Here is a 57,671-nt window from a genome sequence, read left to right as displayed (position 1 = left end):
GCCTCCACCAGGCCGGCGTAGTCGGCGGCGTACTGCGGGTCCGTGGCCAGCTTGTAGTTGAGCGGCGTCAGGACGCTGTCGAAGTCGAAGCGCCGCAGCGCCTCGGTGTGCACCGACGGCGCCTGCGCGGTGTGGCCGGTGATGCCGATCGCGCGGACCATGCCCTCGTCCTTGGCCCGGATCGCGGCTTCGAGCGATCCGCCCTTTCCTGTCACGAGATCGAGGTTCTCCAGATCGCAGACCGCGTGCATCTGGATCAGGTCGACATGATCGGTCTGCAGGCGCTCGAGCGACCGGTTGATCTCGCTCCACGCCTCCTCGAACGTCCGCCGCCCGGTTTTGGTGGCGAGAAAGATGCGGTCCCGGATCTCGGGCATCCGGGGGCCGAGGCGCAGCTCGGCGTCGCCGTAGTCGGCGGCCACGTCGAAATGGTTGATGCCGGCATCGAGCGCTTCCTGAATCGAAGCGTCGGCGCGGTCCTGGTCGACACCACCGAGCGACGCGGCACCGTAGATCAGCACCGAGCTCTGGTGGCCGAGCCTGCCCAGTCGGCGAGTTTCCATCCTGGTCCTCCAGGGGTAGCAGGGATCACTTAGACCTTATGCCTCCGGCCGCTGCCGGCAAGCGGTTGTCCACAGCCGTTTTTGACCCCGTCGCCACGCGAGAGTTTTCCACAGCAGCATCGCCGGATCGGTTACTATGCGTGATCAGAGGTGCGTTCTTTTACCATGTTCTTCGCACGGATTTTCGAACCTGTCCGCGGCGTGTGGCATGGTGTGCGCTGCCTGCCGACCCGGGCGGGCATGAGAGAGGAGCTATGACGACGGTACCGATGGTGTCACGCTGTGCCGGTCCAGCGGCCGGTGAGGGTGGCACTGCCCGCGAGCGGGGTAACAGTATGGCTGCGGCGAGCGATGGATCATCCGGATCCTGGCATCAGGTCTCCCGGAGGGTCGTCGCGTGCCGTATCCTCCCGGCTACTGTCCGCGTAACTGCTGTCTGAGGGGCGGGTAGGGATGAGTTGGTGGCGAACGCTGTTGAATCTGCCGCCAAAAGGTGAGCACTGGTCCGACCAGCGACGGACCAGGAAACCGGGCAAAGGGCGCCCGCAGAGCACCGCGCCGGAGTGGTGGAGCCACCCCGGCGGGCCGGCTTCCCCTACCCCACGCCAGGCACAGGGTGTCGCGGCGAAGTACTCCGCTCCGCAGCAACCGACGCCGCCCGGCCAGGCACCACCCGGCGGCGTGATCGCGCCGCCCCGTCGTCCGGCCGCACGTTCCAGCGAGTCGCCGCAACCGGCTCCGAACGGCGGCCCTCGTACACCCGAACGTTTGACTCAGCGCTCCTCGCACGGCCAGCACGGTCAGCACGCGGCGCCCGGGCCCGTGCGCGAGGTGCTCGAGCCCGGTCAGGCGCCGTGGTCGACCGAGCCCGAGTCGTCGTTCTCCACATGGGCCCGGCGGTTCTTCCGCGGGCTCGTGGTCGTCGTACTGCTGCTGGCCGCGATCAGCGGCGTGCGTTCCTGGATCGCGCCGAACAAGACGCCTGCGACCGTCGTCAGCCCGCAGAACAGCTTCCCGTCCGCGGAGGCGAGCGCGGTCGCGACGCGGTATGCGATCTCCTACCTGACCTGGGACGAGAACAACCCGGACGCCCGCCCCGCGCAGATCCAGCTCGACCTGGCGTCCGGGCTGGACAGCCGCGCCGGCTGGAACGGCCGCGGCAAGCAGACCGCGGACGTGGCCTACCCCGGTGAGGTCAAGGCCGACCCGAACGGCGTCACGGCCGTCGTCGACGTCCGGGTCCGGGTGTACACGTTCACCAAGCGGGGCCGCGACTGGGCGTCCGGCCCGATCGCCTGGCAGCGCATCTCGGTGCCGGTCGCGCGGACCGCGGCCCGGGTGGTGGTCAGTGGGCCGCCGACGTTCGTCCCGGACGAGCGGGCGCCGCTGCCGAGCAACATGCCCGACGCGGGCAACCCGGACGACGACCTCACGAAGGTGACCGAGAAGGACGCGGAGGCGTTCTTCTCGGCGTACGCCGAGTCCGACACGAAGGTGTCCGCGGTGACCGCGCCGGGGGCGACGATCCGCAGTCTGAACGGCGCGGTGAAGTTCGGTGAACTGAAGGACTGGCAGGTGTACACGGGCAACGACGACGAGCGGCGGGCGACCGCGGCCGTCACCTGGGAAGGGGTGGGTGACACCACGCTGGACCAGACGTACACGCTCACGCTGAGGCGTACTGTCGCCACGGACGGAGCACAGCGATGGCAAGTGGCTGCCGTCGGATGAATCCAGCGACGGGCCATCGGATGACCGAGGCAACAAGGGAGACACCGCAATGATGACGCACGAACTGGCTGCGAGCGTGGTTCAGCTCGCCGTGCCGATGGCCGACAGCAACGTCCCGACCGGCGCGGATTTCAAGGACTGGGTCCTGGTCATCGCGGGGAACATCTTCATCGCCATCCTCGTGCTGCGCGCGATCGGTCACTACTTCAAGCGCGAGTGGGGCGAGTTGTTCGGCCACATCGCGGCCGGGGTGCTGGTCGGCGGGCTGATCTACGCCAACAACCAGACCATCAACGTGCTCAAGGGCTTTTGGGGATTGCTCTCCGGAGGCAATTGATGCGCGTCGGCCGTACCCTTACCCACCACTTCGAGATCGAGACCCGGCAGTACGACCTGCTCGGGATCGACCTCGGGGAAGGCGCCCGGCGCCGGATGATCATCTTCGGTGCGGTGGTCATCGTGCTCTGGGTCGCCCTGCTGTTCCCGTTCGTCGGCGTCCCGCAGAAGCCGACCGTCAGCCTCTACATCGTGCCGCCGTTCGTGATCACCGCGTTCGGCTGGCGGCCGGGCAAGTTCCACGAGCGGCGCCGCCGGGTGACCGAATGGGCGTTGACGGTGCGGTACGCGCTGCGGGCGCATCGGCCGATCATCGGCCTCGGTGCGCGCGCCGCCGACAAATCGGAGTACCTGCCCTGGCGGGAGCGGATGTCGACCCGGAAGGTGGCCGACCTGGCCAAGGCCCGGGTGACGCCGGAATGGGAACGCGAGGTCGTGGCGGAGGTCGATCCGATGGTCCGCGCCGGTGCGGACATCACCGTCAGCCAGCGGGCCCGCCTGCTGGGTGCTGATCACGTACAACGGGTGAGTCGCAGGACGTCAGGAAGAGGCCTGGATGAAGATCGCTGACAAGCTCCTGAACCTGGTGGGGGTCGGTCGCGAGCGCGGCCTGCCACCGCCGCGGCTGGTGGCCATCGCCGACGGTCTGCTGGTGACCGAGCGCAGCGCCGAAGCGTGGTTCCTGATCTCGGTGGCGAACACCGACCTGGCCACCGAGGCCGAGCAGGACGCCGCCCTGGACGCCGCGGTAAGTGCCGCCGCGACCATCCTGGGCGACCGCCTCAGTCACCTGAAGGTGGTGTGGGGCCGCTCGACGGGCCAGGACTACCTCGACTCCGTGGCCGGCCACTACCGGCTCGGCGACCACGAGGCGTGGGCGCAGACCCGCGCCGACCGGATCGACGAGATGCGGATGCCGGAGCGGTACGTCGCGCTCGGCGTACACCTGTCCGACCGCGATCCGCGCGCAACCGCCCAGGTCCGCGGCTCGATCAGCGACGCGTTGGGGACCACGTCGTGGCGCGTCAGCGCCCGTGAACTCGCCCACCTCGACGAGCGGGTGCGCAAGCTCGCTCGTCAGCTCGGCTCCACCGTCTGGCGTGCGCACACCGCCCCGGCCGAGGTCATCTCCTGGTTGATCAGCCGCGAGATGCACCGCGGCGCGGTCGCGGCGCCACGGCGCGGCCTGATCACCGGCGCCTCGCTCGCCCGGCTGACGTCCGGGCGCGTGGTGCCGTACACGGACCACCTCCGGATCTACGACACCCGCGGCCAGATCGCGGCGTACACCTCGGTCCTGGCGATGACCGACTTCCCCGAGGAGCTCGAGACGCCGGGCGCGGGGGAGTGGCTGCGGACGCTGTCCGAGATCAAGGCGATCGACGACGACGGCGAGGAAATCGACGTCACCGTCGAGGCCTCGGTCCGGTTCCGGGTACTGACGAAGAAGACGGCGCGCCACCTGGTCGACGAGACCCGGAAGAGCGCCAAGGAGCAACGCCGCTCGGCCGCCAAGGGCACCGCGGAGGAGACCGCCGACGAGATCGTCGAGACCGAACGCGTGATGCGCGAGGTGAAACGCGACATCAACCGCAGCGGTCTGACCCTGGTCGAGGACCATCCCCGCCTGCTGGTCAGCGCGGACACCCGCGAAGACCTCGAGGCGTACGTCGACGCGGTCATCGCGCACTACGCGGATCGCGGCATCACCGTCGCGGTCGGCGCCGACGAGCAGCGCGATCTCTGGCTGGAATCCTTGCCAGGCGACCAGTTGCGGGTGCCTGACCTGGGCCACGTGCGCGAGTCGACGGCGTTCTTCGGTTCGTGGTTCTGGGGCGGCGCGTCCATTGGTGACGCCACCGGTCCGGCTATTGGGTATCTGACCGGCTCTACCCCCGGTCTCGTGCGGTTCGACGCGGCTGCCGGTTCGGCGCTGGGCGACGCGACGACGACACTGTTCCTGGGGCGGTCCGGTCGCGGCAAGACGACCGCTGCGATGCTCGGCGGTCTGGATTCCGCGTTCGCCGGTGCTTGGGTGCCGCTGCTCGACCTGAAGGGCGACGCGGCCGGCGTGTCAGCAGTCGCCGCCGAGTACGGCGTACCGACTGCGGTCATCGAGATCACGGCGCAGTTCTCCGGTGCCGCGGACCTGCTGCGGGTGCTTCCGGTCGACGACGCGCTGCTGCAGGCGCCGTCGCAGCTCATGCTCCTGCTGCCACCGCACCTGCGCGGCGCCGCCGAGGCTCCGGTCGTCGCCGCCACGCGCGCGGAGATCCAGTCGCCCGACCCCTCCTCATGGGGTGTCATCCAGCGGCTGTGCAACTCCGAGGAGGAGACCGTCCGCACGGTCGGCTTCGCCCTGCGCGACCTGGTCGAGACCGGCCTCGGATCGGTCGTCGCCGGCCCGCCGTCCGGCCTGTCCTCCCTCACCACGAACCCGGGCCTTTGGGTCGTCCAGATGCCCGGCCTGACCCTCCCGTCACCCGAGTCGGCACCGGAGTCCTGGTCCCCGATCGAACGCGTCGGCATGGCCTGCCTGCGCGGCTGCCTCGCCTGGATGATCCGTACGACGGGACGCCGCGAGTTCCGCGGCCGCTCGAAGGTCGTCATCGTCCCCGAGGTCCACCTGCTCACCAAGACCCCGGACGGCGCGTCCTTCCTCGACTACATCGCCCGCGTCGGCCGCGCCCTCGGCGCCTCCCTGGTGCTCGACACCCAGGATCCGGCGTCGATCCTCAAGCTCCCCGGCCTGGTCGAGCAGATCACCACGCTGTTCGCGTTCAGCCTCCGCTCGCGCGAACAGGTCGACTCCCTCCTCGAGCTCCTCGGCCGCCCGCAGACGCCGCCGTACCAGACCCTCGTCCGCGGCATCAACACCGCCGCCAACGGCAAGTCCATCCGCCACGGCCACTGCATCATGCGCGACCGCTGGGACGAAGTCGCCACCGTCCAGATCGACATCCCCAGCCAACGCGTCGCCGACCTGCTCCGCACCACCCCCGAATCCGAACACACACCGGCGGCGACTCCGACGCCCGAGGCCGAGGACGCCTACGCCGAGGACCCGTTCGACGACGAAGACCTCTACGAACCGGCCTCCTCAGCCCAGGCCCAAGCCGCCTCCCACCACCCCGCCCCTCCCACCGACGAGGGCCACGCTTCGGAGCGCACCGCGTCGGAGCCCGCTGTCTCGGAGCCCACCGTCGCGGCGCCTACCGCCTCGCACGCGCCGCAACCGCCCGCGCCGGAACCTGCCGCGCAACCATCCGCGCCGCAACCGACTGCGCCGCAACCGACGGCCTCGTACAACGGAGCCGCACAGCCGGCCGCCCCGCACAACGGCACTCCGCAACCGGCCGCCCACCACGACGGCGCCGCGCAGCCGGCCACCCAAGTCCCGGCCGCCCACGCACCGGAGTCGCAGGCCCCCCAGCCAACCACTCCGCACACCGAGGCTCCGTCGGCAGCGGTCGCCCAGCAGAACGGCCATCCCCCCGTCCCCACCCCCCAGGACCCCTCCACCGACCACAGCCACCGCCACCCCCTCCGCTACGAATCGCCCATCGGCCCCGACGAGGTCTACGACCAAGAAGCCGACGAGGCCGCATACAACGAGGCCATGTACCCGGCCTACGAAGCCCCCGAGACACCACCCAACGGCTCCGACCAACCCGCACAATCCCCCAGCGGCAAGGAGCACGTCGCATGAGATGGCAGCGCCGCCTCCGCACGGCGCTCACCGTCCTAGCCATCTCCGTCATCGTCACCACCCAGGTAGCGATGGCCGCCGACCCCAACCAGCAAACAACGCCGACTGGCTTCGCGGACCTGCTGCCGACACCTGACCTGACGCACGGCGACACCAAGACTCTTTTCGAGCAGTACAGCCCGCTGGCCTACAGTCTTGATTTCGAGGGAAGCCTGCGGGATCCGCTCCGGCCGATCTTCAACTCGTTCGCCTCGTTGCTGATGATGTTCGTGATCGCTGCGACCCGAGCAGCGATTTCGATCGGATGGTGGCTGTTCTCGTTCACAGACATCAAGCCCTTGATGAATGCAACCGCGGGTGCGATCGGCGGAATCAGTGGCCAACTCACCGGTTGGTTGCTGCCGTCCGCGCTGGCGTTCGGGGCAATTGCCGCGTATGTGCACCGCAGATCGACTGGGACTGCGTTCGGGCAGCTGGTCTGGGTGTTCGCTGCCGGTCTTCTGGCCGTCAGCCTGGCCTTCGGAGCCACGACCTGGCTCAAGGGTGTCGACGGCGCAAGGCAGGTCGGCGCGCAAACCGTCATGGGAGCGTCGGATCAGGTCTTGGGCAAGCCGATGAAGTCGCCTATTGAACTGCCTGAACCGGCATTCCCGGGGTCGAGTCGTGACAACTTGCTGCGGAAGTCGGGCGACGCTGCTTGGCGAGGCTTTGCCGCAACGCCTTGGTGCGTTGCCGAATTCGGGTCGATCGAGGCCTGCAAGCGGTACGGCAAGGGCATGCTCGACATCGGCGCCGACTCCGACAAGCGCCTTGACTACATCAAAGACCAGGTGGCGAAGGGCGAAGGCAGCGGCGACGCGCCGACCGTGAAGTGGGCGAAAGGCGAGAACGCGTTCGGCCGTGTCGGAGTCCTCGCCGTTGCCGCGGTGGCGGCCGGAATGTTCGCTTTCCTGACGATCGGTCTCGCGGCAACAGCGTTGCTGGCGTTCGTCGGATGCCTGCTGTTGCTCGTCGTCGGAGTGATCTTCGCCTGTCTGTTCATCATCCCTGGCCGATCGCGGCAATGGGGGATGAGTTGGCTGGAGTCCTTGCTCGGCCTCGTGTTGCAGTCAGTTGCGGCCATGCTGGTTTTCGGCATCGCCTTGTCGATGCTGACGGCCGTATTCACGCTGAGCGAGACCCTGGGATGGCTGCCGGTGACGTGCCTCGCGCTGGTTGTCCTGGTCGCGGCCTTCCGCCTGCGAAAGCTGCTCGAAAGTCTGAGCACGATGATGAAGCCTGGAATCGGCAGCATGATGATGGGCTCGTATGCCCGGCGAGGTGCCGTTCACGCCGTCAGGCGTGTGGTGACGGCTCTGCGCAGCCGGACGTCCGCGCCCACTCCTGAACGACCGAAAGCAGGTGGCCGGACGACCGAGGGCGGATCTGGCGACGAGCGTGTGGAGACGAACCGAAACTATCGAACGATGCCGCCTGTCGGCAGCAGCCGTCCGGCCGAGTACGGCGACCGCTCCGCCGGAACATCTGAGGCCGGGCGTGCCAGAGCAGGCGGATCACGTCGCCGTTCGGATGCCCTTCGACCAGCGCGAAGCCGAGTGGGCGGTGCCGTTGTCGCTCCCGTCGCGATCGGATCAGCTTCAGCCATCGGCGCGAAGCCGGCCAAGAATGGTGATGCAACCGCCGGACGTCGTGCCAAGGAGAGTATCTATCAAGGCGAATCGCGAGATGCCGGCAAGCAGGTCAGCGCGTCGACGCGACGTCAACCCGAACTGAGTACGGGGCGGCATATGAAGCCTTCTCAGGCAGCGGCCCAACTCAGAAACGGTGGCTACGAACCGAGGCGCGTCCTGGTTCATTCCGCTAGTTTGCGGGAAGGCCCGCCGAAGGCGGGCCGGGTGGCTCGGAAGGCGACAACCTCGACACCTCGGCACTTCCGGGAGTATTCGGCGGCGCGGGCCAGTGGCCCGACAAGCCGACGTGCGGGTGGGCGGTGACCAAGCATGGCGTTTGGTCGCAACCGTCGGCGCCCCGGCTCGTCGTCCGATATGTGGCAGACATCGGAATCACCAACCGAATCGCCTCGGCCCAGGAATCGACGCGAGCGTCGTCGCGAAGACATCGCCCGCCAGCGCGCTCTGTTGCGCGAGCGGCGCCGTAGCGAGCCGGCGAGCCCGATCGGCGTGATCGCGGTGATCGTCCTTCTCGCTGTGATTGTCCTAGGCGTCGGAGGTGGCCTGCCCCGCCTGTTCGGTGATGAGGGTGAGCAAGGTCCGACGGGTCTCTTGACGCCTGGAGACTCGGCAACCAGCGGGCCTGACGAGGGTGAGACGACGGTGCCTATATCAACGCCGAACGGCCCCTTGCCCGTTTCGACTCCCCCGCCGCAGACGCAGCGCCCTGGGGCGGAAGCGACGGTTGCTGCAGACGAAGCGACGCGGAGTTGGGCGAAGGTGTTCTACACGCGTCAGCCGGCACGTGAGACCTACGCTCAACTCGTCGAGCGAGCAGCGCAATTCACCACGCGAGAACTGGCCGACAGCTTCAGGGCGTCGGTCGACTCGACGTACGGCGCTCTGCGGGACAGTGGTGGAACGTCGAGGGTTCTGTCCGTGTCGATCGTCAAGCCCAGACCGGACACCGCTCCCGTTGACACCCCGACCAGGATTACTCGTTTGGTGAACATCAACATCGAGACGACCGGTGACGACGCCGGCCGCTTCGCCGTGCCGCTGCTCGTCACCGTGATGCCCGACAGCGGACGCTGGCTGGTCAGCGCAGTCGACGGGGGTACCGGCCCGTGACGCGCGGTTGGGGTGCTCTCGATGTTTAGCGGTAGGGATCTTGCGGAGGCCGCGGGTTTGGCCGGTGCAAAGAGTCTCGCGCCGAAGATCGCGGCGGTCGGCGCCGTTCTGGTTCTGACGACTGCCGTGATCCTGGCCCCGTTCGGTGCCGGAAGCAACCAGGTGACCGCTGCCTGCCCGCCTGGCGTACCGGGAGGTGCTGACGACCCGCCCGTACGTGGCTCCCTGCGCGCCGTCCAGATCTCCTACGCGAAGATCATCGACGGTGTTGCGGTCAAACGAGGTCTGCCAGGCCAGGCGACGCTGGTCGCGCTCATGACCGCGCTGCAGGAGTCGCAGCTCCAGAACCTCACCTACGGTGACCGGGATTCTGTCGGGCTCTTCCAGCAGCGGCCGTCGGCAGGGTGGGGAACAGTGCAGGAGATCCTTGATCCCGTCTACGCGGCCAACGCCTTCTTCGGCGGACCGGAGCCACCCAGTCCACCTGGACTTGTGGAGATCAAGGGCTGGGAGACGATGCCCTACACGGTTGCCGCGCAGGCGGTTCAAGTCTCAGCGTTTCCTGATGCCTATGCCCGGCAGGAGAACACGGCTCGGCTCATCGCTGAGGAAGCCGGTATCGATCTCAACAGGCCGGGGGATCCATACGCGGGCGGGTCGGGTCGGCCGTCGGCAGGCGGCACGTCATCGCCAGGCACTGAAGTTGGCGACCAATGCGGAGGCGGACTGGTCGACGGCAAGCCGATCGCTGGAAAATGGCCTGCAGAGGAGCAAAGCGTGCCGGACCCGACCGGGACTGGTGGCCTGCTGACTCCACGGATGGCTGCCTGGGTCCAGGCCGCGCGAACTGCTCTGCAGAATCCGAGCATGTCTTGCTGGGACGCTCATGCGTGGAACCCGACAAGTGACCACCCCAAAGGCAAGGCCTGCGACGTATTCGTCGGAGGAGATGCCCGCAAATCACCCGCTCAGCGGACCAAAGGCGATGAGTACGCGAACTGGACGGTCAGTACGGCAGGTAAGACCGGGGTGCGGTATGTGATCTGGTACGGAAAGATCTGGAGTGCCCGGACCGGACAGTGGCGACCGTACAACGGAGGTGGTGTCTACAATCCGACGGACGCGACCGGCGGTCACTACGACCACGTGCATGTGTCGATGTACTGAGGCGACCGGCAAGCGTGGTGACTTGGGAGAGATGCGCAAGTGATGCTGAACTGGGAGTCGTCGAGCCGACCGGAGGTGTCAGATGAGCGATCCTGACGACCGCGACCGGCCTGGATCGTTCTCGCCCGACGACTGGGAGTCGGCCGCACAGCCCAGGCAAGGAGATCCTGCGCCGAACGCCCCTGACGGTCTTCCGGGCACCTTCGGAACCGGCGACTCTGCTTCTGTCGGCGGATCACCGCCGCCCGCCTTCGCGTTCTCCACACACTCTGCTGCTGAGCTGCTACTAGGGATCCCGTGGGCGATTTGGAGTTTCGCCGTCGTTTCGACCGTCGCGTCGTGGATCGTCGATGGTTTTGCTGTCGTGCTCATCGTCACGCTCTGGGTCTTGTCCGGCCTGCTGGTAGTGGTGCCCTCCACCGAGGAATACGTCGCCAGGTACTTGTATCGGCTGCGTTTGCCGACCCTGCTCGAACAGCAAAAGCTCGACGTCGCATGGCGGGCCGTGTGCACACGTGCCGGTGTCGATCCCCGCTATCACAAGCTGTGGGTCGAAGAGTCTGAGACTGTCAACGGAGCGTCTGTCGCTGGCCGGTCAGTCGCCGTCACCAGGTGGGCACTGAACAATCTTCCCCCGCGCCAACTGCAGGCTGTGCTGGCTCACGAACTGGGGCACCACAGCGGCGGGCATCCGTGGGCAACGCTTGTGGTGTCCTGGTACGCACAACCTGCGCGGCTGATGGTAGCGGCGTTCCGGGCACTCTTGCGGCTCAGCTCGCAGGTTGCCGCCGTGGGATGTCTCGTCGTCGCGATCGTCGTCCTCGCGATCTGCGGCTTTGCAATTCAGTCCCTCTGGGGCGGGAGCGGATCGGACTGGGGCTGGATGCTCTACGCAATCCTGCCTTTCGTTGTGCCGATCCCGCTCGCTTGGCTGAGCAGGCGTTCTGAACTGGTCGCTGATCGAGTCGCGGCAGATCTCGGTTACGCGCGGGAGCTCATCGCCTTTTTCTACGACCTGCAGGCGCAGGGTGAGGACGTCGCAAGGCGAGCCACCGGCTGGCGTGGCGCACTCTATGCGACGCATCCGTCGATCGCTGATCGCATTCGGACACTCGAGATCTACCTGCAGGACACGAGATCATGAACAAGAGACGCGACCAGTTCAAGTCGCTGAAGGACAGGCTGGCGGCCATCGCAGCCGCAGTCGGCGGACAGACTCCGCCTCCTCCACAGCCCTCAACTAGGCCCAGGCGCACTGTGCAACCCTGGGAGAAGATCCGTGGTTCGCACGCGGACCTGGCAACGCAACTCGACGAGTTGGCGCGTTCTGCCGATTTCGGCGACGTCGATCGTGCCCGCATCGCGCATGTCATCGATCGATCGATGACGCACCCGGAGGAACTCGAACGGCTCACTCGTGCCATCGAGCGCGACAACAGCGCGGCCCTCGTTCATCCATCGCAACAACGGAATCTGCCGGGGCAGAGGTTCGCCCGGCACAACCTCCTTGCCGGCCAGGTTCGGCTCGGAGAAGTCGTCGCCGACCATCGCAGCGATTTCGAGATCACCGGTGACTTCGGCATCGATCTGGATGTGCTGCGAACGTCCCTGCTGGTCATCGGGCCACCTGGGTCGGGCAAGACCCGTGGCTTGGCGACGCCCATCGTCGAACATCTCTCGCTTGCGGCCTTGACAGGCAAAGCAAGCATGGTCGTCGTCGATCCGAAGTCGACAGACTTTGCTTACGACGGATGGTTCGATGTCACGATCGATCCGTTGAACCCGAGCTGCGGGTTCAGCCTGTTCGGTGGATCGCGGACGGCGGATGTAGCCGCGGACCGGTTGGCCAGCGCGCTCTTGCCGCCGCGGGTGAGTGACGACAAGGCCTACTTCATCGACGCCTCGAAGAATGCGTTGTACGCGTGTCTCGCGCCGTTCGAGGCGGCGTACCAACGGTGGCCAACCGTACCGGAGTTGCTCGGTCTGCTCCGGGCCGATCAAGCCTCCATGGACCGAGTGAAGGAGCGGCTGAAAGGACCCGGCGCTAAGGAGTTCAAGGCTCTTCTGGACAGCCGGAAGGCACAGACCCAACGGAGCGCGGACCCGGCGGCCAGCCTGGTTGAGCGGTTCGCTTTACTCGATCGCCCGTCGCTCCGGAACCTGTTCGATCACACGGGCCCGACGTTTCAGATGCGCGACCTGAACCGCCCGGTGCGGGTCAGGGTCGCGCTACCGGAAGCCGAGTACCCCGACGCGTCGCGGATTCTTGCTCGGCTGGTGGTCTCGCAATTCGTGCAGATCACCTCGTCCAGCGAAACCGACAGATCGATCTTCAAGGCACTCGTCATCGACGAGGCGGGCCGGTTCGTCGACGACTACGTCGCCAGAGGAGTACAGAAGCTGCGCTCGAACAACGCGGGTCTGATCCTGCTGTCGCAGACGATGTCGGACTTCCCGCCGGAGGTTCGTGCGACCGTGTTCGGGTCGACGGGATGCAAAGCCGTGTTCGGCGGCATCGATCCCGCGGACGCGGACGTCTTCTCCCGCTGGTTCGGGGAGCAGTACGTCACCGAAACGACCATCAATCGAAGTGCGACCAGCGGCGTTCACTACAACGAATTCGGATCGATGGGCGGGCGGTCGGAGAGCCGCACGTCCGGCTACAGCGCTCGGCGGGTCGAGCGTGCTCGGTGGACGGTGTCGGACATCATCACCGGGGTGCCGGCCGGGCACGCATTGATCTCGTTGGCGCGGTCGAACGGCGTTCGCGTCGGTCCCGTCCTCGTCAACCTGCGCGGTTGAGCAGACCGCGGCGCACGGAGTCGGATCCGAAAATGCGCCGCGGTCTCATCGGCATCAACGGTGTTCGCGCACCTCAGCCGACCAGCCCACGGTACCTGATGGCCTTCTCTCAGGCGGTGGTGGCGCAGTGCCGAAGGCAGTTGTTAGCCTGTCAACACAACACAAAAGTACCAATCGGTGCCTTCATTCGCTTGTGATTGATTCGCCGATTGGTTGTTCGCGCAGCTATCGGCGATCCTTCACCTCACCTTAGGAGTCGGATCCTATGGCTGCCAACACCCGTAGTAGGCGCACAGCTTTCGAACAGAAAGTTGAGCGTTGGAATGCCAATGTGGTCGCCTTGACCTCGCTGATGGTGAGCTTGGGAAGTCTGCTTCGGCAGTTTGCCCGGGTGATCCTGATCGTCAGTCTCGCGGCCGCGGTGTTCTGGCCGGGGCTTTTGCCGCTCGTAGTTGCGGGCTCGGGTTTGCTCTTGCAGATTCGCCGTTCGTAGGTGCGGGACATGACAGCCCGATCCCTCAGGGGTCGGGCTGTTGTGTTGCCGCCGCCCTGGCGACCGCTGTGCGGGGTTTCCCTTGTGGTGTGGCGGTGGGTGGTTGTGGCTTCACAGGGGGTGGGGTGGGGAATTAGGGTTCGACGGATCGTAGTGGTTGTGTTACGCAACAGGAGCTGGGAGGGAACGGATGAGGAGACGCCGGAAGGCGCTGGTGGCTGTTGTTGTCGGGGTGGCGGGGTTGTCGCTGGGGGTGTCGTTCACCAGTGCGGCGGGGGCGGCGCCGGAGGTGGTGAGTGCCAAGGCGGACGGGTTGAAGTTGATCAAGACCAAGACCTCGTTGCTGGGGAAGCACTATTGGTACGAGCAGACGTTCAAGGGTCTGCCGGTGGTCAACGGGTACTACGCGAAGCATGTGACCGAGGGTGGTGCCGTGCAGATCGCGGACGGGCGGGCCGCCGTACCGGCTAACCTCGACGTCAGTGCGAAGGTCGCGCCGACCGTGGCGACGCAGGCGGCGAACACGGCCGTGACGGCGCGTGCGAACCGGGCCAACCGGGCCGGGGTCGCCGGGCCGCACAAGGATGCGGTGAAGCAGCCGGGGGCCACGAGTGGGGCCGCGCAGCTCGCGGTGATCGGTGGGCCGAACGCGCGCCTGGTGTGGAACGTGACCAGTCGCTCGGCCGAGGGGGTCAGCCGGTCGCTTGTCGACGCGAAGACCGGAAGTGTCGTCGAGTCGAAGGTGATCAGCGACAACGTCGACGGTCGTGGCTCGGTGTTCGACCCGAACCCGGTGGTCAGTGAGCAGAACGAGAAGCTGACCGACAAGAACGACAAGAACACCGACGAGCTGTTCCTCGCGCAGAAGAACGTGATTCTGCGCAACCTGGACGGTTCCGGGACGCTCAGCGGGACGTATGTGAACGTCAAGGAGGCGAAGGGCGGTCTCGCCCAGAGCAAGTCGAACACGTTCGTGTACCAGCGTGCGAACGACAAGTTCGAGCAGGTGATGGTGTACTACCACGTCAACCAGACGCAGGAGTACATCCACAAGCTCGGGTTCACCGAGGTCAACAACGAGTCGCAGGACTTCTCGGTCAACACCTACGAGGGCGACAACTCGTTCTACGACCCGTCGACGGACCTGATCACGATGGGCGAGGGCGGGGTCGACGACGCCGAGGACGCCGAGGTGATCTGGCACGAGTACGGGCACGCGATCCAGGACGACGTCGTACCGGGCTTCGGGGAGTCCGAGGAGGCCGGCGCGATCGGCGAGGGCTTCGGCGACTACTGGGCCGTGACGATGTCGGTGCCGGTGAGCAAGGGCTTCGAGCTGCCGTGCGTGATGGACTGGGACGCGACGTCGTACACCTCGACCGAGCCGCACTGCCTGCGCCGTACGGACACCGGCAAGACGATGGACGACAAGACCGGTGAGGTGCACGACGACGGCGAGATCTGGTCGAACGCGCTGTGGGACATCCACCAGGCGCTCGGCCGGGCGAAGGCCAACAAGGTGATCCTCGAGGCGACGTTCTTCTACGACCCGGACACGTCGTTCGCCGACGCGGCGCGCGACACCGTCCAGGCCGCGCGGCTCCTGTACGGCAAGGCTGCCGCGCAAACGGTGACCGACGCCTTCAAGGCCCGCAAGATCCTGTAGCGACACGCCGAGGTCATGCGCCCACAACTGTGGGCGCATGACCTGGAGTACGGCGGACATCCCTGACCTCACCGGCAAGACCGCGCTGGTGACCGGCGCGACCAGTGGGCTCGGGTACGAGACCGCACTCGAGCTGCTGCGGCACGGTGCCGACGTACTGATCGCGGCCCGGAATCCGCAGAAAGCATCGCAGGCCGCCGAAACGCTCACGGCCAAGGCCGGGAAGCCACCGACCGTCCTCGAGTTGGACCTCGCCGATCTGGCGAGCGTCGAGCAGGCCGCGAACGAGGTCCTGAAGCAGTACGACGCCGTGGACGTGCTGATCAACAACGCCGGCGTGATGGCGCCGCCGTACCGGCAGACTGTGGACGGATTCGAGCTGCAGCTCGGCACCAACCATCTCGGTCATTTCGCGTTGACCGGCCGGCTGCTGCCGCTCCTTCGCCACGGCAGCCGGGTCGTGACGGTGAGCTCGTTCATGCACAAGACCGTCCGTGGGATCAGCCGGCAGGACCTGCGGCAGCCGGCTGCGGGCTACCGGAAGTGGGAGTCCTACGGAAAGTCGAAGCTCGCGAACCTGCTCTTCATGCTCGAGCTCGACCGCCGTGCCCGCGCGGCGGGTGCGCAGCTGCTGAGCGTCGGCGCGCATCCCGGCTACGCGTCGACCCACCTCCAGGCGGCCGGGCCCGAGCTCGCGGGCCGCGATCTGCAGGCTCGGCTGTGGCGCGCGGGGACCCGTCTGCTCGCGCAGTCCGCCGCCGCGGGGGCATGGCCGAGTCTGTACGCCGCGACGTACCCGGACCTGCGCCCCGGCTCGTACGTCGGGCCGGGCTTCTTCGAGTACCGCGGTACGCCGAAGGTGGTGCTGCCGTCCCGCACCGCACAAGATCCCGAGCTGGCGAAGCGACTGTGGGAGTGGTCGGTCGAGGCCACCGGCGTCGATCCGGTACTCACCGTGCCGAACTAGTGACACAGCGGTAGATTTCTGGTTACCCTCCGGTAATTCCACTTGCCGGAGGTTCCCATGCGCCGACTTGCCGCCGCGTTCGCAGCTGCCCTGACCCTGATCGCCGCGACCCTCGTCGCGGTCGGCCCGCGCGCGGACGCGAGCCAGCCTGGGTTCAGTGCCGCGTATCAGCGCATCCCAGGTGCCGGAGGCATCGAAATCGGCGCCGTCGTCCTCACGCCGACCGGCCAGGGCAGCGGCCCGTTCCCGCTCGTCGTGATGCCGTCGAGCTGGGGTATGCCGAACGTCGAGTACGTCGGCCAGGGCGCGAAGCTGGCCACGGCCGGGTTCCAGGTGATCTCGTACTCGAGCCGCGGCTTCTGGGACACCGGCGGCGGCATCGACATCGCCGGCCCGCCGACCGTCGCCGATGTCAGCAAGGTGATCGACTGGGCCGACGCGCACACGCCCGCGGACACCCGTCGGGTCGCGGCGGTGGGGATCTCGTACGGCGCGGGTACGTCGCTGCTCGCCGCGGCGAAGGACCCGCGCATCAAGGTGGCCGGCGCGCTGAGCGGCTGGGCGGACCTGATCAGATCGCTCAACCCCAACGAAACCGTGGCCCTTCAGTCGGTGGCGGGTCTGCTTGCTCTGGGCAACATCACCGGCCGGCCCGGTCCGGAGCTGGCTTCGCTGCAGACGAAGTTCGTCACCGGCGACTTCGACAAAGCGATCGCGCAGGCGAAGCAACTCGCACCGCCCAGGTCGGCGCAGACCGTGGTGGGCCGGCTCAACGCGCACGGCACCGCGATCTTCCTGGCCAACGCGTTCGAGGACTCAATCTTCCCGCCCTCGCAGTACACGGACTTCTTCACCGCGCTGACCGGACCGAAGCGGTTGCTGCTGGCGCACGGCGATCACGCCACGCCGGACGCGAGCGGAGCCATTGGGCTGCCCAATGAAACCTGGGACGAACTCGTCGGCTGGCTGAAGCACTACCTCCAAGATGCGGACAACGGCGCCGACAAGGAGCCGGCGGTCCAACTCAAGTCGCAGCGCGGCGTCTGGCGCGGCTACCCCAACTGGGCAGCGGTCGGCGGCGAGCGTACGTCGTACCTCACGAAGGCAGGCGCGATGCAGGCGACCGCCTCGACGGGCTGGAGCCGCACGATCGGCGCGGGCGTGCCGACGATCGCCGACAGCGGTGTCGCGCTCGTGTCGGGTGCACTGCAGGGCCTGTTGTCGATCCCGACCGGTGTCGCGACACCGTTGGTGAGTCGGACCTTCGCGGGCGTCTGGACCGGCCCGAAGTTCGACCGGCCGACGGTGGTCAACGGCATCCCCACAGCGCAGCTGACCGTGACGCCGTCAGCGGCCGACACGTCGCTGTTCGCCTACCTGTACGACGTCGACGCGCTCGGCGTCGGCTCGTTGATCTCGCACAAGCCGTACACGCTGCGCGGAGCGACGCCCGGTCAGCCCGTACCCCTCGACCTCCGGCTGGAGGCGACGAGCTGGGAGGTGCCGGCCGGTCATCGGCTGGTGCTGGTGGTGGACACGGTCGACCCCCGGTACCTCGGCCGGAGCGTGCTCGGCTCGACGGTGACGTTCAGCTCACCCGCGAGCAACCCGTCCCGCCTCACGGTCCCGCTCGGGTAGACACCCGCATGTTTGAACATGCGCGAACTCTTGCCTTTTTGGGATGAGAACGTTTCCATGGGGATCGCCTTTCTCCGTCCCGAAAGGACCCGCCCATGCTCAAAATGCTCGCCGCGGCAGCCCTGGTGGCTGCCTCGGCCGTCGTACCTCCAGCCGCCCGGGCCACCGCACCCGATGACTGGCAGCCCGGAACCCCGCCGCTCACGACCCCGTGGACCGACGACGTCTCGCCCACCAACGCGCTCCCGGAGTACCCGAGACCGCAACTGACCCGCCCCGACTGGCGCAATCTCAACGGCCTCTGGGAATGGGCGCCCGCCGCCCCCGGTGAGGCACCGCCCTTCGGCCGCACGCTCGCCGAGAAGGTGCTCGTCCCGTACCCGATCGAGTCCGCCCTGTCCGGTCTGCAGAAGCACGAGGACCGGATGTGGTACCGCCGCACCTTCGAGGTGCCGAACCAGTGGAAGGGCAAACGCCTCGTCCTGCACTTCGGCGCGGTCGACTACGACGCGAAGGTGTGGGTCAACGGCCGGCCGGTGGCCACCCATCGCGGCGGATACGACGGGTTCGACGTCGATGTGACGAACGCGCTGCACACGAAAGGCCCGCAGGAACTGATCGTCTGGGCGGAGGACCTGACCGACGACACGTTCCAGCCGATCGGCAAGCAACGCAAGGTCAGTGACCACGGCATCTTCTACCAGGGCAGCTCCGGCATCTGGCGCACCGTCTGGATGGAGCCGGTCAACGCCGCGTCGATCCAGCGTCTGCAGCTCACGCCGGACCTGCCGAACCAGACGCTGAAGGTCACCGCGGACACCACCGGCCCACAAGGCCTCGACGTCGAGGTCACGGCGTACGACGGACGTCGGCCGGTGGCCCGAGCGACCGGCAAGGCGAACGCCGAGCTCAAGCTCCGCATCAAGAACCCGAAGACCTGGTCACCGGACAACCCGTTCCTGTACGACCTCAAGGTCAAGCTGTTCGACCGGGGGAAGCTCGTGGACCAGGTCGGCTCGTACGCCGGAATGCGCTCGGTCGGACTGCAGAAAGGGGCCGACGGCAAGCTCCGGATGGCGTTGAACGGGGAGATCCTGTTCAACCTGTCGACGCTCGACCAGGGCTTCTGGCCGGACGGCCTGAACACCGCACCGACCGATGCCGCGCTGCGCTTCGACCTCGAGCAGCACAAGCGCCTCGGCTTCAACACCGTCCGCAAGCACATCAAGGTCGAGCCTGATCGCTGGTACTACTGGGCTGACAAGCTAGGCCTGATGGTGTGGCAGGACATGCCGTCGTCGAAGACCGATGCGATGCCGGATCCGTGGCGTGCCCAGTTCGAGGCCGAGCTGCACGAGCTGATCGAGGAACACAAGAGCGTACCGTCGATCACGGTTTGGGTGCCGTTCAACGAGGGCTGGGGCGAGTGGGACCGCGAGGAGACCGGTCGCATCGCCGATGCGGTCGAAGCTCAGGACCCGACCCGACTGGTCAACGCGCACAGCGGTGTCAATTGCTGCAACTCGCACGGCGACTCCGGTCGCGGTGACCTGCTCGACTACCACGCCTACCTCGGCCCCGCGACGACCATGCCGGACGAGCACCGCGCCGCGGTCGACGGTGAGCACGGCGGCTTCGGCCTGAAGGTGCCGGACCACATGTGGTTCGGCGACGGATCGGCGTACGAGATGCTGCCGGACTCGGAGACGCTCACCCGCCGCTACGTCGAGAACCAGACCGATGTCCTGAAATCGGCGCAGCAGTGTGGCATCAGCGGATCGGTCTACACCCAGATCACCGACGTCGAGGGAGAGCTGAACGGCTTCTTCACCTACGACCGCCGCGTACCGAAGATGGACTTCGCCCAGGTGCGCACGATCAACGAACGCATCGTCGCGACCGCGGACGGCACCGGCAGCGGGACGCCGGATCCCGGACCGGGCACACCGGGGGAGGACGGCATCCACTTCTATCCACTCGACGGATCCGGTGACGATGCCGTCGGCAACAATGACGCGAAACCGCAGGGCGGTGCGACGTACGGCGACGGCAAGAACGGCCAGGGGCTGGTGCTGAACGGCCAGGGCCAGTACGCCGACACCGGCGCGGCGTTGCTGGACACGAGCAAGAACTACACCGCGAGCGCGTGGGTGAAGCTCAACAAGGCCGACGGCTCGTTCCAGACGTTCGTCAGCCAGGACGGTGACCGGGACAGCGCGTTCTTCCTGCAGTACTCCGGGCAGGACGAGCGGTTCGCGATGAGCTTCCCGGGGATCCGCGCGCTGTCGCCGACCAAGCCGAACCCCGGCCAGTGGTACCACGTCACCGGCGTCCGCGACGTCGTGCAGGGTGAGCTGAAGCTGTACGTCGACGGGGAGCTCGTCGCCACGAAGAGCGCGTGCAGTCTCGACTCGACCGCGACCGGTAACACCGTCATCGGCCGCGCGAAGTTCGGTGGCAACCCGGTCGACTTCCTGGACGGGACGATCGACCAGGTGCACCTGTACGACCGCGCTCTGACCGACGCGGAGGTGCAGGCGCTGTACGCCTCCGGTCGGTAGTTTCGAGATGCGCAGAAGCCGCCGAGCCCCGATCCTGGTAGGTAACCGACCCAGCGGAGGTGAGTGCGATGGCCGCACCCAGCCAGGTGCTCGCTGCCCGCTGCACGGCCCGGTTCCGGCCGCCCAGGTTCGGCCTCGGCGGCTGCCACCTCGGCGACGCACCGGGCCTCGGCGACGCACCGGGCCTCGGCCGGGCCGAGGATGCTGCCGACGAGCAGGCGATCGCCACCATCGATGCGGCGTACCAGGCGGGTATGAGATTTTTCGAGACGTCCCCGGCGTACGGCGCCTCCGAACCCCGTCTCAGTACGGCGCTGCGCCGCCGGCCGCGCGGTGAGTTCCTGATCGCGACCACGGTGACCGGGACGGATCCGGAGGCATCGGTCCGGGCGAGCTGCGAACGCCTCGGGCTCGCGGTCGACCTGGTGTTCGCGCAGGACGACGTGACGTTCCCGGTGCTCGACCAGTTGCGGCGCGACGGTGTGATCAAGGCGATCGGCGCGCTCGCGGAGGACTGGCGCGAGCTCGACCGGCTGGTGCGCGACGGCGAGCCCGACTGCGTGCTGCTCAGCGGTCAGTACGGACTGCTCGACCAGTCGGCCGAGCCGCTGCTCGAACGGTGCGCTGCTCGCGGCGTGTCCGTGATCGTGTCCGGCGTCCTCACCCCCGAGGTCCTGCACGGACAGAGCGTCCAGGCGCGGCGGATCTCCGCGGTCTGCGAGCGGTACGGCGTTTCGCTGCCGCAGGCGGCGTTGGCGTTCCCGAGCCGCCATCCGGCTGTCACCTCGGTGCTGATCGCGGCGTCGTCGCCGGCCGAGATCCGTGCGGACGCGGCGCTCGTCCGGCAGCCCGTCCCGGAGCGGCTCTGGAAGGACACGGAATTCCTGCGCTTGCTATCGTCGAGTTAGGAGCCGCCCTTCCCGGCGGTTCCCCGGACGAGTGGCGTCGTACCCGGTCTGCCAAGACGACGTCGTGCCCCGTGGGAGGGGGCCGTCCCATGCATGCTCTCGACGTTCTCGAGATCGCCGGTGCGCTCACGATCCTGATCGCGTTCGCGGCCGCCCAGGCCGGAAAGCTGCGCCAGCGTACCGTCACGTACCAGTTGCTCAACCTGCTCGGATCGGGGGTGCTGGCAACGATCGCCGCCGTCCAGTCCTCGTGGGGCTTCCTGCTGCTCGAGGGCAGCTGGGCGGTGATCAGCCTGATCGGGTTGCTCAGCCTCCGCCGGTCGCAGCGCGAACAGGCTGCTTAGGACCTCCGCCGGTCGCAGCGCGGAACAGGCTGCTCAGAACCTGTCCTCCGGGTTGGTCGCCGTACCGGGCGAACCGGTGGGCGCGATGGTCGGAATCCCGGTCGGCGCGGTGGTGGTCGGCGTCGACGGGCCTCCGGAAGGCGACGTGGAGCCGGTCCCCGTGCCCGGCGGCGGCGTGGTCGGCGTGACCGTCACGGTGGTGGTGCCGGTCGGCGTCGGGATCACGGGCTCGGGCTCCAGCGGCGGCGCGTTGCGGAACAACCACCACGCGAGCACGACCGCGAGGGCCATCAGCAGTGCCATCGTCAGCAACGCGAAGCCGAGCGCCCAGCGGGACGCGGGACGCAGTGCGCTCGGCCACGGCAGCGGCCAGATCCGGAACAGTCCGGGACGACGCCGGTTCTCCCAGTAGTGGCGGAAGTCCGGGCCGCGAAGTTTGCCGGGCTGCGGGACCCGATCCATCAGCACCGCGGACAGGATCTCCTCGCCGCGACGCTCCGCGATCAGCCGCTCGTCGGCCGCCGCGCTGGAGCCGTCGTCCGGCCGGATCGGCCCGATCGCGACCCAGAGCGCCAGATCGTCGTCGTCGGAGTCGTTGTGCGCGAGGACGACCTCCTCGGGCAGATCGTCGACCGCGTGCACGAACCGCTCCCGGGCGGCCGCGTCGTCGGCCGAACCCTCGGTCATCATCGCGACCACCGCGTCCCGCCCGTCGTCGGCGCTGGCGGCGTACAGATAACCGGCCGCGTTCGCACCGAGACGGCCGCGCAGCCAGAACGCACCGACCCGCGGCGGGTCCTCCGGCTGCAGCGGCAGGGCGGCCGGAATCTCCGGCGCGGCCGGCTGCTCCGGCTGCACCTCGGTGTGGGATTCGGTCGCGGTCATCACCCCAATCCCACCACATCCCCGGTAGCACTGTCGCCGCAGGCGAGCGGAGGCGGGATTTGGGCCGGAGGGGGAGGATGGGGAAAGGGTGCGGTGGGCCGTGCTGCTGCTGGACCCGGGGATCTGATGGAATGACCGGTGTCGCGATGTGATGTACGACGGTGATCGTCGGTGATGGACGGCGAATGACGGTGGATGACAAGGTCCGCGCGCGGACCCCGGAAGGACAGGCATGACCGAAACCACGGTGCCGGCAGGCTCGGTGGCCCAGCAGTCCCGGCTGATCGGGGAGGCCGTCGGCGAGGTCAAGCGGGTGATTGTCGGCCAGGAGCACATGGTCGAGACCCTGATGGTGTCGCTGCTGGCCAAGGGACACTGCCTGCTCGAGGGTGTTCCCGGGGTCGCCAAGACGCTCGCCGTCCGGACCTTCGCGAGCGTCGTCGGCGGGTCGTTCGCCCGGATCCAGTTCACCCCCGACCTGGTCCCGTCCGACATCGTCGGTACCCGGATCTACCGGCAGACCCGGGAAACCTTCGACATCGAGCTCGGCCCGACGTTCGTGAACTTCGTGCTCGCCGACGAGGTCAACCGCGCTCCGGCCAAGGTGCAGTCGGCGATGCTGGAGCTGATGGCCGAGCGGCAGGTGTCGATCGGCGGCCAGACCTTCCCGATGCCGAAGCCGTTCATCGTGATCGCCACCCAGAACCCGATCGAGTCCGAGGGCGTGTACCCGCTGCCCGAGGCGCAGCGCGACCGCTTCCTGGTGAAGATCGACGTACCGCATCCGCGCGGGCACGAGGAGTTCGAGATCCTCCGCCGGATGAGCGTCGACCCGCCGGAGCCGCGGCAGGTGCTGAAGCCGGAGACCATCCTCGAGCTGCAGCGGTCCGCGGAGCAGGTGTTCGTGCACAACCTGGTCGCGGAGTACGCCGTCCGCCTGGTGATGGCGACCCGGACGCCGACCGACTTCCACCTGCCCGACCTGGAGCCGATCATCGAGCTCGGCGTCAGCCCGCGCGCGACCCTCGGCCTGATCTCGGCCGGCCGGGCGCTGGCGCTGATCCACGGCCGCGACTACCTGCTGCCCAGTGACATTCAGACCGTCGCGCTGGACGTGATGGGCCACCGGCTCGGTCTGACCTTCGACGCCGTCGCCGACAACATCGACCCGCGCGCCGTGATCGAGCGCATCCTGGCCACCGTCCCGCCGCCCCAGCCGGTCTGGCGCGACGGCGCCGACGGCACCGGCCGCCCGGAGTTCGTCTGATGCTCCGGAACAGGGAGCATTAATGCCCAACCGTCCTGACCCGCGGGCTGCGATGACGATCTCGCAGCTCGCTCCCGAGCGTGCGTTGCGCCGGCTGGAGCTGACCGTCGTCCGGCGGCTCGAGGGCTATCTGCACGGTGAGCATCTCGGCCTGCTGCCGGGGCCGGGGACCGAGCTCGCGGAGGCGCGTGAGTACCAGGTCGGTGACGACGTCCGCCGGATGGACTGGGCGGTGACCGCGCGGACCACGGTGCCGCACGTCCGCGACCTGATCGCGGACCGTGAGCTGGAGACGTGGGCGCTGGTCGACCTGTCCGGCTCGATGGACTTCGGTACGTCGACGCTCGAGAAGCGCGAGCTCGCGGTCGCGGCCGTGGCCACCGTCGGGTTCCTCACCCACCGGCTCGGCGACCGGTTCGGCGGGCTGATGCTGCGCGACTCGGCGCTGCGGCGCTGGCCGGCGCGGTCCGGGCGGCTGGCGCTGTACGGCCTGCTGCGCGCGCTGCTGGCCGAGCAGGTCGCCACCGACGACGAGGTCCACCGCAGCGACCTGGCCGCGGCGCTCGAGTCGATGGCGCGCACCCAGCGTAAACGCGGTCTGCGGGTGATCGTGTCGGACTTCCTCACCCCGCACGACGGCGAGATCGCCACCCAGATCGAGCCGTCCTGGGAGCGCGCGATGCGGAAGCTGACCGCCCAGCACCAGGTGCTCGCGGTCGAGATCGTCGACCCGCGCGAGCTCGAGCTGCCGAACATCGGCGTGGTCACGATCGGTGACCCGGAGACCGGCGAGGTCCGCGAGATCGACACCCGGCGGCGCCGGGTCCGGGAGGCGTTCGCGACGGCCGCGCTCGCCCAGCGGGAACGAACCCGCGCCGCTCTGCGTAGGGTAGGTGCCGGGCATCTCGTGCTGCGCACGGACCGCGACTGGGTCGCTGACACCGTCCGGTTCACGCTGGCCTACCGGCGGATCGCGCCGCGCCTGCACCAACCGCCGAAGGGAGTGGCTCGCTGATGGAGTTCCTGTCTCCTGGGCGGTTGTGGTTCCTGCTGCTCATCCCGCTGATCCTCGCGGGATACATCTTCCTCCAGCACCGCCGCTCGCAGTACGCGTTGCGGTTCACCAACATCGCGCTGCTGGACCGGGTCGCGCCGCGCCGCCCGCAGTGGCGCCGGCACCTGGCCGTCGGGCTCGCGCTGCTCGCCGCGCTGATGTGCATCGTCGCGTTCGCGCAGCCGAAGGACAAGGTCAAGGTGCCGCGGGAGCGGGCCACGATCGTGGTCGCGATCGACGTCTCACTGTCGATGATGGCCACCGACATCGAGCCGAACCGGCTCGAGGCCGCGAAGAAGTCGGCGAAGAACTTCGTCAACCAGCTGCCGGCGAAGTTCAACGTCGCGCTGGTGAACTTCGCCGGTACCGCGTCGATCATCGTGCCGCCGACCACCGACCGGGCGACCGTCCTGCGCTCGATCGACGGTCTGGAGCTGGCCGAGTCGACCGCGACCGGTGAAGGCATCTTCACCTCGCTGCAGGCGCTGACCCAGGTGCCGCCGGACCCGGAGCACCCGGACGACCCGGCGCCGGCCCGGATCGTGCTGCTGTCGGACGGCAAGCGGACCGTCGGCCGGACCGCCCAGGAAGGCGCCCAGGCGGCGAAGGCGAAGAACACCCCGGTCTACACGATCTGCTTCGGCACCGACTCCGGGTTCATCGAGATGGACGGGATCCGGCAGCGGGTGCCACCGGACCGCGCCGAGCTGCGCACCGTGGCCGAGATCAGCGGCGGCGAGGCCTACACCGCGGAGTCGGCCGGTGAGCTCGAGGACGTCTACAAGGACATCGGCTCCTCGGTCGGGTACGACGAGGTCGACAAGGAGATCACCGCCCGGTACGCCGGGATCGCGATGCTGTTCACGCTGGCCGCGGCCGGTGCCTGCATCGCCCTCGCCTCCCGCTTCCCGTAAGCGTCTCGTCCTAGTCGTCCGCGTAGGCGGTCAGCCAGGCGAGGGCCGAGTTCCAGTTGATCGCGACCTCGTTGGTCGAGTATGACCCGATCTCGTCGACGTAGCACTTGGCCGGCGCGCAGCCGGGCAGGTTGCGCTGGGCGACCGGATCCTGCAGGTGCGAGTTCGGCCCGCCGGCGAGCGAGCCCGGATACGGCGCCGGCAGGGCTGGGTTGAGCGAGTGCGCCCAGAACCGGTGGTGCTGGTTGTGGCTGGCGCGTTCTCCGTACCCGGTCACGTAGGACTGGTTCAGCGCGTTCCGGCCGAGCAGGTAGTCGAGCGACTCCAGCGCCGCCGAGCGGTACGCCGCCTTCCCGGTGAGGTCCGCGGCGATCGCGAGGATCATCGCGTTGTTCGCGGTACCGGAGTTGGAGCCCCACACGTACTGGCCGTCGGCGGGCTTGTACGGGTTCGGGTAGCCCTGCGAGCTGACGTTGGCGAGGTAGGCGTCGGCGGCGCGCGTGATGCGGTCGCGCAGCTTCCATCGATCTGGCGGGGTCAGCCGCGACTGCACGCGGAGGAGTGCCAGGTCGGCCAGCCCACCGGTCTCCTGCCAGGAGAAGCCGTCGGCGGCGTCGAGCGTCGTGGTGATGAAGCGCTTGTACGACGCTCTGCCGGTGGCGGCGTACAACTCGGCGGCCGCCCAGGAGAACTCGTCGGTGACCTTCGTGTCGTCGTACGCGCCGCCGCCTTCACCGCCGTCGGGGGCGTACACGGCCGGGTGCTGACGTGCCGCCTTCCAGGCCTTGTCCGCCGCGGCCAGGCAGCGCGCCGCGAAGCGGTGGTCCCAGGTCGCGTAGATCCGCGCGCAGCGGGCTCCGACGGCCGCCAGGTTGAGGGTAGCCGCGGTCGACACCGGGTAGAGGTAGCGCGGTTGCGGGTCCGCTGCCGGAGCGAGGCCGAGCGCGGTCCACTTCTCGTCGTGGATCTTGTGGTGCACCATCCCGTTCGGCGCCTGCATCCGCAGCAGGAACTCGAGCTGCCAGCGGGCTTCGTCGAGGACGTCCGGTGTCCGGTTGCCTGCCTCGGGGATCTTCAGCGCGGGCCCGCGGCCGGTCTGCTCGTAGAGGTCGAGCAGCTGCCACGCGGCGAGCGCGCCGTTCACGACGTACTTGCCGTGGTCGCCGGCGTCGTACCAGCCGCCGCGGACGTCGAGGCTGTAGTCGCAGGTTCCGGGGAAGCAGGGGACCGAGGTGTCGCCCTTGTTCGGTGCAACGCCGAGATGGCCGGCGGCGCGGGCATACGCGTCCCCGACGTACTGCGCCTCGATCTGGATGCCGCTGCGGTTGTTGTAGAAGTACTCGAGCGCGTCGCGACGGAGGTCGGCGTACAGGTGGCGGCTGATGTCGAACGGTTCGCTGACATCATCGCCGACGGCCAGCCGGAAGCCACTGCCGGTGCCGCGGTACGACCCGAAGTCGATCAGCTGGACGTCGTCGCCCGCCAGCACATCGCTGCCGAAGGGCTTCGTCGTACCCGTCGCGACCGGTTTGTTGTCGGCGGCAAGCAGTCGCCAGGGCAGGGGAGTGGTCGAAGTGGTGACGTACGTCGCCCGCTTCGGCCCGTTGGCGACGTACCCGACCTGGTTGACGCGGACCGGTGAGCCGAAGTCGCGGATGCCACCAGGCGGAAGGATGCCGCCGACCACGGAGATGTTGTCCAGGCACAGCGTGTACGGCTCGGTCGCGCCGCCCATCTGGAACGACACCTGGCCGTGCGTGTCGGTGACCGGTGACGTGCCGGTGAACTCGAACGTCTGCGACGTGGTGGTCGCGTTCACGGCCTTGTTGAGCACGGTCGCGTGCGGGGCGGCGGCCTGCTGGAGGACCGCGCGGAACTGGACCGGCCGGCTCGTGGTCGCGTCGAACCGCAGCGTGTAGGGCTGCCCGGACTCGAGCGGCAGGTCGTCCTGGCCGATCATCGAGTCCCACGGGTTCACGGTGCCGGCCGGGATCTGCGCGCACAGCCGCCCGTCGGTCACCGCCGATGGCGTCGACCCGCTGCTCCACCAGGGTGACTTCCCGGCGTCGAAGGTTCCGTTCAGGACCCGCTCGTACGACTGGTCCGCGGCCGCGGGCGCGGTCAGCAGTGGGACCAGGATGACGGCACCGAGGACGGCGGCCGCACCGGACCGCCAGGGGATTTCAGGCATGGACAGCCTCCGGGAGCGCGCTGGGAGCGCTTGCAGGATCAGGGAGCGATTGGGCCTGATGCTGCCGACGGGCCGAGAGTGTGTCAAGACCGAAACGTGCACGAAATTCGGCCTTCACACAGCGGCGGACGGCGTCTATGGTCGCCTGGAAGCGCTCCCAGTTTCCGTCCAGTTTGGAGAAGTCGATGTCGGTTCAGAAGATGCTCGCGGCAGCGGCGGCCGTCGCCCTGCTTGCCGTGACGGGATGCGGGTCGCAGGAGCCGGCCGCCGGCGACGGCACGGTCACGCTGACCGTCAAGACCTTCGGGAAGTTCGGGTACGACGAGCTGTACCGGGCCTTCGAGGCGAGTCACCCCGGCGTGAAGGTCAAGGAGGAGAACATCGCGAAGCTGGCCGACTACACGCCCAAACTGCAGCAGTGGCTGACCGCCGGCAGCGGCGCGGGTGACGTGGTCGCGCTGGAGGAGGGCATCCTGGTCAAGCTGATGGCCAAGCCCGACCAGTTCGTCAACCTGCTCGACCACGACGCCGCCAAGCTGAAGGGCAACTTCCTGGACTGGAAGTGGCAGCAGGCGCTCACGCCGGACGGCAGCAAGCTCGTCGGTCTCGGGACCGACGTCGGCGCCCAGGGCATGTGCTACCGCACGGACCTGTTCAAGCAGGCTGGGCTGCCGACGGACCGCGATCAGGTCGGCGCGCTGTGGCCGACCTGGGACGCGTACCTTGCCACCGGCAAGCGGTTCGTTGCCGCGGGCACCGGCGCGAGCTTCTTCGACACCGCCGGCGGCATCTACCAGAACATCCTGATGCAGCAGGGCGACACGACGTACTTCGATCGGGAGAACAAGCTGATCGTCGACTCGAACCCGGGTGTCCGCCGGTCCTGGGAGCAGGCCACAGCGATGATCGACGCCGGCCTGTCCGGGAAGCTGCAGATGTGGAGCCCGGCCTGGAACGCGGGCTTCAAGAAGGGCACGTTCGCGACCATCCCGTGCCGGCCTGGATGCTCGGCATCATCAAGGACCAGGCCGGTGAGGCGAACGCGGGCAAGTGGGACGTGGCGCGGGTCCCGGGCCCGGGCGCGGTCCGTGGCGGGTCGTTCCTCGCCGTTCCGGCGCAGAGCAAGCACCCGAAGGAGGCCGCCGAGCTGGCGGCCTTCCTGACCAGCCCGGAGGGGCAGACCGCGGCCTTCAAGGCGAAGAACAACTTCCCGTCGTCGCCGCAGGCCATCGACGACCCGGCCGTGTCCGGCGCGGTCAACCCGTACTTCAACAACGCGCCGGTCGGCAAGATCTTCGGCGCCTCCGCGAAGAGCCTGAAGCCCGTCTACCTCGGGCCGGACAACCAGTTGGTCGGCGACACGATCGGTGACGCACTGACCGCTGTCGAACAGGGCAAGCTCGAGCCCGAAGCGGCCTGGAACAAGGCGCTCTCGGACGCGAAGCGGGCCGTCCAGAAGTGAGTACCCAAGCCCCGCCGCGGCCGTCGCGGCCGGCCCCCGCCCCGGCCGGTCCGGCGCCGTCCGCGACCGCCTCCTGGCGCAGCAGGCTCGACCTGCATGGCTCGCCGTACCTGTTCATCGCGCCGTTCTTCGTGTTGTTCACCGCGTTCGGCCTGTTCCCGCTGATCTACACCGCGTGGGTTTCGCTGCGGGCGTGGGACCTGACCGGCGACGCCGGTTTCGTCGGCCTGGACAACTACGTGCGGCTCGTCGGCGATCCGGACTTCTGGAACGCGCTGGTCAACACGGTCGGCCTGCTGGTGCTGGCGACCGTGCCGCAGTTGCTCGGCGCGCTGGTCCTCGCGGCCCTGCTCAACCAGCCGATCCGCAGGCTGCTGCTGTTCCGGCTCGGCGTCCTGATCCCGATCGTGACCTCGGTGGCTGCGGTGGCGATCGTGTTCGGTCAGCTGTACGGGCGAGACGCCGGGCTCGTCAACGGTGCGCTCGGGCTGTTCGGCATCGACCCGATCGACTGGCAGGCGAGCCGCGGTGGCTCGTGGATCGCGATCGCCACGATGGTGGACTGGCGCTGGACGGGGTACAACGCCCTCATCTACCTCGCGGCGATGCAGTCGATCCCGCGCGACCTGTACGAGGCGGCGCAGATCGACGGCGCCGGGCCGGTCCGCCAGTTCCGCAGTACCACGGTGCCGCTGATCCGGCCGGCTCTGGTGTTCACGATCGTGATGTCGACGATCGGCGGCATCCAGTTGTTCACCGAGCCGTTGCTGTTCGGGCAGGGCGACGTGTCCGGCGGCAGTCTGCGACAGTTCCAGACTGTCGCGATGTACATGTTCGAGCAGAGCTTCACGAACTTCGATTACGGCTACGGGTCGGCGATCGCGTGGGCGATCTTCCTGCTCACCGTGCTCGCCGGAATCGTCAACGCGCTGCTCGCCCGGCGACTGCGAGGCGGTACGTCATGAAGAACCGCATGGTCCACCTGACCCTGATCATCAGCCTGGTGCTGTCGGTGTTCCCGCTGTACTGGCTGTTCGTCGTCGCCACCCGGTCGAACGACGTCATCGGCCAGTTCCCGCCGCCGCTGCTCCCAGGTGGCAACCTGTTCGACAACCTGGAGCGGCTGTTCGGTCCGGAGGCGGCCGAGGCGCACTTCGCCCGCGGGCTGATGAACTCGGCGATCGCGTCGGTGTGCGTCACGGTGTCGGTGGTCTTCTTCTCGTCGCTGGCCGGGTTCGCGTTCGCGAAGCTCCGGTTCCGCGGCCGCAACGCGCTGCTGCTGTCGGTGCTCGCAACGATGATGGTCCCGGTGCAGATGGGCATCGTGCCGCTGTACATGGTGATGGTGAAGCTCGGCTGGCAGAACCGTCTGCAGGCTGTGATCGTCCCGTTCCTGGTCTCGGCGTTCGGCGTCTTCCTGATGCGGCAGTACGCCGAACGCGCCGTACCGGACGAGCTGATCGAGGCGGCCCGGCTCGACGGGTGTTCGACGTTCGGACTGTTCGTGCGGGTGGTGTCGCCGGCGCTGCGGCCGGGTGCCGCGGTCCTCGGACTGTTCACGTTCATGGGGACCTGGAACGAGTTCCTCTGGCCGCTGGCGGTGCTCGAGGCGGACAACCCGACGGTGCAGTTCTCGCTCAGCCAGCTGGCCACGCAGTACTACACCGACTACACGCTGATGTTCACCGGAACGCTCGTCGCGGTGGTACCGCTGCTGGCCGTGTTCGTCCTGTTCGGGCGGCAACTGGTCAGCGGCATCATGGACGGTGCCCTGCGGTCGTGATGTTCTACCCTCTATCCACTCGATCGACAAGGACCCGCCGGTGACCGAACTTTCCAGACGCCAGGTGACGCTCGACGAAGTCGCCGAGCGCGCCGGGGTGTCCCGGTCGGCCGCGTCGCGCGTCATCAACAACGCGCCGCACGTCAGCAAGGCCAAGCGGGCCGCCGTACTGCGGGCCGTCGCCGACCTCGGCTATGTGCCCAACGCAACGGCGCGCGCGCTGGCGACGCAGCAAGCCGGTGCGGTCGTGCTGGCGATCTCCAGCGACAACCCGCAGGTGTTCGCGGACCCGTTCTTCGCCGAGGTCGTGGTCGGTATCTCCGTGGTGCTCGAGGAGACCGAGCTGGAGCTGATGCTGCAGCTCGCCACCTCGTCGCGAGGACAGACCCGGCTCGAGCAGTTGCTGCGCACCCGTCAGGCCGCCGGTGTGATGCTGATGTCGATGCACGGCGACGATCCGCTGGCCCGGTTGGCGGAGAAGTCCGACGTACCGGTCGTGTTCGGCGGTCGCCCGATCGGATTCGAGCCGCGGTACTACGTCGACGCGGACAACCGTGGCGGTGCGCGGCAGGCGACCGAGCACCTCATCGACAGTGGGCGGACGCGGATCGCGACGATCACCGGCCGGATGGACGAAGGCGCCGGCGGCGCGCGGTACAAGGGTTTCCAGGAAGCCATGGCCGTCGCCGGGCTCGACGCCGGCCGGGTGGCGCACGGCGACTTCTCGGAGCAGGGCGGCAGCGCCGCGATGCGTGAGCTGCTCGATCAGCACGCCGACCTGGACGCTGTGTTCGTGGCGTCGGACCAGATGGCCGTCGGCGCGATGCAGGTGCTGAAGGAGGCCGGGCGTGCGGTGCCGGACGACGTGGCGATCGTCGGGTTCAACGACATCGCCGCCGCCCGGCACATGGATCCGCCGCTGACCACCGTCGCCCAGCCGATCCAGTCGCTCGGGCGCGAGATGGCCCGGATGCTGCTCGCGCTGACCTCCGGCGACACGCCGACGCCGCTCATCCTGCCGACCCGGCTGGTACGGCGTGGCTCGGCCTGACACCGGTTGTCGTCTCGCCGTGATTCTGGTTCGCGACACGACGGTGATGTAGTTGACACGGCGAGGTTGCTGGTGCTGACGGGGGTCGTGGTGCAAGATGTACAGAAGTTTCGCGGGGTGTCTTGTGGTGCCCTGTACAACTGGAGCAACAGTAGAAGCACTGACCGAAGCAACAACCGAAGCAACACCTGAGTTTTCCGCCGGGATCGACGGCGATGTTCGAGAACGCTGGGGAAGGCGCCCCTCGAGCACAGGAGGTCCCGGTGGCGACGACTCGTGGCGTTCTGTACGTCCACACGGTGCCGTCAGCGTTGTGCCCGCATGTCGAGTGGGCCGCGGGCGGCGTCCTTGGCGTGCCCGTGAAACTGGACTGGACACCGCAGCCCGCGGCCCAGGGCACCTACCGGGCCGAGCTGTCCTGGCAGGCCGAAGCCGGGACCGCGGCCAAGCTGGCGTCCGCCCTGCGCGGGTGGCAGAAGCTCCGCTTCGAGGTGACCGAGGAGCCGAGCAACGGCGCGGAAGGCGAGCGCTACTCGTTCACGCCCGACCTCGGGATCTTCCACGCGACCACCGGCGTGCACGGCGACATCATGGTCCCCGAGGAGCGGCTGAAGGCGGCCATGCTGAAGGCGGCCGCGGGCGAGGCCGACCTGACCGAGGAGGTCGAGCGTTTGCTCGGCCGCCCGTGGGACGACGAGCTCGAGCCGTTCCGGTACGCCGGCGACGGCGCGCCGGTGCGCTGGCTGCACCAGGTGGTCTGACAGGTGGTCTGAGCCGTTGGCTGAAGGCTTCCTGAGAACTTCAGAAGAAACCTGTGACGGCCGGGGACTTCACCGAACTTTTCGCCGAGACTGAGCATCAGACGTTGCACAAGGGTGGGAGGGGCCGTGGCCGCTGGGCCACCGGGTGCCGGGACACCCCCGGTGGTCGTCAACCACAGCGGCCGCACCACGTGAAGGGCGCGAACCCCAGGGTTCGCGCCCTTCGGCTTGTCCTGCGCGCCGCCGAGCGCGTGTGGCTGGGAAACTTTTCGGCACCAGGTGCCCATTTGTTTCCCAGCCGCGCGCCGCGGCATCACAGCGGGATGTTGCCGTGGGTCCCGCGGATCGGGCCCGCGTCGCCGGCGGCTGTCTCGGCGGCGGCCAGAGCCTGAGCGAGCGCGGTACGGGTCCGGGTGGGGTCGACGATCTCGTCGACGACGCCGATCTCGCGGGCCCGGTCGATGCCGCCGGCAAGCTTCTCGTGTTCGGCGGCGAGCTCGGCCTCGACCTGGGCGCGCAGCTCCGGCGCCACTTCGGCGAGCTTGCGCCGGTGCAGCACCCGAACGGCCGCGATCGCACCCATCACAGCCACCTCGGCGCGCGGCCATGCGAACACACGGGTCGCCCCGAGCGAGCGGGCGTTCATGGCGATGTACGCACCGCCGTACGTCTTCCGGGTCACCAGTGTGACCCGCGGTACGACGGCTTCGGCGAACGCGTGCAGCAGTTTCGCGCCGCGCCGTACGACGCCGTCCCACTCCTGACCGACGCCGGGCAGATACCCGGGGACGTCGACCAGGACCACGAGCGGTACGCCGAACGCGTCGCACATCCGGACGAATCTGGACGCCTTCTCCGCCGACAGCGCGTCCAGGCACCCACCGAGCCGCAGCGGGTTGTTCGCGATCACGCCGACCGTCCGGCCACCGAGGCGGCCGAGGGTGGTCACGACGTTCGGCGCCCAGCGCTGGTGCAGCTCGACGGGAGAGTCCTCGTCGAGCACCCCTCCGACCAGCGGATGGACGTCGTACGCCCGCTTCGCCGACTCGGGCAGGAATCCGGACAGGTCCGTATCCGGGATGTCTGTCGAGATCGTGCCCTGGTTCGCGAACAGGTCGGCGAGCCGGCGGGCCTGCTCGAGCGCGGCCGCCTCGCTGTCGGTGGTGATGTGGACAACGCCGGAACGCCGCCCGTGCGGCTCGGGCCCGCCGAGCCGCAGCATGTCGACGTCCTCACCGGTGACCGAGCGGACCACGTCCGGCCCGGTGACAAAGATCCGGCCCTCGGGGCCGAGGATCACGACATCGGTCAGCGCCGGTCCGTACGCCGCTCCGCCCGCGGCCGGACCGAGCACGACGGAGATCTGCGGGATCTTCCCGGACGCCTGCGTCATCGCGTAGAAGATCTTGCCGACGGCGTGCAGGCTCAGCACTCCTTCGGCCAGTCGCGCGCCGCCCGAGTGCCACAGGCCGATGATCGGAACCTGCTCCGCGCGCGCCACGTCGTACGCGCGGACGACGACGTCGCAGCCCGCGTCGCCCATCGCACCGCCCATGACGGTGGCGTCGGAGCAGAACGCAACGACCGGTGCTCCGGCGATCCGCCCGCGCGCCGCGACCATCCCCGACAGGTCGTCGGGGGTGATCAACTCGAGGCTGCCCGGATCCAGCAGCGCAGCCAGCCGCGTGAGCGGATTGCGCGGATCCTGCGCTCGCGGCAGTTTGGCGGGTTTCGCCGGGGCCACGGTCATGGGGCCTCCCGTCCTGGACTGAGGAGTGGAGGGAGCGAAGCGACCGGAGCGACGAGGGAAGGCCGGGAGTTGAAGCCCCATGACCCGCCGCGACGGAGTCGCGGCATCAGTACGGTCATGGGGCTACACCGACTTGAAGGCGATGGCGGCGTTGTGGCCGCCGAAGCCGAACGAGTTGTTCAGCGCGGCGATGTCGCCGTCCGGCAGCTTGCGCTGCTCGGTCGCGACGTCGAGCTCGACCTGGTCGTCGAGCTTGTCCACGTTGATGGTCGGCGGCGACACCCGGTGGTGCAGGGCGAGCACGGTGGCGACCGACTCGACCGCGCCGGCGCCGCCGAGCAGGTGACCGATCATCGACTTCGGCGCGGTGGCGATCGCGTGGTCGGCGTCCTTGCCGAGCGCCTGCCGGATGGCGAGCGACTCGGCGACGTCGCCCTGCGGCGTCGAGGTGGCGTGCGCGTTGATGTGGAAGATGTCCGCCGGGGCCAGGTCACCCTCGGACAGCGCCCGCAGCATCGCCCGCCGCGCACCGGAACCGGTCGGGTCGGGCTGCGCGATGTCGTGACCGTCGGCGGAGATCCCCGCACCGGCGAGCTCGGCGTAGATCTTCGCGCCGCGCGCCTTCGCGTGCTCGTACGACTCCAGGATCAGGACGCCGGCGCCTTCGCCGAGCAGGAACCCGTCGCGGTCCACGTCCCACGGCCGCGACGCCTTCTCCGGCTCGTCGTTGCGCTTGCTGAGCGCCTGCATCATGCCGAAGGCGGCCAGCGGCAGCGCCATGATCGCGCCTTCCGAACCGCCCGCGATCATCACGTCCGCGCGGCCGAGCCGGATCTGGTCGAGGCCGAGCCAGATCGCCTCGTTGCCGGAGGCACACGCCGACACCGGGGTGTGCACGCCGGCCTGCGCGCCGAACTCCAGGCTGACGTAGGCGGCCGACGAGTTCGGCATCAGCATCGGGATCGCCAGCGGCGACACCCGGCGCGGGTTGGACTGCAGAGCGTCGTAGTTCGCCAGGGTGGTGTGCAGGCCGCCGATTCCGGAGGCCAGCGCGACGCCGAGCCGCTCCTTGTCGAGCCCGGAGTCGGCCAGGCCGGAGTCGGCCCAGGCCTCGCGGGCAGCGACCAGCGCGAGCTGCGCCGTCCGGTCCAGGCGGCGGGCCTTGACCCGCTCGATCACCTCGGTCGGCTCGACCGCGACCGGTGCGGCGATCTGGACCGCCAGGTTCTGCACCCACTCGTCGGTCAGCCGCCGGGCGCCGGAGCGGCCCGCGAGCAGCCCGTCCCAGGTGCTGTTCACGTCGCCCCCGAGCGGGGTCGTGGCACCGAGCCCAGTAATGACGACCCGGGTCTTCGACATGGTTACCTCATCCTTCACGTGAGAGATCTGCGGGTGGGAGCGAGGGGTGGTACTGCTGAGGTACTGCGTGTGCGCAAGGACCGCGGTGGTGCTCACCGGGCGGGCCCGATGAGCACCGGCCAGCACGGGTGACGGGCAGGTCAGCCGTTCTGGGCGCGCTCGATGAACGCGACGGCGTCGCCGACGGTCTTCAGGTTCTTGACCTCGTCGTCGGGGATCTTCACGTCGAACTTCTCCTCGGCGGCCACCACGACCTCCACCATGGAGAGCGAGTCGACGTCGAGGTCGTCGGTGAAGGACTTGTCCAGCTGGACGTCCTCGACCGGGATGCCGGCGATCTCGTTCACGATCTCGGCGAGGTTGGAACGGATCTCTTCGGTGCTGGCCATCTGTGTGGGTTCCCTTTCGGATTCTGCTGGCTCTTGGTTCAGCCGGTGCGGCCATCGGGGCCGCCCCGGACAACTATGGGGTGTGCGCTACGGCAGCCGGATCACCTGGGCGGCGTACACCAGCCCGGCGCCGAAGCCGATGATCAGCGCAAGGTCGCCGCTCTTCGCCTCGCCGGACTCGCGCATCGCGGTGATCGCGAGCGGGATCGAGGCGGCCGAGGTGTTGCCCTGGCGCTCGATGTCGCGCGCGACCTTGACGTGCTCGGGCAGCTTGAGCGTACGGCGCATCGCGTCGGTGATCCGCATGTTCGCCTGGTGCGGAACGAACAGGTCGAGCTGCTCGGCCTTGACGCCGGCCGCGTCGAGCGCCTGCTGCGCGGCCTTCGCCATCTCGAAGGACGCCCAGCGGAACACCGGGTTGCCGTCCATCCGCAGGTGCGGCCAGTTGTAGCTGCCGGCCGCTTCCTGCCAGGACTCCTTCTGGCTGATCACCTGGTGCTGCGTACCGTCCGAGCCCCAGACGACCGGGCCGATGCCGGGCTCGTCGGTCGGCCCGACCACCGCGGCGCCGGCGCCGTCGGCGAAGATGAACGCCGTCGTCCGGTCGCTGCGGTCGGTGAGGTCACTGAGCCGCTCGACGCCGATCGCGAGCACGTACTTCGCGCTGCCGCCGCGGACCATGTCGTTGGCCATCGCGACGCCGTAGCAGAAGCCTGCGCAGGCGGCCGAGATGTCGAACGCGGCCGCCGTCGGGGCGCCGGCCTCGACCGCGATCCGGGTCGCGATCGCGGGCGTCTGGTACAGGTGCGTGACGGTCGCGACGATCACGCAGCCGATCTCGGCCGGGTCCACGCCGGAGTCGGCGATCGCGTCCTTGGCCGCGTTCACCGACATCATCAGAACGGTCTCGTCGTCGTCGGCCCAGCGGCGTTCCTTGATGCCGGACCGGGTCTGGATCCACTCGTCGCTGGAGTCGATGTGCTCGAGGATCTCGGCGTTCGGTACGACCCGGCGCGGCCGGTAGGAGCCGATGCCGAGGATGCCGGCGTGCGCGGCGCCGGTCGACGCGGTGATCATGCCGGGCTCCCGGCCGGGTGCAGCCGGACCAGGGGCTGACCGGGGGAGACCGGGTCGCCTTCCTCCACGAGCCATTCGACCACGATGCCGCCGTGCGGCGCGGTCACCTCGACCTCGTCGCGCGAGTTCGCCACCTTCGCGACGACCTCTCCGGCGTCGACAGTGGCGCCGGCGTCCCGCCGTACGCCGACATCTCGGCTGACGGTGCCCTTCACCGGGGCGACCAGCAGCCGCCAGGTCGGCGCGGCGTCGATCTCGGACGGGCTGCCGTGCTTCTCGACGAACGCGCGGGCGTCGTCGAGCTGGTCCGGCGTTTTCAGCGCGAACGTCTCGACGCCCTTGAGCGCGCGCCGCGCGATGCCGGTCAGGGTGCCGGCCGGCGGCAGCTCGAGGATGCCGGTCACCTCGAGGTCGGCCATCGTCTGCATGCACAGGTCCCAGCGGACGGGGGAGTTCACCTGGGTGACGAGCCGCTGCAGGACCTCGCGGCCGTCGTGGACGACGTGACCGTCACGGTTCGAGATCAGGCGGGTCCGCGGGTCGTGGGTGCTGATCGCGGTCGCGTACTTCGCCAGCGTCTGGACCGCGGGCTCCATGTGCTTGGTGTGGAAGGCGCCCGCCACCGAGAGCGGGATCAGCCGGGCCTTCGCGGGCGGGTCCGCGGCCAGCGCGGCCAGCTGCTCGACGGTGCCCGCGGCAACGATCTGGCCGGGGCCGTTGTCGTTGGCCGGGGTGAGGCCGTGCTCGGCCAGCTTGGCGAGGATCTCGTCGCGGTCGCCCCCGAGAACCGCGGTCATCGAGGTCGGAGTCAGCGCGGACGCGGCGGCCATCGCCTTGCCACGCTCGCGGACCAGGACCATCGCCTGCTCGGCGGACAGCACGCCGGTGCCGGCCGCGGCGGCCAGCTCACCGACGCTGTGACCGGCGACCGCGCCGACCTTGGCGAAGGCGTCGGCGGGATGCGGGAAGACCGCCAGCGCGGCCAGCATGCTGGAGGCGACCAGCAGCGGCTGCGCGATAGCGGTGTCCCGGATCGTGTCGGCGTCGGCTTCGGTGCCGTAGTGGGCGAGGTCGAGTCCGGCGACCGCGGAGAGCCAGTGCAGCCGGCTCTCGAACACCGGGTCGGCGAGCCACGGCTCGAGGAAACCTGGGGTCTGGGCGCCCTGCCCGGGCGCGACGATGACGAGCACGTGACCACTCTCCCTCACCGGCCCCCGTCGCGAGCCGCACGGCGAGCACGAATTCTTCCGGGCCGGTTTTGTGGAGATCCTACAAAACGGTCGAGCCCGGCTCCGGATGCAGCAGGCGACCCAAGGTCAGTGCGACACGCAATGTGAAACTGTCGCGGGGATTGAGCGGGTTGTACCCCGTGAGGTCCGCCACACGCTTCAGCCGGTACCGCACGGTGTTGGCGTGGATGAACATCGCCCGGGCCGTCGCCTCGATCGAGCCGCCGGAATCCAGGTACGCCGAGACCGTCTCGAGGAGCACGCCGTCGCCCACAGTGAGCGGCCCGTAGACCTCCGTCGCAAGTTGCCGGCGGGCGTGGCCGTCTCCGGAGAGTGACCGTTCCGGCAGCAGGTCGTCGGCCTGCACCGGCCGCGGTGCGCCGGGCCAGGCCGCTGCGGCGCGGAGACCGGAAACGGCCGCGCGAGCCGAGGTCACGGCCGACATCAGATCCTTCACGACCGGTCCGACGACGATCGGCCCGGGTCCGAACCACTGGGCCAATTTTTGTACAGTCTCCACAGGTCGGCTCGTACCACCGAGTACCACGACCAGGCGGTCGCCCTGGATCGCGCACAACGCGTCGGCACCTGCCTCGCGGGCCGCGTGCCGGACCATGTCCGCGACGTTCGAGCCGGGTGTGCCGGTCGGTGGTGGCTCGCCCGCTGGTGCCCTTCCGACCACCACGGCCACCTCGGCCGATCCCGTCGTACCGGCGGCGCCCGTCCAGCCCAGAGCGGAGGCGCGCGAGCGGACCGACTCGTCGGCCTCGCCGCGGATCACCGAGTCGACCAGGAGCGCTTCGAGGCGGGCGTCCCAGGCGCCGCGCATCTCGGCGGCCTGCGCGTACACGGTCGCGGCGGCGAACGCGACCTCGCGCGCGTACCGCTGCATCGCCTCGTGGACGATCGGGACGTCGTCGGGTGGGAGCAACGTGCCGATCGTGTTCTCGATGGTCTCGATCGTGGTCCGGACCAGGTCGACGGTCTGGTGCAGCGAGATCACCCGGGTGAACTCGCGCGGCGCGGACCCGAAGATCCGGGTCGGCATCGAGGAGTGCGCCTCGGGGTCGCGGAACCAGTCGACGAACGCCGAGATCCCGGACTGCGCGACCAGCCCGATCCAGGACCGGTCCTGCGCGGACAGCGAAGCGAACCACGGCAGGTTCGCGTCCATCGCCGCCATCGCGGCCGTGGCCAGCGCACCGGTCGCGTTCTGCAACCGCTCCGCCCGCGCCCGATGCGCCTTCGTCACCACGCCCAGACCATAACCCCCACCCCACCCACGCCGGCCGGGTTCCCACCCACGCTGGCCGGGTTTCCCCCGGCCCGCCCGCCGACGTTGGGTGGGTTTACCCACCGTGTTGTGGGTTCCGTACCCGTGTGAAGGGTTGGGAACCCACAACAGGGTGGGTGTACCCACGCTGTGGGTGAGGGCCGGGGCGGCGCTGTTGGCGGTGGCCCGTGTCGGCGGTGGCCCGTGTCGACGGTGGATGGGTTTACCCACCGTGTTGTGGGTTCCGTACCCGTGTGAAGGGTTGGGAACCCACAACAGGGTGGGTGTACCCACGCTGTGGGTGAGGGCAGGGAGGGTGGGCCGGAGGTACGGGCGGGCGGCGGGCCAGCGGGGTGTGAGGCGTGGGTGGGCGCGGGGGCGGTGTGGCGGGGGCGGTGGATGGCGGAAGATGGGGTCATGACGGACAGCCAGGGTGTGGCGGACGCGGTGGCGGCGTTGCGGGCGATCGGGTATTACCTCGAGCGGGACCAGCAGCCGACGCACCGGGTCAAGGCGTACCGGCGGGCGGCGGACACGATCGCGGCGCTGCCGGCCGCGGAGGTGCGGGCGCGGCGCCGGGCCGGGACGTTGACCGAGTTGCCGGGGATCGGGCCGAAGACCGAGGCCGTGATCGTCGAGGCGATGGACGGCGCGAAACCGTCGTACCTGGCCAAACTCGAGGAGGCCGCGGGCGAGTTGACGACCGCGGGGCAGGGGCTGCGCGCCGAGCTCAAGGCGGACCTGCATCTGCATTCGGAGTGGTCCGACGGCGGCAGTCCGATCGAGGAGATGGCCCGTACGGCGCATCGCCTGGGGCACTCCTACATCGCGCTCACCGACCACTCGGCGCGGTTGTCCGTCGCCAACGGACTGTCCCGCGAACGGCGCTTGCAGCAACTCCAGGTCGTTGCCGAGCTCAACAAGAAGCTGCAGGACGAGCTGGACGGTTTCACGATCCTCAACGGCATCGAGGTGGACATCCTCGAGGACGGCTCGCTGGACTGCGACGCGGAGATCCTGGCCCGGCTCGACGTGGTGGTCGCGAGTGTGCACTCCAAGCTGCGGATGGCGGCCGAGCCGATGACCGAGCGGATGGTGCGGGCGATCGCGAACCCGCACGTCGACGTCCTCGGGCACTGCACCGGGCGGCTGATCACCGGCGGGCGCGGGACGCGTCCGGAGTCGCAGTTCGACGCGGAGGTGGTGTTCGAGGCGTGCCGTCAGTTCGGGACGGCGGTCGAGATCAACTCCCGTCCCGAACGGCTCGATCCGCCGAAACGGCTGCTGTCGATGGCGGTCGAGACGGGCTGCCTGTTCTCGATCGACACCGACGCGCACGCGCCCGGCCAGCTCGACTGGCAGGTGTACGGCTGCGAGCGCGCCGAGGACTGCGGGGTCCCGGCCGAGCGCGTCGTCAACACCTGGGACCAGAAGGAACTCCTGGAATGGACGGCGGCATGAGCGACTTGGAGCGGAACCCGGCCGAGGTCGTCGGGACCGGGGACTGCGAGGGACCGGCGCTGGAGTTGCTCGAAGGGCGCGAGGTCGTGCTGGGGCGGTCGACCACGGTACGGCGGCTGCTGCCGAACAAGAATCGCCGGATGGTCGGCGCGTGGTGCTTCGTCGATCACTACGGACCTGACGACCTGACGCAGCGCGTCGACTCGTACGGCGTACCGGGGGAGCGCGGCATGCAGGTGCCGCCGCATCCGCACACCAGCCTGCAGACCGTGAGCTGGCTGTTCGAGGGCGAGATCGAGCACCGCGACAGCGTCGGGTCGCACGCGTTCGTCCGGCCCGGCGAGCTGAACATCATGACCGCCGGCAACGGCATCGCGCACTCCGAGGTGTCCACCCCGGACGCGCCGCCGCGGCTGCACGGCGCCCAGTTGTGGGTCGCGCTCCCGGACGGTGTGCGGACGACGACTCCGCCGGCCTTCAACGCGTACGCCGACCTGCCGCGGGTCGACTTCGACGGCGCGCACGCGACCGTGATGATCGGCACTGTCGCGGGCGTCACCTCGCCCGCACCGGCGTACACACCTCTGGTCGGCGCCGACATCACCATCGAACCCGGCCGCACGCTCTCCCTTCCGCTGACGCCGTCGAACGAGTACGCCGTCCTCGTCGTCGAAGGATCGCTCACGATCGGGGAGCTGAGTCCAGGGTTCGGCGAGATGGCCTATCTCGGTGCGGGGCGGGAGTCGATCGAACTGTCCGCGGCCGACGGTGCGCGGTTCCTGCTGCTCGGTGGTGAGCCGTTCGAGGAGCAGTTGGTGATGTGGTGGAACTTCATCGGCCGCAGCCACGAGGAGATCGTTGCCGCCCGCGACGCCTGGCAACAAGCCATCGCCGACGGCGGCAACGCCCGCTTCCCGATGGTCCCCGGCTACGAAGGCGACCCCCTCCCGGCCCCCGCCCTCCCAGCTACCGCACTGAAACCAAGACCCCGCGCCCGCTGACCCGGCGGCGGTAGTAGGCCCAGGTGATGGCGAGGAGAGCCGGGCCCCAGAGATAGAGGGGGAGGTAGCAGGCGAGCATCAGGACGTGCCAGCCGGTGCTCGCGAACGGGATGAACTCGCCGGTGAACACGTCGCGGAAGCCGTACGTCCAGATCGCGATCAGGGCCAGTGATCCGAGGACGGCCGGCACGATCGCGGCGTACGGATGTACCCGCCGGCCGCCGATGACCGGGATCCACCGCGGCGCGACCTCACCCCACCGACTGACCAAGCCCAGGGCGGTCAACGCGACCAGCTCGGACACGATCGTCAGACAGACGACGTAGACCTTGCCGCCGAAACCCTCCAGATACATGGGGTTGCCGTGGTCGTCGACCAGCCCCATCGACGATCCGAACACCAACCCGAGCCGCCACAGTCCGGACGGCAGGGTGAGCAGCGGGATCACGTGCGCCAGGACGAAGGCCCAACGCGGGACAGGACGCTCTGTGGTGCCGGCAATGGTGGTCACGCTTCGAGCATCCGCCTACCCGGCACCCATCACCTCACTCGCCAGAGTGAATCCACTCCCTCCCACGACCGATTTTCAGCTCCACCTGGGTGCCTCAGAGCAGGTCGTGGTCGCGGGCGTAGGCGGCGGCTGCGGTGCGGGAGCCGACGTCGAGCTTCGCGAAGATGTTGGTGAGGTGGCGGGCCACGGTTTTGTCGCTGAGGACCAGCCGGTGCGCGATCTCGGCGTTGCTGTTGCCTGCGGCAACCAGACGGAGGACGTCGAGTTCGCGCCCGGTGAGGCCGCCCGCGGTACTGCGGGTGAGCAGGCGCTCGGTGTCATGACGTGCGGGCCTGGCACCAACGGCTGCGAACGCTCGCTGAGCGGCCGACAGTTCGGCCGTCGCCGAATCTTCATCGCCCAGCAGCCGCAAGGCTCGCCCGATCAGGACCTTCGCGCGTGCGACCTCGTACGGCGCCTGCAGTTCGTCCCACAGCCGGGCCGCCGCCCGCGCGTGCGGCAGCGCCCGCTCCGGGTCGTCGGCCGCCAACGCGACCAGGGCCGACGAGTACGCCGCCGACGCCCGGAGCCCGGCGCACCCGAAGCTCTCGGCGGTCTTCGCCAGTTCCTCCGCCGCGGCTTCTGCCTCGGACCGCGCGTCGCCGGCCAGCAGTACTTCGACCGCGCCCGCGAGCAACCGCGACCGCTGGACCGGGCCGCCTGTTTCCGCGAGCACACGCCGTACGGCGGTCACCGCTGCCGGCACGCGGCCGCGGGCAACCATCAACAAGGCTCGCCCCGGCTGCGCCTCGTACCCGTACCCGGACGCCTCGTCGTACGACGCTTCCGCTCCGGCCAGATCGCCACGGACCCGCAGTACGTCGCCACGCTCGGCCAGCGCGAGCCCCGCGGCGGCGTTCGAACCCGAGGCCGCGTAACGCCGGCAGGCGTCCTCGAACTCGGCGAGCGCCTCCGGGTACGCCGCGTGCAGCCGCAGGATCTGACCGCGGTGTACCGCGCACTGCCCGGTGTACGGCACCAGATCGGGCTGACTCTCACACCACCGCGTCAGCGCCGTCGTCCACGCGGCCGCCCGCGCGAAGTCGAGGACCTCCTGACAGCCTTCGATCATCGCGCAGTACACGCTGCCGGCAAAGATCGGCGACAACTCACCGGCGGCGACGCCGACCATTGCCTCGTCGAGCAACGCGAGCCCCTCCGGGACGCGACCGGAGTACAGGAGCAGCCGGCCCTTGCACACCAGGCCTTGCGCCAGCAGATCGGGATCGCCGTGCCGGCGCGCCATCGCGACGATGTCGTCGGCCGCTGCCATCGCCCCCGACGGGTCGCCGTGCTCGAGGCACCGGAAGAAGTCGTGGATCCGCAGGTAGCCACGCTCGACGGCGTCGGCGGGCTGATCGGCCATCAGCCGCTCGGCGCGTGTCGCCCAGCCGTTGCCGATCGCAGCCTCGCCGCGGGCGTTCAGCACGAGCGCCAGCCAGAACGCGAACCGGACCGCACCGAGGACGTCGCCGCGGTCGGTGAGCGTACGGTAGCCGCGCTGCAACGCCCGGATGCAACTGTCGGTGTCGCCGAGCAGATAGGCCGCGGTGGCCAGCGTCTGCAGTTCGCCCGGCTCGAGACCGGCGTCCCCGGACTCCCGGTCCGCCGCGGCGAGACGCTCGTAGGCAACCGCCCAGTCACGCTGTTCGAACGCGGACCGGGCACGTTGCAGGTCGTCGACGATCCCCATCCATGCCCCCTGGAGTGAGCATGCGCTTCAGGTCACGCCGCGGCAAGGGTCGCGTTCGCGGGCGCGCGGGCAGCGATCCGCCGCGCGACGTACGCCGCGTCCCGACCGACGCCGGGCAGCACCATCGAACTGAAGGCGTACTGGAAGCACAGGCCGCAGAAGAACAGGCCGGGTGCATCCGCCGCGACCCCTCGGTACTCGCGCGGCCAGCTGTCGTCGCCGACGATCGGAGCCTTGATCCAGCTGAAGTCCTGCCGGAACCCGGTCGCCCACACCACGTTCGCGACGTCCAGGACGCGCCCGTCGCCGAGCACGGGCCGCCCGTCCCGGACGCCGGTGACACGCTCGTGGACCCGCTCGACCCCTCGCGCGAGCAGGTCCGCGCGCTTGACCCGGATCATCGGGCCGCCGTGGAACCGCAGGTCCGCCATCGCGGACTTGGCGAGCGGCGAGCGCCGGGTGACGACATGCCGGGCCACGAACAAGAAGGCCGGCCAGAACAGCCGCTCGCCGGGCTTGCCGGGCGTGAACGGCAGCTGTCCTGGATCGCGGCCGCACAGGATGGTCGGATGCGACGCGGCCACTTCGTACGCGACGTCCGTCCCGGAATGCGAGGCGCCGACGACCAGCACCGGTCCGTCCTTGAGTTGCGGCGGCCGGCGGTATTCGGACGAGTGCAGTTGCCGGATCGCGGGATCCAGGTCGACCGCGAGGTCCGGGAGGTACGGCGTACGCCCGAAGGTGCCGGTGGCGACGACGACGTTGTCCGCGGTGAGCTGTTCGCCGGCGGTGCTGACGATCCACCGGTCACCGGCGCGCTCGAGTCTCTCGACCCGGGTGTTGTGGCGGATCGGCAGCGTGAAGTGAGCGGCGTACGACGCGAGGTAGTCGGCCACCTCGTCCTTGCCCGGGTAGTGCCACGGCTCGCCCGGGAACGGTAGGCCAGGCAGGCCGTCGTACTTCGCCGGCGAGTACAACCGCAGGCTGTCCCACTGCGCTCGCCACTGGTCGCCGACCCGTGCGCTTGCGTCGAGGATGGTGAACGGCTGTCCCAGCCGCTGCAGGTGGTAGCCGGTGGCGAGCCCCGCCTGCCCGGCGCCGATGATGATGGTGTTCATGTGAGTGCCTCTCGTACCTCGCGCCGGCGGGTGTGGAACCGCAGCCACCACAGCAGCATCAGCGCGGACGTGACGACGTAGAAGCCGTGCAGGATCCAGATCGGCCCCGGCGGCAGGTGCACCACGTAGATGCAGTGGACGGCGTTGCCGACGTTGGCGAGCACCAGGTTCCACGGGCTGTACGACGCCAGGTCCCGGGTCCGGATCGCCTTCACCACCATCGGCAAGGCGCTCGACGCGAAGAGGATGGTGGACATCGTCCCCGCGAGTAGAGCCACGCTTGCGCCAGTCATGCCACCGACAGTAGGGATCGGGGGCCGTCCGCCGCGTCGGACGGAATGCGCAACTTGTCCGCGGGACCGGCTACGACGTTTGTCGTACGTCGGCGTGCCGGCGGATCCACGGGGACAGCGCGTACACCGCGAGCGCGACCACGATCGTCACCGCCGCGAGACCGCCGAAGTACGCGGTGTCCGACGCGCCCTCGGTCGCCTGCACGACCTGCGCGGTGATGGCCTGACCGGCGGCCGGTGCCAGGAACCACAGCGCCATCATCTGGCTGAGGAACGCGCGCGGCGCGAGCACGGTGGTCGCGGCCAGGCCGACGGGGGACAGGAACAGCTCACCCAGCGTCTGGATCACGTAGACGAGGACCAGCCACAGCGGCGACGCGAGGCTCGCACCGGCGATCGAGGAGGCGAGCGCCATCACCGCGAACGAGATCCCGGCCAGCAGCAGCCCGGTGGCGAACTTCTGCCCGATCGACGGCCCGCGGTCGCCGAGCTTGATCCAGATCGCCGCGAACACCGGCGCCAGCACGATGATCGAGAACGGGTTGATCGACTGGAAGAACTCCGGCGAGATCTCCACCCCGAACAGGTCCAGCTGGGTCCGGTTCGCCGCGAACGACGTCAGCGTGGTCGCGGCCTGCTCGAACAGCATGAAGAACAGCATCGCGGCGACGAACAGCGGGATGTACGCACGGACCCGCTGCCGTTCGACCGGCGTCACCAGCGGGCTGCGCAGCAGCATCGCGAAGTACGCGATCGGCGCCAGGAAACACAGGTACGAGATCGCGTCCACGACCGGCTTCGGGCCGATGCCGCCGGACCGCCAGGCCGACCAGGCGAACACGGCCACGAGCAGCACGACGACGGCGGCCGAGATCCGCAGCATCGGCGCCCGGTCCGCGGCGGTCAGCGGGTTCGGCGGGGTGTCGCCGCGGCCCTGCAGGGTGCGGCGGCCGAGCAGGTACGCGATCAGCGCCAGCGTCATCCCGACCGCGGCGGCCGCGAACGCGACGTGGAACCCGGCCTCGCGGCGCAGGAACCCGACCACGAACGGTGCCGTGAACGACCCGATGTTGATCCCCATGTAGAAGATCGAGAACGCCGAGTCGCGGCGGGTGTCGTCCGGCTCGTAGAGCGTGCCGACCATCGTCGACACGTTCGGCTTGAGCAGACCGGTGCCGAGGGCAACCAGCCCGATGCCGAGGTACGCCGTACCGTTCGTCGGCAGCGCCAGACACAGGTGGCCGGCGACGATCACGGTCCCGCCGTACAGGACCGTCCGGCGGGCGCCGAAGACCCGGTCCGCGAACCACCCGCCGAGCACCGACAGCAGGTACACCGAGGCGCCGTAGATCGAGACCACGGCCTCGCCGAGCGTCTCGCCGAGCCCGAGACCGTGCGCCTTGTCGGTCAGGTACAGCAGCAGGATGGCGCGCATCCCGTAGTAGCTGAACCGCTCCCACAGCTCGGTGGTGAACAGCGTCATCAGCCCGCGCGGGTGACCGAAGAAGGTCTTCTCCTCGGCGGCTTGTTGCGGTACGGACACGATCGATTACTCCCCGTCGACAAACTGGCCCAACTTGTCGACGGTACCCTGCGGTAGCGATTCTCAGTCGCGGAGGGTGATCCAGTACCGCCTGGTCCGGGGACTGACCCAGGTGTCGCGGACGTCCTCCAGGACGCCGCCGTTGCGCTCGATCGTCCGCGCCGACGCGAGGTTGTCGTCGTCGCAGGTGATCAGCACCCGGTCGAGGCCGCGCTCCCGGGCCCGGTCGAGCACCTGGCCGAGCGCCCAGGTGGCCAGCCCCCGACCGCGCGCCGCCGGACGGACGCCGTACCCGATGTGCCCGCCGCCTTCGAGCAGCTTGGCGTTGAGCGGGTGCCGGAGCGTGATCGCGCCGAGGTACGTCGTACCGTCGACAATCCACCAGTACGTCGAGGGCACCCGATCCGCCGTGCAGACGTCGTGGCTCGCGTCGCGCAACCGCTGCGTCCAGGCGGCGAAGCCCTCGGCGGTGCTCAGGTCGTCGGCCTCCCACACGCCCGCACCGTCCTGGTGGGCGTCACCCCACTCGGCGGCCGACTCCAGCCAGGAGTCCCGCAGGTCGACGGTCGGCTCGATCAGTTCAGGCATGGGGCCGAGGGTAGATCCGCGACAGCCTCGCGTCCCAGCGAATATCCGGCTCATGTGCCTGATCCGTGGGTGGGGCTGGTTGACCGAGCCCGCGCCCGCGCTGTCCGAGCGCGCCCCCGGAGCCGTGGCCTCTCGAGCCCCTACCAGGGACCGCGAACCCCCATCCGGGACCGTGAACACTCGTCCGGGACGGTGCACATCTGCCCGGGACCGTGCACACTCGTCCGGGACCGTGCACACCCATCCGGGACCGTGCACACTCGTCCGGGACCTCACACACCCGTCCGGGACCGCGAACACTCGTCCGGGAAGGTCCACATCTGCCCGGGACCGTGCACACCCGCCCGGGGCCGCGAACACTCGTCCGGGACGGTGCACATCTGCCCGGCACGGTGCACCCCATCCCGGGACCTTGAACAAGCAATAACCACTCCACACCCACCACAACCTGTCCAAACCCCCGACTTCAGCCCGTACGACGACTGCGCAGCCAACTCATACGAACGGATAACCCCGCCAGTTGGGGGTTCTCTGCTGGTATACCGACGAAGAACCCCGAACACGCGGGGTTATCCACTTGTATGCCGTGCCGTGCCGTGCCGTGCCGTCCCGTGCCGTGCCGTGCCGTCCCGTGCCGTGCCGTGCCGTGCCGTCCCGTGCCGTGCCGTGCCGTGCCGTCCCGTGCCGTGCCGTGCCGTCCCGTGCCGTGCCGTGCCGCGAAGCAGCCGGTGGTGATCTGGTCGGTGTTCAGCACGCGGTGACGGCACGGCGTGGTGGCGTGGCGGCGTGGCGTGGCGTGGCGTGGCGGCGTCGTGGCGGCGTCGTGGCGTGGCGTGGCGTGGTGGCGTGGTGTGGGGTGATGGTGCGGTGTGGTCGTAAGGGGTTTCCGGGTTTCCGCCGCACGGTGGGTTCACCCATCGTGTTGTGGGTTCCGCACCCTTCACACGGGTCAGGAACCCACAACACGATGGGTGAACCCACCGTGCGGGAACGCACGCGGCGTCCAGCGCCGTCGTTCAGCGCCGTCGTTCAGCGCGGTGGTTCAGCGCGGGCGCCGACTCGGTCACCCGGGCCTGGACCCACCCACGGATCGGTCACAAGAACCGGATATCCCGCCGGCGTGCGTGGCCTCGCGGCCGGCTCGCCAAGCCTCGACCGCCGGCCGAAGCGCGTGCCCAGGTCGAGTCCCAGTCACCACCCACACATCATCACAAGAGCCGGAAAGTCCCTCATCGCACCTTCTTCTCGCCGGCCGTGACCGGGAGCGAGAGGCGGTTGGTGGGGACGGGCGCCGGGCAGGTGCCGTACGCCGTGAAGGCGAACGGCAGGTTGACGGTGCGGTTGAAGTCGATCACCACCGAACCGTCCTCGCGCACCGGCCCGGTCGTCACCGTGCGCCAGGGTGCCGTTTCCTCACCGTTGGTCTTGTCGTGGAACGCGACGTTCAGCCGCCCGTCCGCCGCCGCGGTCGCGACCAGCTCGTACGCCGTACCGCCGAGCGCGACGTGTACGGTGCCGACCGTGGTGATGTGCTGACGCAGATCGTCGCGCGCGGTCGACACCTCCACGCGCTGCGTCCGCGAGTACGGACTGAAATACCCGGTCACGGTCCAGGCGTCGTCGATCGGGTACGCCGGTACGCCCTCGAAGTTCTGCCGCGCTGCGGCGCGCGGATCGCGCTGACGGATCGCGTACCGGCCACCGCGCAGGACGAGCTCGGCCAGCCGGTCGCCGTACAGCAGCCAGCTGAGCGAGCCGGCCTCCGGAACGCTGGCGGAAACCGTTCCGTGGACGGGTTCGCCGGCCAGTGTCAGCTCGCCGGATGCGGTGACATGCGCCTGATCGTCCGCCCACCATCGGCCGGCCAGGCCCTCGATCGCCTTCGGGGTGTCCGGCAGCCAGTCGAACGCGACGATCGACAGCCAGCCGTAGTCGGTGTCCAGGTCACGCTCGCGGGCCGCGTGCCAGGTGTGCCAGTCCTGCTCCAGGTCGGAAACAACAGTCATGACGCTTTCCTTTGTTCGCGGTGGGCCACCTCGGAACGGACCAGCGGGATGACGTAGCGGCCGAAGTCGATCGCGTCGTCGTAGATGTCGTAACCGCGGGCGGAGAAGATCCGGATCCCGAGGTCGTAGTAGTCGAGCAGGGCGGCGGCGACGGTTTCCGGCGTCCCGACCAGCGCGGTGGAGTTACCGCCGCCTCCGGTCAGGCCGGTCGGTGCCGTCCAGAGCGCCCGGTCGTGTCGCTCGCCTGCTGCCACCGCTTGCAGCAGCCGCTGGGATCCAGCGTTTTCCGGAGTCTTCGAGCGGAGCCTGGTGCTCGCCGGCACCCCGCCGGCCTGCACGGCCTTGATCCGCCCGAGGATGCGCTCCGCCTTCTCCCAGGCGAGGTCCTCGGTCGGCGCCAGGATCGGCCGAAACGCGATCTGGATGGTCGGCCGGTCCGTCCGTCCGGCCCGTGCCGCCGCGGCGTCGATGGTGGCGAGCTGCTCGCGGGTGCCGGCCAGTGGTTCACCCCAGAGCGCGAAGATGTCCGCCTCGGCCGCGCCGACCTCGTACGCCGCCGCCGACGAGCCGCCGAACGAGATCCGCGGCCGCGGCTGCTGTACCGGCTTGATGTCGGCGAGGAACTGCTCGAACTGGTAGTGCTTTCCGTGGAAGTCGAACCGGGTGTCCGAAGTCCAGGCCTGTTTGAGGATCTGGATGAACTCGGCCGTCCGCACGTACCGCTCGTCCTTGGGCAGGTGGTCGCCCTCGGCGGCCTGATCCGCGGTCGAGCCACCGGTGATGACGTGCACCTCGAACCTGCCGCCGCTGAGGTGGTCCAGGGTCGCAAACGTTTTCGCGGTCAGCGTCGGGTACGCGACGTTCGGCCGGTGCGCGACGACCAGGTTGATCCGCTCGGTGCGCCCCGCGACGTACGCCGCGACCTGGGACGGGTCCGGTGCTCCGGAGTGGTAGGCGAACAGGATGCGGTCCCACCCGTTGTCCTCGTGGGCGCGCGCGAGCTTGCTGGTGTACTCCAGGTCCAGCGGGCCGCCGGTGCGCGGTGTCACCTCGCTGGCCGGGTTCGTCCCGGCGATACCGAGGAACTCAACTGGCATGACGTTCTTCCTTCCGTACGGTGGGGGCGAGCAGCGTGAGCAGGTCCCGGGCGACGGCGTCGTTCTGCCGGAAGCCGGGACCGTTGAAATGCGGCCGGGAGAACCCGGAGGAGCCGGCCGAACCGGAAACCGACGGGCCGAGCAGGAACAGGGCGTCGTGAGTGGAGCCGTCGGCCCGGATCGCGCGGCACCGCGAGTCCGCCTTCAGTTGGCCGCCCCCGAGGCTCGTCCCGTCGGCCGCGACCAGTTCGTCGGCCGCCAAAGCGCCGGAATCGAGCAGTCCGCGGAGCAACGGATCAGTGGTCGCTAGTACGTCGGGACGTGGCAGCCGCGCCTCGACGAAGGCCCGCGCGCGGATCTCGCCCGCGACACCGGGGCTGGTGGCAACGAACTGATCGTTGTCAATAGCAACATCCAGGTCCGGCCCGGCGAATCGGGCGATCCCGGCCCGATGGAGGGCGAGGAGCTCCTCCAGCCGCCGCGGCGGCGGTCCACTCGCGACGAACGAGAAGAACCCGTGCCACTCGGTCTCCACCCGCCGCACCCGGTCCTCGTCCGACAGTTGCCCGTCGGTGATCGCCCGCGAGAGCACGCTGTAGATGCTCAGCAGTGCGTTGAAGACGGCCAGGTCGGCCGAGTACTGCGGATCCGCGCGCCGGAGCAGATCGCTCTCGATCAGCTCGGCCAGGAACCGTTCGAACCGCGCCCGATCCGCGAAGAACCGTCCGGCCAAGGGCCGATCCACCTCGTGCCGGACGAACCGGTCGGCAGGATCGGGAACGGCGGCCGCGACGACGGCCGCGAACTCCCGGTCCGCCGACGATCCCACCGATCCGGGCGCCCAAGTGTCCAAGGCGGCCGCGAAAGCCTGCCACGAGGACCGCACCCGTTCGGGATGCGCCGTGAACAGCTCCTGGTAGTGCGCGTACGCCAGCTCCTTCTCGATCAACGGCCGCACGTCGCGGCCGAAGTCGAGCGGGCCGTCGCCGAGCGCCTCCGTGGTCAGGTACCGCGTCGGCACCGGCTTCGCACCGGGCACGGTGTAGCCGAGTTTCGCGTGGTAAGGCACGCCGCGGCGCGATCCGACGTACAGGATCGGCTCGTCGCCGGACGGATGGTACGTGAGGATGCCGTCGCACTCGTCGTACCAGCCGCCGCGGCCCTCGGTCAGCAGCACCATCAGGTCGACGAAGGCCTGCCCGAAGCCGCGGACGATGACCGGTGCCTGCGGCCACAATCCGTCCAGGTCGACATCGGCGGTGTAGCCGGGCGGAATGTAGGTCAGGCCGGCGTCCGCCGCCTGGGCCGCCCAGGCCGCTTCCGCTGCCGTCGGCAACCGATCCAGGTAGCCGAGGGCAAGCACCACCGCGTCGGCCGCGAGCTCCCGGCCGGACTCGAGGATCACCCGTCGATCCGCCGTCAGCTGCACGGCTCGCTCCAAGTGCTCGGTGACGGTCGCGGGAAAATCGCGGACGACGCGCTCCCACACCCACGCCAGGTACTCCGCCTGTACCAGTCGCGGTGGGAAGTCGGTGGGTCCGGGCGCCTCGAGCCCGGCCCGTTCGAGGATGGTCGCGCCCTCGCCGGCGACCCAGGTGGCGAGATCAGGTCCCGGCACGATCGGCCCGTCGCACTCGACCGAGTCGTCGGTGAAGATCGTGACGTCGGACGTCATCGAGTTCATCCACAGCAGCCGGGACTGCTCCCGCCGCCAGATCCGCCCGCCGCCGGCCGGATAGGGATCCACCACGTGGATCTCGACCCGGCGATCGCCGAGCAGTTCGCCGGCGTTGGCCGCGAACCGCTCGAGCAACCCGACCGTCCGCGGACCGCCGCCCACGAACACCACCGTGGCCGCCGGTTCCTGCCGTGCGTGCAGCTCGGCCACGGTCATAAGGTCAGCCCCAGATGATCCCGCAGCGTCGACCCGCTGTACTCAGACCGGAAGACGCCGCGTTCGCGCAGCAGCGGAACCACCCGATCGACGAAGTCGTCGAGGCCGGACGGGGTGAGGTGCGGGACCAGGACGAAACCGTCTGCAGCGTTTTCCTGGACGTGCCGATCGACCGCCTCGGCGACCGTGGTGGGGGATCCGACGAAGGTCTGCCGGTTCTGCTGGTTGATCACGGTCTGCCGCAGCGACCAGCCGTGCGCCTCGGCCTGCGCCCGCCACTCGGCCACGATCGGAAACGGATCGTTGTACCCGACCCGGCCCTGCGTGACCGACGATCCGACGACCGGGTCCTCGGCCGGTAGCGGGCCGTCCGGGTCGTACGCCGACAGGTCGCGGCCCCAGAGCAGCTCGGCCAGCACCAGCGCGGTCGGTCCGGACACCTGCTGCTCGCGGATGTACGCCGCCTTCTCGATCGCCTCCGCGTCGGTGTCCGCGACGACGACCGTCACCGCGGGCATGATCTTCAGCGACTCCGCACTGCGCCCGTACTTGGCCAGCCGGGACTTCACGTCCTTGTAGAAGGTCTGCCCGGCCTCGAACGACCCGTGCCGGCTGAAGATCACGTCCGCACTCGACGCCGCGAACTCCCGCCCCTCGTCGCTGTCCCCGGCCTGGATGATCACCGGCCGGCCCTGCGGCGACGGGGGCACGCCGAACCGGCCGCGGATCGTGAAGTGGTCGCCGTCGTCCGCGAAGGCCCCAGCGCCCCCGCGGGCGAACACACCCGCCGCCTGGTCGAGGACGAGATCGTCGCCGCGCCAGGAATCCCACAGTTTCCGGACCACCCGCAGCGCCTCCTGCGCCCGGACGTACCGGTCGGCCTTGTCGAGGTATCCGCCGCGGCGGAAGTTCTCGCCGGTGAACGCGTCCCACGACGTCACGACGTTCCACGCCGCCCGGCCGCCGGACAGCTGGTCGAGCGAGGAAAGCCGTTTCGCCAGCTCGTACGGCTCGTTGAACGTCGAGTTCACCGTCGCGGCCAGCCCGAGGTGCGTCGTCACCGCGGCCAGGGCGCTGAGGACGGTCAGCGACTCGGGCCGGCCGACCACGTCGAGGTCGTGGATCTTGCCCTTCACCTCGCGCAGTCGCAGTCCCTCGGCCAGGAAGAAGAAGTCGAAGGTCCCGCGTTCTGCCGTTTCCGCAAGTTTCCGGAACGAGTCGAACGCGATCTGCGAACCGGACGCCGGATCCGACCACACGGTGGTGTTGTTGACGCCCGGGAAATGTGCTGCCAGATGGATCTGCTTGCTCATCGTGCACTCCTCGCGTACCTGTTCACCGGCCGCCGCAGCCCGAGCCGCCCGCGCAGACTCCCGCCCCGGTCCCCCGGTCCGGCCAGCCCGCGACGGCGGAGCGCGGGCAGTACCTCGTCGGCGATCAACGGCACGTCCAGCTCGAGCGACGCAGGACGAAGCTGTACGCCGTCCACACCCGCAGCACCCCACTGCGCGATCGACTCGACCACTGCCTCCACACCGTCGGCGTGCGGCCGAACGGCGATCGAGACCAGAACGACCGGCTCCGGCACGGCGGAGGTCAGCGCGACGCTCCGACCGTCCTCGCCCGCTGCCAGGGTCACGCTCCGCCGATCCGGTTCCGCGGAGCGCAGCGCCGCGACCGGTGCCGCCAGCTCATCGGACGCAGGCAGGAAAACGAGTTCCGCATCGGTCGCCGCGGTGAGTGCCTCGGGACCCGTCACCCGGATCGCGGTGATCGGGTGACCTTGCGGCGGCCGCGGCACGATCGAAGGCCCCTTCACGCTGAACGTCGGCGCCTCGAAGTCGACGTAGTGCAGCTTGTCCCGGTCGATGAAGCGCCCGGTCGCCGCGTCCCGGATGATCGCGTCGTCCTCCCACGAGTCCCACAGTCGCCGGGCGGCATCCACGACGTACCGTGCCTCGCGCCAGGTTTCCGCGGGCGGTGCCGGTTCGCGGCGCCCGATCACGTCCGCCGCGGCCGCCGACGTCGAGACGTCCGCGATCCACCCGGCCCGCCCACCCGAGATGTGGTCGAGCGTCGCGACGGACGCCTGCACATGGAACGGTTCGGTGTGCGTGACCGTGATCGTCGGCAGCAACCCGATCCGCTGCGTCGTCGGTGCGACTCGCGCTGCCAGCCCGAGCGCGTCCAGCCGCACACTCACCTGGTCCGGTACGTCGTCGGGCGCCTCCAGCGCATCCGCGAACGTCACGAGATCGATGCCCGCGGCCTCGGCCCGCTGCGCCGCCCGGACGGCGAGTTCGCCGGTCAGGATCGCCCGCGGGTCCACCTCCGGCCCACGCCACGCTCCGGGATCGCCGCCCGCGCCGTCGATCTCGAGCGCGGTGACGAGCGGCCGGCTCATGACGCCACCTTCAGCGCGACATCGTTCGACGCCGGGAGCTCCTTGCGGAACGCGAGCGGCCCGATCGATTCCGGATCGGCCTCGACATCGAACTGCGGCTCGAAGCCGGCCGCGAGGTACAACGCCGCCGCCTCCGGTTGTCGCGGTCCGGTTGTCAGGTACAAGCTGCGGTAGCCGAGATCGACCGCCGCCGCTTCGAGTTCCGCCAGCACGCGACGGCCCAGCCCTTGGCGGCGATGCAGGTGCGACGTCCACATCTGCTTCACCTCCGCGGTGTGCTCGTCGTACCGCCGGAGGGCGCCGCCGGCCAGCGTCTGCCCGCAGTACCGCAACAGGACGAACGCACCGTCCCGCTCGGCGTGGAAGTCCGACGACGGTACTTCGGTGAGCTGGGTGTTCTCGTTGGTCTGCCCGTACCGCGGGGTGTACTCCACGACCAGATCGGCCAGCAACGGCGCCGACTCGGGGTCCTCCGGTCGGGCGCGCACCGCTTCCACGGCGGCGACTTGCACGGGCGCGCTCTCCACCGTCGGCTCGCCCGCGACGGCCGCGAGGAAGGATCGCGTCACCTGGTAGAGCGGGACGGACGCCGTCGGATCGAGCAGCAGCCCGCCGCCGTCGTACAGGCGGACGTGTGACGACAGCACGAACCATCCCTGCCCGATCGACCCCGCGCCGAGGCTGGTCAGCACCGGGCGCAGCGCGTAGTCGATCACCAGGACGTGCGCCGGCGTACCACCCGTTGCCAGCGGCAACACCGTCTTGCCCTTCAGGGCGTACTGCGGCAACAGGTCGAGGAACACCTTGAGCAGACCGGAGTACGCCGCTTTGTAGACCGGCGTGGTGACCACCACCGCATCGGCCGTCTCGAGCACCGCGGCCGCGGCGGCGATCTCCGGATGATCGGCCCGGCCGCGCAGCAGCGGCTCGGCCGGCAGGTCTCGCAGCACGATCGGGGTGACGGTGTGACCGTGACTGCCCAGGACCTTGGTGACATAGTCGAGGACCGCATCGGTGCGCGACGGCACCGACGGACTGCTGGAGATCGTTGCGATGATCGCCATAAGTGCTCCTATTTCTTCGGCAGGCCGGGCGGGTTGATCAGCGACTTCGGGACGGCCTCGGCCTCCAGGCCCCACTTGGCCAGCACCTTCGCGTAGCTGCCGTCCGCGATCGCGGCATTGAGCGCGTCCGCGAGCGGCTTGACCAGGCCGTTGTCCTTCTTGGTCGTGATCCCGACCAGCCCCTGCACGGGATAGCTCGACGAGACAGTGCCGACGATCTCGGTCTGGTGCCGGGTCGCAACGTGGTACGACGCGTTCGGGTTCGGACCGAGGTACAGGTCGACGCGGCCGGACTGCAGTGCCAGGTAGGTGTCGGCCGCCTGCTGGTAGTACCTGAGGTTCGCGGGTTTGCGTCCGGCCGCGGCGTTCTGCTTGTTCCAGTCGAGCAGGATCGCTTCCTGCAGCGTTCCGGAACTGACGGCCACGTTCTTTCCGGACAGGTCCGCCGGGCCGCTGACCTTCAGGCCCGAGCCGGTCTTCGCCTCGAACGCGTGCAGCCCCAGCCGGTAGGTCGCGAAGTCGTACTTCTCCTTGCGCAGTTCGGAAACTCCGATGTTGGAGATTCCGACTTGGTACTTTCCGGAATCGAGGCCGAGGAACAGGTTCTCCCAGCTCGTGGTGTCGACCTTCGCCTCCAGTCCGAGCACGCTCGCGACCAGGTAGGCGATGTCGATCTCGACCCCGATCGGCGTCTTGTTGTCATCCGCGGTGAAGCCCAGCGGCGGCAGGCCGCCACCCGCCGAACCGTTGCCGATGACAAGTTTTCCCGACTCCCGGACTGCGGCCGGCAGTTCGGCGGCGATGCTGTCGACCTTCGCGGTGATGACG

Annotated in this window: 48 protein-coding genes, 1 pseudogene and 1 riboswitch (2 of these 50 cut by a window edge); of the genes and pseudogenes, 27 read left to right on the top strand and 22 right to left on the bottom strand. The window is 69.2% G+C overall.

Annotated features, from left to right (window positions below; genetic code table 11):
* Positions 1 to 563, bottom strand: the 5' portion of a protein-coding gene (locus AB0B82_RS09180; protein WP_360164352.1) for an aldo/keto reductase. Its footprint begins 313 nt before the window's first position; the window shows 563 of its 876 coding nt (coding positions 1-563); the start codon lies at positions 561 to 563; its stop codon lies off the left edge, out of view.
* A 768-nt stretch (positions 564 to 1,331) separates the two neighbouring features.
* Here AB0B82_RS09180 and AB0B82_RS09175 point away from each other — a divergent pair.
* From AB0B82_RS09175 to AB0B82_RS09100, 16 genes are all read left to right on the top strand, one after another.
* The gene (locus AB0B82_RS09175; protein ID WP_360164350.1) at positions 1,332 to 2,294 is read left to right on the top strand and encodes a conjugal transfer protein; all 963 of its coding nucleotides are present in this window, start codon (positions 1,332 to 1,334) and stop codon (positions 2,292 to 2,294) included.
* A gap of 49 nt (positions 2,295 to 2,343) precedes the next feature.
* Positions 2,344 to 2,631 (top strand): hypothetical protein, encoded by a 288-nt coding sequence (locus AB0B82_RS09170; RefSeq protein ID WP_132157243.1) that lies wholly within the window; start codon positions 2,344 to 2,346, stop codon positions 2,629 to 2,631.
* Entirely contained in the window at positions 2,631 to 3,200 is a 570-nt protein-coding gene (locus AB0B82_RS09165; RefSeq protein WP_360164348.1) for a hypothetical protein, read from the top strand. The genes AB0B82_RS09170 and AB0B82_RS09165 overlap by 1 nt, the downstream gene beginning before the upstream one ends.
* Positions 3,187 to 6,339 (top strand): ATP-binding protein, encoded by a 3,153-nt coding sequence (locus AB0B82_RS09160; protein WP_360164347.1) that lies wholly within the window; start codon positions 3,187 to 3,189, stop codon positions 6,337 to 6,339. Before AB0B82_RS09165 ends, AB0B82_RS09160 begins: the two co-directional genes overlap by 14 nt.
* The gene (locus tag AB0B82_RS09155; protein WP_360164345.1) at positions 6,336 to 8,333 is read left to right on the top strand and encodes a hypothetical protein; all 1,998 of its coding nucleotides are present in this window, start codon (positions 6,336 to 6,338) and stop codon (positions 8,331 to 8,333) included. Before AB0B82_RS09160 ends, AB0B82_RS09155 begins: the two co-directional genes overlap by 4 nt.
* Positions 8,334 to 8,339: 6 nt before the next feature.
* Entirely contained in the window at positions 8,340 to 9,140 is an 801-nt protein-coding gene (locus AB0B82_RS09150; protein WP_360164343.1) for a hypothetical protein, read from the top strand.
* 57 nt (positions 9,141 to 9,197) lie between these two features.
* Positions 9,198 to 10,307, top strand: a complete 1,110-nt coding sequence (locus AB0B82_RS09145) for a hypothetical protein (RefSeq protein WP_360164341.1) — start codon at positions 9,198 to 9,200, stop codon at positions 10,305 to 10,307.
* 82 nt (positions 10,308 to 10,389) lie between these two features.
* Positions 10,390 to 11,451 (top strand): M48 family metalloprotease, encoded by a 1,062-nt coding sequence (locus AB0B82_RS09140; RefSeq protein ID WP_360164339.1) that lies wholly within the window; start codon positions 10,390 to 10,392, stop codon positions 11,449 to 11,451.
* Positions 11,448 to 13,109, top strand: a complete 1,662-nt coding sequence (locus AB0B82_RS09135; RefSeq protein ID WP_360164338.1) for a TraM recognition domain-containing protein — start codon at positions 11,448 to 11,450, stop codon at positions 13,107 to 13,109. The genes AB0B82_RS09140 and AB0B82_RS09135 overlap by 4 nt, the downstream gene beginning before the upstream one ends.
* A 265-nt stretch (positions 13,110 to 13,374) precedes the next feature.
* Positions 13,375 to 13,602, top strand: a complete 228-nt coding sequence (locus AB0B82_RS09130) for a hypothetical protein (RefSeq protein WP_360164336.1) — start codon at positions 13,375 to 13,377, stop codon at positions 13,600 to 13,602.
* A gap of 190 nt (positions 13,603 to 13,792) precedes the next feature.
* Positions 13,793 to 15,268 (top strand): M36 family metallopeptidase, encoded by a 1,476-nt coding sequence (locus AB0B82_RS09125; RefSeq protein ID WP_360164334.1) that lies wholly within the window; start codon positions 13,793 to 13,795, stop codon positions 15,266 to 15,268.
* A gap of 37 nt (positions 15,269 to 15,305) precedes the next feature.
* On the top strand, positions 15,306 to 16,235 hold the full coding sequence (locus AB0B82_RS09120) for an oxidoreductase (protein WP_360164332.1): 930 nt from the start codon (positions 15,306 to 15,308) through the stop codon (positions 16,233 to 16,235).
* 57 nt (positions 16,236 to 16,292) lie between these two features.
* Entirely contained in the window at positions 16,293 to 17,873 is a 1,581-nt protein-coding gene (locus AB0B82_RS09115) for a CocE/NonD family hydrolase (RefSeq protein WP_360164330.1), read from the top strand.
* Between the two features lie 95 nt (positions 17,874 to 17,968).
* Positions 17,969 to 20,434, top strand: coding sequence for a LamG-like jellyroll fold domain-containing protein (locus AB0B82_RS09110; RefSeq protein WP_360164328.1), 2,466 nt, complete (start codon positions 17,969 to 17,971; stop codon positions 20,432 to 20,434).
* A gap of 68 nt (positions 20,435 to 20,502) precedes the next feature.
* Entirely contained in the window at positions 20,503 to 21,342 is an 840-nt protein-coding gene (locus AB0B82_RS09105) for an aldo/keto reductase (protein ID WP_360164326.1), read from the top strand.
* Positions 21,341 to 21,408, top strand: a riboswitch (guanidine-III (ykkC-III) riboswitch). It overlaps the preceding gene by 2 nt.
* 23 nt (positions 21,409 to 21,431) lie before the next feature.
* Positions 21,432 to 21,686 (top strand): hypothetical protein, encoded by a 255-nt coding sequence (locus tag AB0B82_RS09100; RefSeq protein WP_360164324.1) that lies wholly within the window; start codon positions 21,432 to 21,434, stop codon positions 21,684 to 21,686.
* A gap of 33 nt (positions 21,687 to 21,719) precedes the next feature.
* Here the strand turns inward: AB0B82_RS09100 and AB0B82_RS09095 are convergent, their stop codons facing one another.
* On the bottom strand, positions 21,720 to 22,571 hold the full coding sequence (locus tag AB0B82_RS09095; protein WP_360164322.1) for a hypothetical protein: 852 nt from the start codon (positions 22,569 to 22,571) through the stop codon (positions 21,720 to 21,722).
* A 232-nt stretch (positions 22,572 to 22,803) separates the two neighbouring features.
* On the opposite strand from AB0B82_RS09095, the gene AB0B82_RS09090 reads away from it, so the two are divergent.
* From AB0B82_RS09090 to AB0B82_RS09080, 3 genes are read left to right on the top strand one after another with little or no spacing between them, the layout of a single operon-like run.
* Positions 22,804 to 23,838 (top strand): MoxR family ATPase, encoded by a 1,035-nt coding sequence (locus AB0B82_RS09090; protein WP_360164320.1) that lies wholly within the window; start codon positions 22,804 to 22,806, stop codon positions 23,836 to 23,838.
* 22 nt (positions 23,839 to 23,860) lie between these two features.
* Positions 23,861 to 24,853, top strand: coding sequence for a DUF58 domain-containing protein (locus tag AB0B82_RS09085; protein ID WP_360164318.1), 993 nt, complete (start codon positions 23,861 to 23,863; stop codon positions 24,851 to 24,853).
* Positions 24,853 to 25,806: a VWA domain-containing protein gene (locus tag AB0B82_RS09080; protein WP_360164316.1), complete on the top strand. Its 954-nt coding sequence runs from the start codon at positions 24,853 to 24,855 to the stop codon at positions 25,804 to 25,806. Before AB0B82_RS09085 ends, AB0B82_RS09080 begins: the two co-directional genes overlap by 1 nt.
* 10 nt (positions 25,807 to 25,816) lie before the next feature.
* Here AB0B82_RS09080 and AB0B82_RS09075 read toward each other — a convergent pair whose 3' ends face one another.
* Positions 25,817 to 27,997: a glycoside hydrolase family 9 protein gene (locus tag AB0B82_RS09075; protein WP_360164314.1), complete on the bottom strand. Its 2,181-nt coding sequence runs from the start codon at positions 27,995 to 27,997 to the stop codon at positions 25,817 to 25,819.
* A gap of 137 nt (positions 27,998 to 28,134) precedes the next feature.
* Between AB0B82_RS09075 and AB0B82_RS09070 the strand changes: the two are divergent.
* The 6 genes and pseudogenes from AB0B82_RS09070 to AB0B82_RS09045 form a co-directional block, all read left to right on the top strand.
* A pseudogene (locus AB0B82_RS09070) lies at positions 28,135 to 28,896 on the top strand (ABC transporter substrate-binding protein); the annotation flags it as partial.
* 104 nt (positions 28,897 to 29,000) lie between these two features.
* A complete protein-coding gene (locus AB0B82_RS09065) occupies positions 29,001 to 29,459 on the top strand; it encodes an extracellular solute-binding protein (RefSeq protein ID WP_360164312.1) in 459 nt (152 codons plus the stop codon).
* Entirely contained in the window at positions 29,456 to 30,424 is a 969-nt protein-coding gene (locus tag AB0B82_RS09060) for a sugar ABC transporter permease (RefSeq protein WP_360164310.1), read from the top strand. Before AB0B82_RS09065 ends, AB0B82_RS09060 begins: the two co-directional genes overlap by 4 nt.
* Positions 30,421 to 31,242, top strand: a complete 822-nt coding sequence (locus AB0B82_RS09055) for a carbohydrate ABC transporter permease (protein WP_360164308.1) — start codon at positions 30,421 to 30,423, stop codon at positions 31,240 to 31,242. Before AB0B82_RS09060 ends, AB0B82_RS09055 begins: the two co-directional genes overlap by 4 nt.
* A gap of 40 nt (positions 31,243 to 31,282) precedes the next feature.
* Positions 31,283 to 32,293: a LacI family DNA-binding transcriptional regulator gene (locus AB0B82_RS09050; protein ID WP_360164306.1), complete on the top strand. Its 1,011-nt coding sequence runs from the start codon at positions 31,283 to 31,285 to the stop codon at positions 32,291 to 32,293.
* A gap of 215 nt (positions 32,294 to 32,508) precedes the next feature.
* Positions 32,509 to 33,054 (top strand): DUF3145 domain-containing protein, encoded by a 546-nt coding sequence (locus AB0B82_RS09045; RefSeq protein ID WP_360164304.1) that lies wholly within the window; start codon positions 32,509 to 32,511, stop codon positions 33,052 to 33,054.
* 313 nt (positions 33,055 to 33,367) lie between these two features.
* Here AB0B82_RS09045 and AB0B82_RS09040 read toward each other — a convergent pair whose 3' ends face one another.
* From AB0B82_RS09040 to AB0B82_RS09015, 6 genes are all read right to left on the bottom strand, one after another.
* Positions 33,368 to 34,804, bottom strand: a complete 1,437-nt coding sequence (locus AB0B82_RS09040; protein WP_360164302.1) for a carboxyl transferase domain-containing protein — start codon at positions 34,802 to 34,804, stop codon at positions 33,368 to 33,370.
* A gap of 123 nt (positions 34,805 to 34,927) precedes the next feature.
* Positions 34,928 to 36,163 carry a beta-ketoacyl-ACP synthase II gene (gene fabF / locus AB0B82_RS09035; RefSeq protein WP_360164300.1) on the bottom strand — a complete coding sequence of 412 codons (1,236 nt, stop codon included), beginning with the start codon at positions 36,161 to 36,163 and terminating at the stop codon, positions 34,928 to 34,930.
* A 140-nt stretch (positions 36,164 to 36,303) separates the two neighbouring features.
* Positions 36,304 to 36,552: an acyl carrier protein gene (locus AB0B82_RS09030; protein ID WP_130446978.1), complete on the bottom strand. Its 249-nt coding sequence runs from the start codon at positions 36,550 to 36,552 to the stop codon at positions 36,304 to 36,306.
* A gap of 87 nt (positions 36,553 to 36,639) precedes the next feature.
* The gene (locus tag AB0B82_RS09025; protein WP_360164298.1) at positions 36,640 to 37,629 is read right to left on the bottom strand and encodes a beta-ketoacyl-ACP synthase III; all 990 of its coding nucleotides are present in this window, start codon (positions 37,627 to 37,629) and stop codon (positions 36,640 to 36,642) included.
* On the bottom strand, positions 37,626 to 38,819 hold the full coding sequence (locus AB0B82_RS09020) for an acyltransferase domain-containing protein (protein ID WP_360164296.1): 1,194 nt from the start codon (positions 38,817 to 38,819) through the stop codon (positions 37,626 to 37,628). Before AB0B82_RS09020 ends, AB0B82_RS09025 begins: the two co-directional genes overlap by 4 nt.
* A gap of 79 nt (positions 38,820 to 38,898) precedes the next feature.
* Positions 38,899 to 40,113, bottom strand: a complete 1,215-nt coding sequence (locus AB0B82_RS09015) for a helix-turn-helix domain-containing protein (protein WP_360164294.1) — start codon at positions 40,111 to 40,113, stop codon at positions 38,899 to 38,901.
* Between the two features lie 435 nt (positions 40,114 to 40,548).
* Here AB0B82_RS09015 and AB0B82_RS09010 point away from each other — a divergent pair, with 435 nt between their 5' ends.
* Positions 40,549 to 41,592, top strand: coding sequence for a PHP domain-containing protein (locus AB0B82_RS09010; RefSeq protein WP_360164292.1), 1,044 nt, complete (start codon positions 40,549 to 40,551; stop codon positions 41,590 to 41,592).
* Entirely contained in the window at positions 41,589 to 42,593 is a 1,005-nt protein-coding gene (locus tag AB0B82_RS09005) for a pirin family protein (RefSeq protein ID WP_360164290.1), read from the top strand. Before AB0B82_RS09010 ends, AB0B82_RS09005 begins: the two co-directional genes overlap by 4 nt.
* Here AB0B82_RS09005 and AB0B82_RS09000 read toward each other — a convergent pair.
* The 13 genes from AB0B82_RS09000 to AB0B82_RS08940 all read right to left on the bottom strand — a co-directional run.
* Positions 42,559 to 43,104, bottom strand: coding sequence for a hypothetical protein (locus tag AB0B82_RS09000; protein WP_360164288.1), 546 nt, complete (start codon positions 43,102 to 43,104; stop codon positions 42,559 to 42,561). The genes AB0B82_RS09005 and AB0B82_RS09000 overlap by 35 nt on opposite strands.
* 94 nt (positions 43,105 to 43,198) lie before the next feature.
* Positions 43,199 to 44,836 (bottom strand): LuxR C-terminal-related transcriptional regulator, encoded by a 1,638-nt coding sequence (locus tag AB0B82_RS08995; RefSeq protein WP_360164286.1) that lies wholly within the window; start codon positions 44,834 to 44,836, stop codon positions 43,199 to 43,201.
* Positions 44,837 to 44,868: 32 nt separating this feature from the next.
* Entirely contained in the window at positions 44,869 to 45,954 is a 1,086-nt protein-coding gene (locus AB0B82_RS08990; RefSeq protein WP_360164284.1) for an NAD(P)/FAD-dependent oxidoreductase, read from the bottom strand.
* Positions 45,951 to 46,247: a hypothetical protein gene (locus AB0B82_RS08985; RefSeq protein WP_360164282.1), complete on the bottom strand. Its 297-nt coding sequence runs from the start codon at positions 46,245 to 46,247 to the stop codon at positions 45,951 to 45,953. Before AB0B82_RS08985 ends, AB0B82_RS08990 begins: the two co-directional genes overlap by 4 nt.
* A 70-nt stretch (positions 46,248 to 46,317) precedes the next feature.
* Positions 46,318 to 47,790: a peptide MFS transporter gene (locus tag AB0B82_RS08980; RefSeq protein WP_360164280.1), complete on the bottom strand. Its 1,473-nt coding sequence runs from the start codon at positions 47,788 to 47,790 to the stop codon at positions 46,318 to 46,320.
* A gap of 63 nt (positions 47,791 to 47,853) precedes the next feature.
* Entirely contained in the window at positions 47,854 to 48,378 is a 525-nt protein-coding gene (locus AB0B82_RS08975; RefSeq protein WP_360164278.1) for a GNAT family N-acetyltransferase, read from the bottom strand.
* A 1,229-nt stretch (positions 48,379 to 49,607) separates the two neighbouring features.
* A complete protein-coding gene (locus tag AB0B82_RS08970) occupies positions 49,608 to 50,384 on the bottom strand; it encodes a DUF1684 domain-containing protein (RefSeq protein WP_360164276.1) in 777 nt (258 codons plus the stop codon).
* Positions 50,381 to 51,481 (bottom strand): LLM class flavin-dependent oxidoreductase, encoded by a 1,101-nt coding sequence (locus tag AB0B82_RS08965; protein WP_360164274.1) that lies wholly within the window; start codon positions 51,479 to 51,481, stop codon positions 50,381 to 50,383. The genes AB0B82_RS08970 and AB0B82_RS08965 overlap by 4 nt, the downstream gene beginning before the upstream one ends.
* Positions 51,471 to 53,375: an FAD/NAD(P)-binding protein gene (locus AB0B82_RS08960; protein WP_360164272.1), complete on the bottom strand. Its 1,905-nt coding sequence runs from the start codon at positions 53,373 to 53,375 to the stop codon at positions 51,471 to 51,473. The genes AB0B82_RS08965 and AB0B82_RS08960 overlap by 11 nt, the downstream gene beginning before the upstream one ends.
* Positions 53,372 to 54,688 (bottom strand): NtaA/DmoA family FMN-dependent monooxygenase, encoded by a 1,317-nt coding sequence (locus AB0B82_RS08955; RefSeq protein WP_360164270.1) that lies wholly within the window; start codon positions 54,686 to 54,688, stop codon positions 53,372 to 53,374. Before AB0B82_RS08955 ends, AB0B82_RS08960 begins: the two co-directional genes overlap by 4 nt.
* Complete coding sequence (locus AB0B82_RS08950; protein ID WP_360164268.1) at positions 54,685 to 55,779, bottom strand: LLM class flavin-dependent oxidoreductase; 1,095 nt, start codon at positions 55,777 to 55,779, stop codon at positions 54,685 to 54,687. The genes AB0B82_RS08955 and AB0B82_RS08950 overlap by 4 nt, the downstream gene beginning before the upstream one ends.
* A complete protein-coding gene (ssuE, locus tag AB0B82_RS08945) occupies positions 55,776 to 56,843 on the bottom strand; it encodes an NADPH-dependent FMN reductase (RefSeq protein WP_360164266.1) in 1,068 nt (355 codons plus the stop codon). Before ssuE ends, AB0B82_RS08950 begins: the two co-directional genes overlap by 4 nt.
* A gap of 8 nt (positions 56,844 to 56,851) precedes the next feature.
* Positions 56,852 to 57,671, bottom strand: partial view of an ABC transporter substrate-binding protein gene (locus tag AB0B82_RS08940; RefSeq protein ID WP_360164264.1) — the 3' portion only. The gene runs 149 nt beyond the window's last position; the window shows 820 of its 969 coding nt (coding positions 150-969); its start codon lies beyond the right edge, outside the window — the gene reads right to left on this strand; the stop codon is at positions 56,852 to 56,854.

Source organism: Kribbella sp. NPDC048915 (assembly GCF_040649595.1).
Taxonomy (GTDB): domain Bacteria; phylum Actinomycetota; class Actinomycetes; order Propionibacteriales; family Kribbellaceae; genus Kribbella.
The sequence above is the reverse complement of the archived record's forward strand: the minus strand, read 5'-3'. Positions and strand labels throughout refer to the sequence as shown.

Coding starts and splice junctions, on each gene's coding strand:
- AB0B82_RS08960 (WP_360164272.1), bottom strand. CDS start 53,375: ATGACCGTGGCCGAGCTGCACGCACGGCAGGAACCGGCGGCCACGGTG.
- AB0B82_RS08965 (WP_360164274.1), bottom strand. CDS start 51,481: ATGCCAGTTGAGTTCCTCGGTATCGCCGGGACGAACCCGGCCAGCGAG.
- AB0B82_RS09115 (WP_360164330.1), top strand. CDS start 16,293: ATGCGCCGACTTGCCGCCGCGTTCGCAGCTGCCCTGACCCTGATCGCC.
- AB0B82_RS09170 (WP_132157243.1), top strand. CDS start 2,344: ATGATGACGCACGAACTGGCTGCGAGCGTGGTTCAGCTCGCCGTGCCG.
- AB0B82_RS09065 (WP_360164312.1), top strand. CDS start 29,001: ATGCTCGGCATCATCAAGGACCAGGCCGGTGAGGCGAACGCGGGCAAG.
- AB0B82_RS09090 (WP_360164320.1), top strand. CDS start 22,804: ATGACCGAAACCACGGTGCCGGCAGGCTCGGTGGCCCAGCAGTCCCGG.
- AB0B82_RS09080 (WP_360164316.1), top strand. CDS start 24,853: ATGGAGTTCCTGTCTCCTGGGCGGTTGTGGTTCCTGCTGCTCATCCCG.
- AB0B82_RS09040 (WP_360164302.1), bottom strand. CDS start 34,804: ATGACCGTGGCCCCGGCGAAACCCGCCAAACTGCCGCGAGCGCAGGAT.
- AB0B82_RS08985 (WP_360164282.1), bottom strand. CDS start 46,247: ATGACTGGCGCAAGCGTGGCTCTACTCGCGGGGACGATGTCCACCATC.
- AB0B82_RS09095 (WP_360164322.1), bottom strand. CDS start 22,571: ATGACCGCGACCGAATCCCACACCGAGGTGCAGCCGGAGCAGCCGGCC.
- AB0B82_RS09140 (WP_360164339.1), top strand. CDS start 10,390: ATGAGCGATCCTGACGACCGCGACCGGCCTGGATCGTTCTCGCCCGAC.
- AB0B82_RS09075 (WP_360164314.1), bottom strand. CDS start 27,997: ATGCCTGAAATCCCCTGGCGGTCCGGTGCGGCCGCCGTCCTCGGTGCC.
- AB0B82_RS08995 (WP_360164286.1), bottom strand. CDS start 44,836: ATGGGGATCGTCGACGACCTGCAACGTGCCCGGTCCGCGTTCGAACAG.
- AB0B82_RS09160 (WP_360164347.1), top strand. CDS start 3,187: ATGAAGATCGCTGACAAGCTCCTGAACCTGGTGGGGGTCGGTCGCGAG.
- AB0B82_RS09125 (WP_360164334.1), top strand. CDS start 13,793: ATGAGGAGACGCCGGAAGGCGCTGGTGGCTGTTGTTGTCGGGGTGGCG.
- AB0B82_RS09100 (WP_360164324.1), top strand. CDS start 21,432: ATGCATGCTCTCGACGTTCTCGAGATCGCCGGTGCGCTCACGATCCTG.
- AB0B82_RS09105 (WP_360164326.1), top strand. CDS start 20,503: ATGGCCGCACCCAGCCAGGTGCTCGCTGCCCGCTGCACGGCCCGGTTC.
- AB0B82_RS09045 (WP_360164304.1), top strand. CDS start 32,509: ATGTTCGAGAACGCTGGGGAAGGCGCCCCTCGAGCACAGGAGGTCCCG.
- AB0B82_RS08950 (WP_360164268.1), bottom strand. CDS start 55,779: ATGAGCCGGCCGCTCGTCACCGCGCTCGAGATCGACGGCGCGGGCGGC.
- AB0B82_RS08975 (WP_360164278.1), bottom strand. CDS start 48,378: ATGCCTGAACTGATCGAGCCGACCGTCGACCTGCGGGACTCCTGGCTG.
- AB0B82_RS09055 (WP_360164308.1), top strand. CDS start 30,421: ATGAAGAACCGCATGGTCCACCTGACCCTGATCATCAGCCTGGTGCTG.
- AB0B82_RS09010 (WP_360164292.1), top strand. CDS start 40,549: ATGACGGACAGCCAGGGTGTGGCGGACGCGGTGGCGGCGTTGCGGGCG.
- AB0B82_RS09005 (WP_360164290.1), top strand. CDS start 41,589: ATGAGCGACTTGGAGCGGAACCCGGCCGAGGTCGTCGGGACCGGGGAC.
- AB0B82_RS08990 (WP_360164284.1), bottom strand. CDS start 45,954: ATGAACACCATCATCATCGGCGCCGGGCAGGCGGGGCTCGCCACCGGC.
- AB0B82_RS09135 (WP_360164338.1), top strand. CDS start 11,448: ATGAACAAGAGACGCGACCAGTTCAAGTCGCTGAAGGACAGGCTGGCG.
- AB0B82_RS08970 (WP_360164276.1), bottom strand. CDS start 50,384: ATGACTGTTGTTTCCGACCTGGAGCAGGACTGGCACACCTGGCACGCG.
- AB0B82_RS09110 (WP_360164328.1), top strand. CDS start 17,969: ATGCTCAAAATGCTCGCCGCGGCAGCCCTGGTGGCTGCCTCGGCCGTC.
- AB0B82_RS09085 (WP_360164318.1), top strand. CDS start 23,861: ATGCCCAACCGTCCTGACCCGCGGGCTGCGATGACGATCTCGCAGCTC.
- fabF (WP_360164300.1), bottom strand. CDS start 36,163: ATGTCGAAGACCCGGGTCGTCATTACTGGGCTCGGTGCCACGACCCCG.
- AB0B82_RS09025 (WP_360164298.1), bottom strand. CDS start 37,629: ATGATCACCGCGTCGACCGGCGCCGCGCACGCCGGCATCCTCGGCATC.
- AB0B82_RS09030 (WP_130446978.1), bottom strand. CDS start 36,552: ATGGCCAGCACCGAAGAGATCCGTTCCAACCTCGCCGAGATCGTGAAC.
- AB0B82_RS09150 (WP_360164343.1), top strand. CDS start 8,340: ATGGCGTTTGGTCGCAACCGTCGGCGCCCCGGCTCGTCGTCCGATATG.
- AB0B82_RS09120 (WP_360164332.1), top strand. CDS start 15,306: ATGACCTGGAGTACGGCGGACATCCCTGACCTCACCGGCAAGACCGCG.
- AB0B82_RS09130 (WP_360164336.1), top strand. CDS start 13,375: ATGGCTGCCAACACCCGTAGTAGGCGCACAGCTTTCGAACAGAAAGTT.
- ssuE (WP_360164266.1), bottom strand. CDS start 56,843: ATGGCGATCATCGCAACGATCTCCAGCAGTCCGTCGGTGCCGTCGCGC.
- AB0B82_RS09165 (WP_360164348.1), top strand. CDS start 2,631: ATGCGCGTCGGCCGTACCCTTACCCACCACTTCGAGATCGAGACCCGG.
- AB0B82_RS08955 (WP_360164270.1), bottom strand. CDS start 54,688: ATGAGCAAGCAGATCCATCTGGCAGCACATTTCCCGGGCGTCAACAAC.
- AB0B82_RS09155 (WP_360164345.1), top strand. CDS start 6,336: ATGAGATGGCAGCGCCGCCTCCGCACGGCGCTCACCGTCCTAGCCATC.